The sequence below is a fragment of the Aeromonas sp. EU05-FHT14A05 genome, from assembly GCF_058791175.1.
Window position 1 is genome coordinate 273,674 of the sequence record NZ_JBYTDH010000003.1, and the last position, 54,549, is coordinate 328,222.

At 62.4% G+C, this 54,549-nt stretch carries 57 protein-coding genes, 1 tRNA gene and 2 pseudogenes (1 of these 60 running past the window's edge); 39 read left to right on the forward strand and 21 right to left on the reverse strand.

The features are described from left to right. Positions 1–775: 775 nt before the first annotated feature. Positions 776–1,294 (reverse strand): RDD family protein, encoded by a 519-nt coding sequence (locus tag AC3WR3_RS06530; RefSeq protein WP_005332441.1) that lies wholly within the window; start codon positions 1,292–1,294, stop codon positions 776–778. Between the two features lie 142 nt (positions 1,295–1,436). On the opposite strand from AC3WR3_RS06530, the gene AC3WR3_RS06535 reads away from it, so the two are divergent. After that, positions 1,437–1,521: transfer RNA gene (locus AC3WR3_RS06535), tRNA-Leu, on the forward strand. Between the two features lie 194 nt (positions 1,522–1,715). Here the strand turns inward: AC3WR3_RS06535 and AC3WR3_RS06540 are convergent. Further along, positions 1,716–2,084, reverse strand: a complete 369-nt coding sequence (locus tag AC3WR3_RS06540) for a VOC family protein (protein ID WP_492291480.1) — start codon at positions 2,082–2,084, stop codon at positions 1,716–1,718. Positions 2,085–2,633: 549 nt separating this feature from the next. Here AC3WR3_RS06540 and amt point away from each other — a divergent pair. The 4 genes from amt to AC3WR3_RS06560 all read left to right on the forward strand — a co-directional run bounded on the left by amt (position 2,634) and on the right by AC3WR3_RS06560 (position 6,627). Then, the gene (gene amt, locus AC3WR3_RS06545) at positions 2,634–4,061 is read left to right on the forward strand and encodes an ammonium transporter (RefSeq protein ID WP_139436913.1); all 1,428 of its coding nucleotides are present in this window, start codon (positions 2,634–2,636) and stop codon (positions 4,059–4,061) included. 233 nt (positions 4,062–4,294) lie between these two features. Further along, positions 4,295–5,647 (forward strand): 23S rRNA (uracil(1939)-C(5))-methyltransferase RlmD, encoded by a 1,353-nt coding sequence (gene rlmD, locus AC3WR3_RS06550; RefSeq protein ID WP_319912219.1) that lies wholly within the window; start codon positions 4,295–4,297, stop codon positions 5,645–5,647. Between the two features lie 214 nt (positions 5,648–5,861). After that, on the forward strand, positions 5,862–6,371 hold the full coding sequence (locus tag AC3WR3_RS06555; protein ID WP_492291528.1) for a GNAT family N-acetyltransferase: 510 nt from the start codon (positions 5,862–5,864) through the stop codon (positions 6,369–6,371). Positions 6,372–6,453: 82 nt separating this feature from the next. Continuing rightward, positions 6,454–6,627, forward strand: a complete 174-nt coding sequence (locus tag AC3WR3_RS06560; protein WP_265435346.1) for a DUF5363 family protein — start codon at positions 6,454–6,456, stop codon at positions 6,625–6,627. Here AC3WR3_RS06560 and tppF read toward each other — a convergent pair. Then, positions 6,596–7,210, reverse strand: coding sequence for a type IVa pilus pseudopilin TppF (tppF, locus tag AC3WR3_RS06565; RefSeq protein ID WP_429109936.1), 615 nt, complete (start codon positions 7,208–7,210; stop codon positions 6,596–6,598). The two genes, AC3WR3_RS06560 and tppF, sit on opposite strands and share 32 nt — an antisense overlap. A 40-nt stretch (positions 7,211–7,250) precedes the next feature. Between tppF and AC3WR3_RS06570 the strand changes: the two genes are divergently transcribed. The 7 genes from AC3WR3_RS06570 to deoD all read left to right on the forward strand — a co-directional run bounded on the left by AC3WR3_RS06570 (position 7,251) and on the right by deoD (position 14,470). Beyond that, positions 7,251–8,042 carry a TatD family hydrolase gene (locus AC3WR3_RS06570; RefSeq protein WP_202047449.1) on the forward strand — a complete coding sequence of 264 codons (792 nt, stop codon included), beginning with the start codon at positions 7,251–7,253 and terminating at the stop codon, positions 8,040–8,042. Between the two features lie 209 nt (positions 8,043–8,251). Beyond that, positions 8,252–9,526, forward strand: coding sequence for a NupC/NupG family nucleoside CNT transporter (locus AC3WR3_RS06575; RefSeq protein WP_139436905.1), 1,275 nt, complete (start codon positions 8,252–8,254; stop codon positions 9,524–9,526). A gap of 123 nt (positions 9,527–9,649) precedes the next feature. Next, positions 9,650–9,820 (forward strand): XapX domain-containing protein, encoded by a 171-nt coding sequence (locus AC3WR3_RS06580; RefSeq protein WP_005332215.1) that lies wholly within the window; start codon positions 9,650–9,652, stop codon positions 9,818–9,820. Positions 9,821–10,210: 390 nt separating this feature from the next. Continuing rightward, a complete protein-coding gene (gene deoC, locus AC3WR3_RS06585; RefSeq protein WP_043128921.1) occupies positions 10,211–10,984 on the forward strand; it encodes a deoxyribose-phosphate aldolase in 774 nt (257 codons plus the stop codon). Positions 10,985–11,057: 73 nt separating this feature from the next. Then, positions 11,058–12,389: a thymidine phosphorylase gene (gene deoA, locus AC3WR3_RS06590; RefSeq protein WP_492291481.1), complete on the forward strand. Its 1,332-nt coding sequence runs from the start codon at positions 11,058–11,060 to the stop codon at positions 12,387–12,389. A 14-nt stretch (positions 12,390–12,403) separates the two neighbouring features. Then, a complete protein-coding gene (locus tag AC3WR3_RS06595; RefSeq protein ID WP_025325642.1) occupies positions 12,404–13,612 on the forward strand; it encodes a phosphopentomutase in 1,209 nt (402 codons plus the stop codon). Between the two features lie 144 nt (positions 13,613–13,756). Further along, positions 13,757–14,470 (forward strand): purine-nucleoside phosphorylase, encoded by a 714-nt coding sequence (gene deoD, locus AC3WR3_RS06600; protein WP_025325643.1) that lies wholly within the window; start codon positions 13,757–13,759, stop codon positions 14,468–14,470. Positions 14,471–14,738: 268 nt separating this feature from the next. Here the strand turns inward: deoD and AC3WR3_RS06605 are convergent, their stop codons facing one another. The 3 genes from AC3WR3_RS06605 to AC3WR3_RS06615 form a co-directional block, all read right to left on the reverse strand. Next, positions 14,739–15,680, reverse strand: a complete 942-nt coding sequence (locus tag AC3WR3_RS06605; protein WP_492291482.1) for a DUF2950 domain-containing protein — start codon at positions 15,678–15,680, stop codon at positions 14,739–14,741. Further along, the gene (locus tag AC3WR3_RS06610) at positions 15,680–17,368 is read right to left on the reverse strand and encodes a DUF3300 domain-containing protein (RefSeq protein WP_492291483.1); all 1,689 of its coding nucleotides are present in this window, start codon (positions 17,366–17,368) and stop codon (positions 15,680–15,682) included. Before AC3WR3_RS06610 ends, AC3WR3_RS06605 begins: the two co-directional genes overlap by 1 nt. A gap of 489 nt (positions 17,369–17,857) precedes the next feature. Beyond that, on the reverse strand, positions 17,858–18,496 hold the full coding sequence (locus AC3WR3_RS06615) for an AhpA/YtjB family protein (protein ID WP_342059381.1): 639 nt from the start codon (positions 18,494–18,496) through the stop codon (positions 17,858–17,860). 127 nt (positions 18,497–18,623) lie between these two features. Here AC3WR3_RS06615 and serB point away from each other — a divergent pair, with 127 nt between their 5' ends. Then, entirely contained in the window at positions 18,624–19,667 is a 1,044-nt protein-coding gene (gene serB, locus AC3WR3_RS06620; protein ID WP_492291484.1) for a phosphoserine phosphatase SerB, read from the forward strand. 29 nt (positions 19,668–19,696) lie between these two features. Further along, complete coding sequence (locus AC3WR3_RS06625; protein ID WP_265435339.1) at positions 19,697–20,602, forward strand: alpha/beta hydrolase family protein; 906 nt, start codon at positions 19,697–19,699, stop codon at positions 20,600–20,602. Positions 20,603–20,694: 92 nt separating this feature from the next. Here AC3WR3_RS06625 and AC3WR3_RS06630 read toward each other — a convergent pair whose 3' ends face one another. Further along, positions 20,695–23,064, reverse strand: coding sequence for a PilZ domain-containing protein (locus AC3WR3_RS06630; RefSeq protein WP_492291485.1), 2,370 nt, complete (start codon positions 23,062–23,064; stop codon positions 20,695–20,697). A gap of 100 nt (positions 23,065–23,164) precedes the next feature. Between AC3WR3_RS06630 and radA the strand changes: the two genes are divergently transcribed. Continuing rightward, positions 23,165–24,529: a DNA repair protein RadA gene (gene radA, locus AC3WR3_RS06635; protein WP_139436893.1), complete on the forward strand. Its 1,365-nt coding sequence runs from the start codon at positions 23,165–23,167 to the stop codon at positions 24,527–24,529. A gap of 57 nt (positions 24,530–24,586) precedes the next feature. On the opposite strand, the gene AC3WR3_RS06640 is transcribed toward radA, so the two are convergent. Continuing rightward, positions 24,587–24,970, reverse strand: coding sequence for a PilZ domain-containing protein (locus tag AC3WR3_RS06640; RefSeq protein ID WP_025325652.1), 384 nt, complete (start codon positions 24,968–24,970; stop codon positions 24,587–24,589). A gap of 102 nt (positions 24,971–25,072) precedes the next feature. Continuing rightward, positions 25,073–25,555 (reverse strand): sigma D regulator, encoded by a 483-nt coding sequence (gene rsd / locus AC3WR3_RS06645; RefSeq protein WP_139436892.1) that lies wholly within the window; start codon positions 25,553–25,555, stop codon positions 25,073–25,075. A 338-nt stretch (positions 25,556–25,893) separates the two neighbouring features. On the opposite strand from rsd, the gene hupA reads away from it, so the two are divergent. Both hupA and AC3WR3_RS06655 read left to right on the forward strand, forming a co-directional pair. Then, positions 25,894–26,166 (forward strand): nucleoid-associated protein HU-alpha, encoded by a 273-nt coding sequence (hupA, locus tag AC3WR3_RS06650; protein ID WP_005305063.1) that lies wholly within the window; start codon positions 25,894–25,896, stop codon positions 26,164–26,166. Between the two features lie 113 nt (positions 26,167–26,279). Further along, positions 26,280–26,705 carry a hypothetical protein gene (locus AC3WR3_RS06655; RefSeq protein WP_265435336.1) on the forward strand — a complete coding sequence of 142 codons (426 nt, stop codon included), beginning with the start codon at positions 26,280–26,282 and terminating at the stop codon, positions 26,703–26,705. A 75-nt stretch (positions 26,706–26,780) separates the two neighbouring features. Here the strand turns inward: AC3WR3_RS06655 and AC3WR3_RS06660 are convergent, their stop codons facing one another. Beyond that, the gene (locus AC3WR3_RS06660) at positions 26,781–26,930 is read right to left on the reverse strand and encodes a hypothetical protein (RefSeq protein WP_492291486.1); all 150 of its coding nucleotides are present in this window, start codon (positions 26,928–26,930) and stop codon (positions 26,781–26,783) included. A 2-nt stretch (positions 26,931–26,932) separates the two neighbouring features. Beyond that, a complete protein-coding gene (gene dusA, locus AC3WR3_RS06665) occupies positions 26,933–27,919 on the reverse strand; it encodes a tRNA dihydrouridine(20/20a) synthase DusA (protein ID WP_492291487.1) in 987 nt (328 codons plus the stop codon). Between the two features lie 136 nt (positions 27,920–28,055). Here dusA and zur point away from each other — a divergent pair, with 136 nt between their 5' ends. From zur to AC3WR3_RS06680, 3 genes are read left to right on the forward strand one after another with little or no spacing between them, the layout of a single operon-like run. After that, positions 28,056–28,514, forward strand: a complete 459-nt coding sequence (zur, locus tag AC3WR3_RS06670) for a zinc uptake transcriptional repressor Zur (RefSeq protein WP_139436890.1) — start codon at positions 28,056–28,058, stop codon at positions 28,512–28,514. Further along, positions 28,504–28,965: a chemotaxis protein CheX gene (locus AC3WR3_RS06675; protein ID WP_025325657.1), complete on the forward strand. Its 462-nt coding sequence runs from the start codon at positions 28,504–28,506 to the stop codon at positions 28,963–28,965. The genes zur and AC3WR3_RS06675 overlap by 11 nt, the downstream gene beginning before the upstream one ends. Positions 28,966–28,970: 5 nt before the next feature. Then, entirely contained in the window at positions 28,971–29,198 is a 228-nt protein-coding gene (locus AC3WR3_RS06680; protein ID WP_454008942.1) for a hypothetical protein, read from the forward strand. Positions 29,199–29,285: 87 nt separating this feature from the next. Here the strand turns inward: AC3WR3_RS06680 and brnQ are convergent, their stop codons facing one another. Beyond that, positions 29,286–30,548 carry a branched-chain amino acid transport system II carrier protein gene (gene brnQ, locus AC3WR3_RS06685; protein WP_492291529.1) on the reverse strand — a complete coding sequence of 421 codons (1,263 nt, stop codon included), beginning with the start codon at positions 30,546–30,548 and terminating at the stop codon, positions 29,286–29,288. 236 nt (positions 30,549–30,784) lie between these two features. Then, the gene (locus tag AC3WR3_RS06690; RefSeq protein WP_492291488.1) at positions 30,785–31,495 is read right to left on the reverse strand and encodes a tRNA1(Val) (adenine(37)-N6)-methyltransferase; all 711 of its coding nucleotides are present in this window, start codon (positions 31,493–31,495) and stop codon (positions 30,785–30,787) included. Between the two features lie 128 nt (positions 31,496–31,623). On the opposite strand from AC3WR3_RS06690, the gene srmB reads away from it, so the two are divergent. Further along, positions 31,624–32,847: an ATP-dependent RNA helicase SrmB gene (gene srmB / locus AC3WR3_RS06695; RefSeq protein ID WP_342059355.1), complete on the forward strand. Its 1,224-nt coding sequence runs from the start codon at positions 31,624–31,626 to the stop codon at positions 32,845–32,847. A gap of 190 nt (positions 32,848–33,037) precedes the next feature. Here the strand turns inward: srmB and yaaA are convergent, their stop codons facing one another. From yaaA to tapT, 3 genes are read right to left on the reverse strand one after another with little or no spacing between them, the layout of a single operon-like run. Continuing rightward, positions 33,038–33,811 (reverse strand): peroxide stress protein YaaA, encoded by a 774-nt coding sequence (gene yaaA, locus AC3WR3_RS06700; RefSeq protein WP_492291489.1) that lies wholly within the window; start codon positions 33,809–33,811, stop codon positions 33,038–33,040. 32 nt (positions 33,812–33,843) lie between these two features. Further along, complete coding sequence (locus AC3WR3_RS06705) at positions 33,844–34,953, reverse strand: PilT/PilU family type 4a pilus ATPase (RefSeq protein ID WP_429109966.1); 1,110 nt, start codon at positions 34,951–34,953, stop codon at positions 33,844–33,846. 26 nt (positions 34,954–34,979) lie between these two features. Next, complete coding sequence (tapT, locus tag AC3WR3_RS06710; protein WP_202047432.1) at positions 34,980–36,014, reverse strand: type IVa pilus ATPase TapT; 1,035 nt, start codon at positions 36,012–36,014, stop codon at positions 34,980–34,982. 39 nt (positions 36,015–36,053) lie between these two features. Between tapT and AC3WR3_RS06715 the strand changes: the two genes are divergently transcribed. The 5 genes from AC3WR3_RS06715 (at position 36,054) to AC3WR3_RS06735 (ending at position 39,049) form a co-directional block, all read left to right on the forward strand. Beyond that, complete coding sequence (locus tag AC3WR3_RS06715) at positions 36,054–36,755, forward strand: YggS family pyridoxal phosphate-dependent enzyme (protein ID WP_342059352.1); 702 nt, start codon at positions 36,054–36,056, stop codon at positions 36,753–36,755. Positions 36,756–36,914: 159 nt separating this feature from the next. After that, complete coding sequence (gene proC / locus AC3WR3_RS06720; RefSeq protein WP_342059351.1) at positions 36,915–37,742, forward strand: pyrroline-5-carboxylate reductase; 828 nt, start codon at positions 36,915–36,917, stop codon at positions 37,740–37,742. Positions 37,743–37,765: 23 nt separating this feature from the next. After that, positions 37,766–38,317, forward strand: a complete 552-nt coding sequence (locus tag AC3WR3_RS06725) for a YggT family protein (RefSeq protein WP_202047429.1) — start codon at positions 37,766–37,768, stop codon at positions 38,315–38,317. Continuing rightward, complete coding sequence (gene yggU, locus AC3WR3_RS06730; protein ID WP_247627273.1) at positions 38,317–38,625, forward strand: DUF167 family protein YggU; 309 nt, start codon at positions 38,317–38,319, stop codon at positions 38,623–38,625. The genes AC3WR3_RS06725 and yggU overlap by 1 nt, the downstream gene beginning before the upstream one ends. Positions 38,626–38,629: 4 nt before the next feature. Then, positions 38,630–39,049, forward strand: a complete 420-nt coding sequence (locus AC3WR3_RS06735) for a DUF4426 domain-containing protein (RefSeq protein WP_202047427.1) — start codon at positions 38,630–38,632, stop codon at positions 39,047–39,049. A 78-nt stretch (positions 39,050–39,127) separates the two neighbouring features. Here the strand turns inward: AC3WR3_RS06735 and AC3WR3_RS06740 are convergent, their stop codons facing one another. The 3 genes from AC3WR3_RS06740 to AC3WR3_RS06750 all read right to left on the reverse strand — a co-directional run bounded on the left by AC3WR3_RS06740 (position 39,128) and on the right by AC3WR3_RS06750 (position 40,873). Beyond that, positions 39,128–39,958: a CPBP family intramembrane glutamic endopeptidase gene (locus AC3WR3_RS06740; protein WP_342059350.1), complete on the reverse strand. Its 831-nt coding sequence runs from the start codon at positions 39,956–39,958 to the stop codon at positions 39,128–39,130. Between the two features lie 193 nt (positions 39,959–40,151). After that, on the reverse strand, positions 40,152–40,448 hold the full coding sequence (locus AC3WR3_RS06745) for a hypothetical protein (protein WP_025325671.1): 297 nt from the start codon (positions 40,446–40,448) through the stop codon (positions 40,152–40,154). A gap of 50 nt (positions 40,449–40,498) precedes the next feature. Then, positions 40,499–40,873 (reverse strand): YacL family protein, encoded by a 375-nt coding sequence (locus AC3WR3_RS06750; protein WP_139436877.1) that lies wholly within the window; start codon positions 40,871–40,873, stop codon positions 40,499–40,501. 208 nt (positions 40,874–41,081) lie between these two features. Between AC3WR3_RS06750 and AC3WR3_RS06755 the strand changes: the two are divergent. The 9 genes and pseudogenes from AC3WR3_RS06755 to AC3WR3_RS06795 form a co-directional block, all read left to right on the forward strand. Next, positions 41,082–41,199, forward strand: a pseudogene (locus AC3WR3_RS06755) (sugar diacid recognition domain-containing protein); the annotation flags it as partial. Between the two features lie 144 nt (positions 41,200–41,343). Then, entirely contained in the window at positions 41,344–42,459 is a 1,116-nt protein-coding gene (locus AC3WR3_RS06760; RefSeq protein WP_429109973.1) for a sugar diacid recognition domain-containing protein, read from the forward strand. 119 nt (positions 42,460–42,578) lie between these two features. Then, a complete protein-coding gene (locus tag AC3WR3_RS06765) occupies positions 42,579–43,841 on the forward strand; it encodes a GntP family permease (protein ID WP_025325674.1) in 1,263 nt (420 codons plus the stop codon). A 9-nt stretch (positions 43,842–43,850) separates the two neighbouring features. Further along, on the forward strand, positions 43,851–44,984 hold the full coding sequence (locus tag AC3WR3_RS06770) for a glycerate kinase (RefSeq protein WP_342059348.1): 1,134 nt from the start codon (positions 43,851–43,853) through the stop codon (positions 44,982–44,984). Positions 44,985–45,186: 202 nt separating this feature from the next. Next, complete coding sequence (locus tag AC3WR3_RS06775; protein ID WP_342059347.1) at positions 45,187–45,750, forward strand: NnrU family protein; 564 nt, start codon at positions 45,187–45,189, stop codon at positions 45,748–45,750. Between the two features lie 59 nt (positions 45,751–45,809). Beyond that, the gene (locus AC3WR3_RS06780; protein WP_492291490.1) at positions 45,810–46,346 is read left to right on the forward strand and encodes a glutathione peroxidase; all 537 of its coding nucleotides are present in this window, start codon (positions 45,810–45,812) and stop codon (positions 46,344–46,346) included. 82 nt (positions 46,347–46,428) lie between these two features. After that, the gene (locus AC3WR3_RS06785) at positions 46,429–47,364 is read left to right on the forward strand and encodes a LysR family transcriptional regulator (RefSeq protein ID WP_182789004.1); all 936 of its coding nucleotides are present in this window, start codon (positions 46,429–46,431) and stop codon (positions 47,362–47,364) included. A gap of 24 nt (positions 47,365–47,388) precedes the next feature. Beyond that, positions 47,389–47,460: pseudogene (locus AC3WR3_RS06790) on the forward strand (hypothetical protein); the annotation flags it as partial. Between the two features lie 86 nt (positions 47,461–47,546). Continuing rightward, on the forward strand, positions 47,547–48,743 hold the full coding sequence (locus AC3WR3_RS06795; protein WP_492291491.1) for a NupC/NupG family nucleoside CNT transporter: 1,197 nt from the start codon (positions 47,547–47,549) through the stop codon (positions 48,741–48,743). Between the two features lie 412 nt (positions 48,744–49,155). Here the strand turns inward: AC3WR3_RS06795 and AC3WR3_RS06800 are convergent, their stop codons facing one another. Beyond that, the gene (locus AC3WR3_RS06800) at positions 49,156–49,650 is read right to left on the reverse strand and encodes a methylated-DNA--[protein]-cysteine S-methyltransferase (protein WP_342059345.1); all 495 of its coding nucleotides are present in this window, start codon (positions 49,648–49,650) and stop codon (positions 49,156–49,158) included. 27 nt (positions 49,651–49,677) lie between these two features. Further along, the gene (arfB, locus tag AC3WR3_RS06805) at positions 49,678–50,094 is read right to left on the reverse strand and encodes an alternative ribosome rescue aminoacyl-tRNA hydrolase ArfB (RefSeq protein ID WP_005332323.1); all 417 of its coding nucleotides are present in this window, start codon (positions 50,092–50,094) and stop codon (positions 49,678–49,680) included. A 201-nt stretch (positions 50,095–50,295) separates the two neighbouring features. Between arfB and glnK the strand changes: the two genes are divergently transcribed. The 4 genes from glnK to AC3WR3_RS06825 all read left to right on the forward strand — a co-directional run. Continuing rightward, positions 50,296–50,634, forward strand: a complete 339-nt coding sequence (glnK, locus tag AC3WR3_RS06810; RefSeq protein ID WP_005332325.1) for a P-II family nitrogen regulator — start codon at positions 50,296–50,298, stop codon at positions 50,632–50,634. A gap of 242 nt (positions 50,635–50,876) precedes the next feature. Continuing rightward, entirely contained in the window at positions 50,877–51,884 is a 1,008-nt protein-coding gene (locus AC3WR3_RS06815) for a Fe(3+) ABC transporter substrate-binding protein (protein WP_492291492.1), read from the forward strand. A 39-nt stretch (positions 51,885–51,923) separates the two neighbouring features. Next, positions 51,924–53,549, forward strand: coding sequence for an ABC transporter permease (locus tag AC3WR3_RS06820; protein WP_492291493.1), 1,626 nt, complete (start codon positions 51,924–51,926; stop codon positions 53,547–53,549). Between the two features lie 82 nt (positions 53,550–53,631). Beyond that, positions 53,632–54,549, forward strand: partial view of an ABC transporter ATP-binding protein gene (locus AC3WR3_RS06825; protein ID WP_492291494.1) — the 5' portion only. Its footprint extends 117 nt past the window's final position; only the first 918 of its 1,035 coding nucleotides appear in the window; the start codon lies at positions 53,632–53,634; the stop codon falls past the right edge of the window.

Here is a 54,549-nt window from a genome sequence, read left to right on the forward strand (position 1 = left end):
GCAGCCGTTGCGCCCAGCCTGCTGTTCGGCGGCATCTCCTTCTATATCCTGAGCCGCAAGCAGTAGCGAGATAAGGAGATGTGCTGCGGTGCCAACCCCATGCTGGCGGCCATCGTCCCCAGCCTGCTGTTTGGCGGCATCTCCTTCTATATCCTGAGCCGCAAGCAGTAGCGAGATAAGGAGATGTGCTGCGGTGCCAACTCCATGCTGGCAGCCGTTGCGCCCAGCCTGCTGTTTGGCGGCATCTCCTTCTATATCCTGAGCCGCAAGCAGTAGCGGGATAAGGAGATGTGCTGCGGTGCCAACTCCATGCTGGCGGCCGTTGCGCCCAGCCTGCTGTTCGGCGGTATCTCCTTCTATATCCTGAGCCGCAAGCAGTAGCGAGATAAGGAGATGTGCTGCGGTGCCAACTCCATGCTGGCGGCCATAACCCCCAGCCAGCTGTTTGGCGGCATCTCCAGCTATATCCTGAGCCGCAAGCAGTAGCGAGATAAGGAGACGTGCTGCGGTGCCAACCCCATGCTGGCAGCCGTTGCGCCCAGCCTGCTGTTCGGCGGCATCTCCTTCTATATCCTGAGCCGCAAGCAGTAGCGAGATAAGGAGGCGTGCTGCGGTGCCAGCCCCATGCTGGCAGCCGTTGCCCCCAGCCTGCTGTTTGGCGGCATCTCCTTCTATATCCTGAGCCGCAAGCAGTGATGCTGTTATGTGAGACGACAAGAAACAAGAAGGGCACCCACTGGGTGCCCTTCTTGTTTCTCATCTCGTACTCACTGGGTCACTTGTTAAGCTGCTCCAGGTTCTCCTGCTTGCTCAGCACCACCACTTCACACTCGGCCCAGATGTCCTGGAAGGCGCGGGGCCGCGCGCGATTGAACACGCACATCAGGTTGCCGAGGCCGAAGGCCGAGGTCGCGAGCCGGATCAGGGCCTGGGTGATGCGAATGTTGCTGCCGTCCAGATTCTGGATGCGCAGACGCCAGGCGCGCATGCCTATGGTCTGGCCGGCACGGGTCCAGAACCAGGTGTAGAAGCCGCAGATCACCAGGGCGAGCCAGGCGCTGTAGAGGGGGCTGGTCAGCAGCCAGGCCGCATCCTTGCCCTCGGGGACTGTCGCCATCCCGGTGGCCAGCAGCAGTTGCGCCACTCCCATGCCGATGAAACCGGCGATGATCAGCAAGGCGATGACCACCAGGTAGTCATAGAGCAGGGCCCCCAGGCGCCGCAGCAGGCCGGCCGAAGGGTGCTGGTGCTGGGGGGGAGGCTGGAGAGAGGAGGGGGTCTTGCGCTTGGCCATGATGATTATTCCATTAATATGATGCGGGCATTCTATGTAACTGGCCGAACATCGGCAAGGCGTTGAATAATTGAGCAAACGACGGCCGCGCAAGAAAAACACCTTGCATGCCAAAACGCCATTCGTATAATCCCTCGCAGTTGCCCGGGTGGCGAAATCGGTAGACGCAGCGGATTCAAAATCCGCCGTTGCAAGACGTGTCGGTTCGAGTCCGACCCCGGGCACCATTCAGATTCCATGACAAAAGGCCATCCTCACGGATGGCCTTTTGTTTTTCCGGGTGGTCTGGATACTTGTCCCTTCAGACCTTCAGACCTTCAGACCTTCAGACCTTCAGACCTTCAGACCTTCAGACCTTCAGACCTTCAGACCTTCAGACCTTCAGACCCTCAGACCCTCAGACCCTCAGACCCTCAGACCCTCAGTCGATATTCTGCGCGATGCGCCACAGCACGCCGGAGGGGTCGTACAGGCAGAACTCCTTCATGCGCCAGGGCTGGGTGACGATCTCGGTCACCTTGACGCCGTAGCGGCTGGCGACCTGGCTCGCCTCCACCTGGGCCCGCCAGGCGCTTACGTCCTCCACCAGGAGGTGCATCATGAAGTGCTCGGCCAGCGCCTCGTGGTAATGATCCTGCAGCAGGAAGCTCGCCTCCCCGAAATGGAAGTAGGCCACCCCATCGCCGTCGGAGGCCAGGGTGAACCCGAGATCCTGATAGAACTGCCTGGAGAGGCTGAAGTCGCGGGCAGGCACGAATGCCTTGATTTCGGTCACGGTGAGATTGGGCATGGGTTCCTCGTTCGGGTGACAGGGCAAACCTGGTTGCGCCAGTATGGCCCGAAAGATCGGGGGCAGGCCAGATCCGGCGCTGCATCCCCCCTCTGTGATCCCCTCCCTCCCCTCGGATGGGGGTTCTCCCCCGCTGTCATCATTTGATTATTTAATGCAAACGCATCTTTCATTTGTTCAATAAATGATCTCGAGGGCAAAACGGGCCCCGTTGCCCCGGGATCCTCCCCTTTTGGGCGCCCAGTTGCCATCTTGGTGCAGTTGCCCGGCGCTGCACAGCCGAAGTGCGCCTCCCTTACTGATAGTGGGCAGGATGCGCCAATATGGTGCATCAAATGGCGCAACCAAAGTCAACCAATTGAAAGTAAAGGATTATATTTTTTGGCCTGCTTTATGCTTTAGATAAGCCAGGTCGCCATGAAGAGCCCGCCGCGTCATGCCCGAGGGGGTGGGCAAGCTGGATGTGACGATGCGTGCAAGTGGCCAAGTTTGACATTCATATCAGGAAATGGACCCGGCCGGGTGCCGGGACGACAAGGAGAGGGCTGTATGTTCAAGAGACTCGTAATGACTGGCCTGCTGGCGCTGAGCGCCACCATGGCCGCCCCTGGTTGGGCCGAAGAGGTGGCCGCGCAGGCCGAGGTGGTGCAGGCTGCCGCAACCGTGACCATCAACAAGGGGGACAACACCTGGCTGATGCTGGCGTCCGCCCTGGTGATCCTGATGTCCATCCCGGGGCTGGCCCTGTTCTACGGTGGCCTGGTGCGCGCCAAGAACATGCTGAGCGTGCTGATGCAGGTGTTCACCCTGTTCTGCCTGATCACCGTGCTCTGGGTCATCTACGGCTATTCGCTGACCTTCACCGAGGGCGGGGCCTTCTACGGTTCCTTCGACAAGCTCTTGCTGGTCGGGGTGACGCCTGAGTCGATCGCCGCCACCTTCAGCAAGGGGGTGGGGATCAGCGAGTTCATCTATGTGGTGTTCCAGGGGGCCTTTGCCGCCATCACCTGCGGGCTCATCGTCGGTGCCTTCGCCGAGCGGATGAAGTTCTCTGCCGTGCTGCTGTTCGCCGTGATCTGGTTCACCTTCGCCTACATTCCGATGGCGCACATGGTGTGGTACTGGGCCGGTCCGGATGCCTACACGGATGCCGCTGCCGCCGAGGCTGCCGGTGCCACCGCAGGCTATCTGTTCCAGCACGGCGCCCTCGATTTCGCCGGCGGCACTGTGGTGCACATCAACGCGGCGGTCGCCGGTCTGGTCGGTGCCTTCATGGTCGGCAAGCGGGTTGGCTACGGTCGTGATCCCATGGCTCCCCACAGCCTGACCATGACCATGATAGGGGCCGCCCTGCTCTGGTTCGGCTGGTTCGGCTTCAACGCCGGCTCCGCGCTGGAAGCCAACGGCACGGCCGCTCTGGCCTTCGTCAACACCTGGCTGGCGCCGGCGGGTGCCGCGCTCTCCTGGACCTTGGCCGAATGGGTGATGAAGGGTCGTCCCTCCCTGCTGGGTGCCGTGTCCGGTGCCGTGGCGGGCCTGGTGGCCATCACTCCCGCCGCCGGTTTCGTCGGTGTCGGTGGTGCCCTCATCATAGGTCTGCTGAGCGGTGTGGCCGGTCTGTGGGGGGTGCATGGTCTCAAGCGCCTGCTGGGGGCCGATGACAGCCTGGACGTGTTCGGCCTGCACGGGGTGTGCGGTATCCTGGGGGCCGTGCTGACCGGGGTGTTCGCCAGCCCGGATCTGGGTGGCACCGGGGTGTGGGACTATGTGACCAACCAGGTGGCCGAGGGCTACTCCATCCTGACCCAGGTGAAGATCCAGGTCATAGGTGTGCTGGTGACGGTGGCATGGACTGCCCTGGTCTCCGCCGTGGCCTACAAGCTGGTGGATCTGCTGATTGGCCTGCGGGTCAAGGAGGATGCCGAGCGGGAAGGGCTGGATGTCACCAGCCATGGGGAGAAAGCCTACAGCCTGTGATCCCCTCAGGCGCCCGTTGACCACCTGCCGCCGGCCTTGTCCGGCGGTTTTTTATGGCGCCCCATGAGGCGCCCCCCATCCAGCGTGCCCTGATCCTGCCTGCCGTTATTTCCTTCCAGGGATGTTTTATGCCTGCAATTTGGCCGGATCTCCGCTAAACTCTGCCACCCTTTATTTGGGGTAGCCGGGTCAGCCCTGCTTTCACCCTTTCTTCTATGCCTTCGGAGCCGCTCATGCCGTTAGTGGGACACCAACATCAGATCGATATTCTGGAACTGACCGACAAGGGGGATGGCAAGGGTCGCCTGTTCGATCGCCCCCTGTTTGTCGAGGGTCTGCTGCCCGGTGAGCAGGCGCTGGTCGAGTTGACCGAGGTCAAGCCGAACTACCTGCACGGCAAGCTGGTCGAGCTGACCCAGCCGTCCGCCGACAGGGTTGCCGATTTCTGCCCCAACACCGAGTGCGGCGGCTGCCAGGTGCGCCCGCTGGCCTATCCGGCCCAGCTCAAGCTGAAACAATCCCTGGTGCAGAGCGCTCTGGAGCAGGTCGGGCTGGGTGAGACCCAGGTCAACCCCATTCTCGGCATGGACAGCCCGTTCGCCTACCGCAACAAGGCGCAGTACGCCGTGCGTGGCAGCGAGGCGGGCGCCGAGATCGGCTTCTATCGCAAGCACTCCCACGATCTCATCACCGCCGACGACTGCGCGGTGCAGGACTCCCTGCACGTGGAGCTCAATGCCCGGGTGCGCGGCTGGATGCGCGAGCACGACATCGCCGCCTATGACGAGGTTGCTCACACCGGCTGCGTGCGCAACCTGATGACCCGCAAGGGTTTCAAGAGCGGTGAGCTGATGGTGGTGCTGGTGACCCTGGGTGAGGCGCTGCCCTTCGAGGCCGAACTGCTGGCGGCCCTGAGGGATCTGCCCATCACCACGCTAGTGCAGAACATCAATGACGAGCGCACCAACCGCATCCTGGGGACGAGCAACCGCGTGCTGCTGGGGGAAGGGGTGATCCGTGACAAGATCCACGAGCTCGCGTTCGAGATCTCGCCCCTCTCCTTCTTCCAGAACAACCCGAGCCAGACCGATGTGCTCTACTCCAAGGCGCTGGAATACAGCGAGCTGACCGGCAACGAGACGGTGTTCGACATCTATTGCGGCATCGGCACCATCTCCCTGTTCCTGGCTGGCAAGGCCGCCAAGGTGGTGGGCATAGAGTCGGTGGAGAGCGCCATCAGCGACGCCCGCCGCAACGCCGCCCTGAACGGCATAGAGCACACCGAATTCCACGTGGGCAAGGCCGAGCAACTGATGCCCGAGCTGCACGCCCAGGGCGTGACCGCCGATGTGGTGGTGATGGATCCGCCCCGCAAGGGCTGTGACAAGGCGGTGCTGCAGACCCTGGTCGCCATGGCGCCGCGCCGTCTGGTCTATGTCTCCTGCAACCCCCAGACCCTGGCCCGGGATCTCGCCTGGCTGGTCAAGCAGGGCTTCGTGCTGGACGAGGTGCAGCCGGTGGACATGTTCCCGCACTCCATGCACGTGGAAGCGGTCGCTCGCCTGAGCCTGCCGGCGCAAGCCTGATCGGGCATTGGTGTGGAGAGATTGACATCTTCCTCCTCCATCCCATGCACGTGGAAGCGGTCGCCCGTCTGAGCCTGCCGGCGCAAGGCTGAGTGGGCTGCCGCGCCACGAGGGCATGGCATTAGCCAGATGGCTCTGATAAAAACGACTCCAAATGGAGTCGTTTTTTTATGGCCGTGGGTCGGCATGACAACTAGGCAGGGAGAGCGGGGTGATGATTCGTTTGGCGGACGTGGAGGATGCAGCGGCGCTGGATCACTTCTTTGGGCAGTTGGATCGGGAGACCCGCTTCATGCTTTATGAGGCGGGGGAGCGCCCCTCAAATATCGAGGGGCAGCGCCAGCGGCTCGAGGCCATGGCAGCGGTCCCCAATCAGGCCATGTGGCTGCTGGTGCTGGCCGAAGAGGTGCAGGGGTTTGCCGTGCTCATCGGTGGCGGCCTGGCGCGCAACCGCCACTGCGCCCTGGTGGTGATGGGATTGCGGTCGAGTGCGCGCGGCCAGGGCTGGGGCGAGCGGCTGCTGCGTACCCTGATCGCGAGTGCACCGGAGTGCGGCATCAGCAGACTGGAGCTGGGGGTGATGGCCCATAACGAGGTGGCTCATTCACTTTATCGCAAGTGCGGTTTCCTGGATGAGGGGCTGCGACGGCAGGCGTATCGGCTGGACGAGGGCTATGTCGACGAGATCAGCATGGGGCTGCTGTTGCCGTTCACGGCCCCATGACGCCGCTGGGCCCGTGAGGCTGGTTCGGCGCGCACGATTGGGGCAGGCTGTATCGGGAGAATGACTGAGACGAGGAGGGTCCATGAAGGGGATATTGCTGCGTTGGCTGGCTCGCTACGATGCCTGGTGCCAGGAGTGGGGACTCACCCCGGAGAACCGGCGCTGTTGCGCGCCGGTGCGTCATGATGAGGACGAGAAAGCCTCAGACAGGGACGAGGACGGCCTCACTGAACATTGCGCGTCACGGCGCCGTTGACGCTGTTGTAGTCGAAAGAGAGCCCCTCAGGGTAGGCCGGGAAGCGGCCAACGGAGTCGCGCAGGGTATAGCGGCAGTTGTCGTGGCGCAGCTTGCCATCAGCCTGCCCGTCTGCCGGGATGAGCCGGGAGATGTAGTCACTCTTTGAATCTTTATCGAGTTCATCGGCCGCCGTCAGATCGGTATCGAGCAGGGCGCCGAACAGGCTCTCGCAATCGTCCCGGCTGCTGACGGAGATCTGATCGCTGTCGCCACCTGGGAAGACGGCATCGGGTCCCTGACCTCCCTGATCCTCCTTGGTGCCCACAGGCCAGCCGTGGCTGTTGATGTCGAGATCCTGCTTGCCCATGCCGCTAAAGTTATAGAGTGCCAGCGGCTCCCCCTTCACCTTGACCGCCCAGCCCGCATGGGCGAGCTGCACGGCGCTGGCAAAACCGCCCGCGGTCGCCGAGACGCTGCTCTTGAGGGCATCGTCCTGGATGTTGATGAAGCGGGGCAGGGCGGTAACAGCGAGTATGGCCAGCACGACGATGACCAGCACCAGTTCTAGCAGGGTAAAGCCGTGGGAAAGGTGTTTTGGCATGGAATCAACCCATTGAGTACGACAAACAGGTAAGCGCGACATGGAACTGATAGACACCCACTGCCACCTGGATTTTCCGGTGTTCGATGACGATCGGGAGGCATTGCTGGCCCAGTGGCGCCAGCTGGGGGTGGGGGAGTATATCATCCCCGCCGTGGGAGAGGAAAACTGGGGGCGGGTGATGGCGCTGGCCGAGCGCCATCACGGCATTCGCTATGGTCTGGGGGTGCATCCCTGGTATGTGGGGGCCCAGACGGAGGGGGCGCTGGCAAGGCTGGAGGCCCTGCTGGCGGGCAAGCCCAGGGGGCTGGTGGCCATCGGCGAATGCGGGCTGGATTTGCGCACCCAGGTGCCCCAGGAGGGGCAGCTCGAGCTGTTCGAGGCGCAAGTGAGGCTGGCCATGGCCCATGATCTGCCTCTCATCGTCCACTCGGTGCGGGCCAACGACACTGTTGCCAAGATCCTGCGGCGCTTCAAACCGGCGAGGGGGGGCGTCATCCACGCCTTCAGCGGCTCCCTGCATCAGGCCGAGGCGTTCTGGCAACTGGGTTTCAGGCTGGGGATCGGGGGAGTCATCAGCTATGAGCGGGCCAACAAGACCCGGGAGGCGATCCGCGCCATGCCGCTGGAGGCCTTGTTGCTGGAAACCGACGCCCCGGACATGCCGCTTCAGGGCCAGCAGGGGGAGGTGAACACCCCGGCCAGCCTGCCGACCATAGCCCGGTTGTTGGCGCAATTACGGCAGCAACCGCTGGGGGATGTTATTTCGGTGTTACATGAATCCACTCTGCGGCTTTTCCCGCGGGCGACCATGAATTTAACAGCCGATTAACGACCGATGCCGGTGTGATAAAAAACAGGACCCATAAAAATCGTTTGCGGTCTAATTAAACGACGTTCAGCCCATTTCAGGCTTATAAAATGTGACCAGTATTCTATTTTGTCGCACCGTAATTAGTATAATGCGCACCCTTGATTAGCGGCTTTCATACACAAAACGTTAACAAGCTGGCAGGTGCTACTAAAGAGGAAGTGTTAATAATGAATCTGATAATGGGTCTGGTGGGGATGGCGACGCTCATCCTTATCGCGGTGCTGTTCTCCAGCAATCGCAAGGCAATCAAAATTCGTACCGTGGGCGGTGCCTTTGCCATTCAGGCAGGCCTGGGTGCCTTCGTGCTGTATGTCCCGGTTGGTCGGGATATTCTGGTGAGCGTGTCCGACGCCGTCTCCAGCGTCATCGGTTATGGTCAGAACGGCATCGAATTCCTGTTCGGTGGTCTGGTCAGCAACAAGATGTTCGAAGTGTTCGGTGGCGGTGGTTTCATCTTCGCCTTCCGCGTCCTGCCCGTCATCATCTTCTTCTCTTCCCTGATCGCGGTTCTTTATTACCTCGGCATCATGCAGTGGGTGATCAAGCTGCTGGGTGGTGGTCTGCAGAAGGTGCTGGGTACCTCCCGTACCGAATCCCTGTCTGCCACTGCCAACATCTTCGTCGGCCAGACTGAAGCCCCGCTGGTGGTGCGTCCCTTCATCTCCAAGATGACCGACTCCGAGCTGTTCGCCGTCATGTGTGGTGGCCTGGCCTCTGTTGCCGGCTCCGTGCTGGCCGGTTACGCCTCCATGGGCGTCAAGATGGAATACCTGATCGCCGCCTCCTTCATGGCTGCCCCGGGTGGTCTGCTGTTCGCCAAACTGCTGGTTCCCGAGACCGAGACCCCGAGCTACGACGAGAACTCCGCCGATGGCGATCTGGACGACAAGCCTGCCAACGTGATCGACGCCGCCGCTGCCGGTGCCTCCGCCGGTCTGCAACTGGCCCTGAACGTGGGTGCCATGCTGCTGGCCTTCATCGGCCTCATCGCCATGATCAACGGCATCTTCTCCGGCGTGGGTGGCTGGTTCGGCATGCCTGAGCTCTCCCTGGAGCTGCTGCTGGGCTGGCTGTTCTCCCCGCTGGCCTTCCTGATCGGTGTGCCCTGGAGCGAAGCGGTCGTGGCCGGTTCCTTCATCGGTCAGAAGCTGGTGGTGAACGAGTTCGTGGCTTACCTGAACTTCGCCCCCTACCTGAAGGATGAAGTGCTGATCAACGGCGTGGCCATGTCCGACCACACCAAGGCCATCATCTCCTTCGCCCTGTGCGGCTTCGCCAACCTGTCCTCCGTTGCCATCCTGCTGGGTGGTCTGGGCTCCATGGCACCGAACCGTCGCGGCACCATCGCCAAGTTCGGCCTGAAGGCCGTGCTGGCCGGCTCTCTGTCCAACCTGATGTCTGCCACCATCGCAGGCTTCTTCCTGGCACTGACAGCCATGTAATGCTTGTCTGACAGACAAGTTGAAACGAGCGCCACAGCGAAAAGCTGTGGCGTTCTCGTTTGGGGCGGTGACAACCGTTTTCCTTTCTAGACTAATAATAAAATGAGTCAAATCGGAGGTTTTATGAATGAAGTGCTACTGGCGATTGCTGCCGGCTTTATCGTTGGCGTGTTGTTTTCTTTCCTCAAGTTGCCGATCCCGGCACCTCCCGTACTGTCCGGGGTAATGGGGATTGTGGGGGTCTATCTGGGGGGGATTGCCTACTCCTGGATCCTGACCCGCTTCTTCTCTTAAGCACCTTCCAGTGCTGGATTTGCCGGGTGTGAGGTACCTCTGAAATTGGCAAATCCGGCTTGCAAACACGGGGTATCTCGGCTGAAATAGGCGATGCCAGCAGGGTGCTGGCATTGACTAATGCCCACATGAGGTGGGTGTTGGCGGTCAAATGGAATTGATTGGGAAGTCGGGTCTGCGGTTGTCGGCCTTTCTCAAGTCTTCATGGAACCAAGTCCGCACTTTTGTAAGAAAGTGACAGGGCTCTTGCCTTATTTGCAGCCGTATTGCCTGTGCATTTGCGCTGTAATTCCATATCCCGTTCGTCCGGGATCTCTCCTTGCCGATCCTGCGTGTTCGGTGGTGGCGGATCGTGGGTGGAGGGACTTATCGAGACTTTGGAGACATAGCATGACTGATCTGAAACTGGCCGCCCAACGCGCCCTGAACCTGATGGACCTGACCACCCTGAACGATGACGACACCGATCAGAAGGTCATCGACCTGTGCCGCAAGGCCAAGTCCCCGGCCGGCCTCACCGCCGCCGTCTGCATCTATCCTCGTTTCATCCCCATCGCTCGCAAGACCCTGCGCGAGATCGGCGCCGCCGACGTGCGCATCGCCACCGTGACCAACTTCCCTCACGGCAACGACGACATCGAGATCGCCGTGGCCGAGACCCGCGCCGCTGTCGCCTACGGTGCCGATGAAGTGGACGTGGTGTTCCCGTACCGCGCCTTCATGGCCGGCAATGAACAGGTCGGCTTCGATCTGGTCAAAGCTTGTAAGGAAGCCTGTGGCGACAAGGCGCTGCTGAAAGTGATCATCGAGACCGGCGAGTTGAAGGAAGAGGCGCTGATCCGTCGCGCCTCCGAGATCTCCATCGATGCCGGTGCCGACTTCATCAAGACCTCCACCGGCAAGGTGCCGGTCAATGCGACCCCGGAAGCGGCCCGCATCATGATGGAAGTGATCAAGGCCAAGAACCCGAAGGTGGGCTTCAAGCCTGCTGGTGGCGTGAAAGACGCAGCCGTTGCTGGTCAGTACCTGGCTATGGCCGAAGAGATCCTGGGCAAGGAGTGGGTCTCCCCGCGCACCTTCCGCTTCGGCGCCTCCAGCCTGCTGGCCAGCCTGCTGGCGACCCTGGGCCACGGCGACAAGCCCGCCAATACCAGCGGTTACTAAGCGGTGGCAGGGGACGGCATGCCGTCCCCTATTTCGGTCTGTGTTCGTGCAAGGCGCACGGAGGGAATGAAAGATGTTTTTGCCTCAAGAAATTATTCGCAAGAAGCGCAACGGTGAAGCGCTCAGTACCCAAGAGATTCAATTCTTCGTCCAGGGCATTACCAACAACACCATAGGCGAAGGGCAGATAGCGGCGCTGGCCATGGCAGTCTACTTCAAGGACATGACCATGGATGAGCGGGTCGCCCTGACCTGCGCCATGCGAGACTCCGGCATGGTGCTGACCTGGGATCACCTCAATCTGGGTGGCCCCATCGTCGACAAGCACTCCACCGGTGGCGTGGGTGACGTGGTCTCCCTGATGCTGGGCCCCATGGTCGCCGCCTGCGGCGGCTTCGTGCCGATGATCTCCGGCCGCGGTCTGGGCCACACCGGCGGTACCCTGGACAAGCTGGATGCCATTCCCGGCTACCAGACCTCGGTCGACAACGATCGCTTCCTGAAGGTGGTGAAAGAAGCCGGCGTGGCCATCATAGGCCAGACCGGCGATCTCGCTCCGGCCGACAAGCGTATCTATGCGGTACGTGACATCACCGCCACCGTCGAATCCATCGCCATGATCACCGGCTCCATCCTCTCCAAGAAGCTCGCCTCCGGGCTCGAAGCCCTGGTGATGGATGTGAAGGTGGGTTCCGGCGCCTTCATGCCGACGTTTGAAGCCTCCGAAGAGCTGGCCAGGAGCATAGTGGCCGTGGCCAACGGTGCCGGCTGCCGCACCTCGGCGCTCTTGACCGACATGAACCAGGTGCTGGCCTCCAGTGCCGGCAACGGGGTGGAAGTGCGCGAGGCGGTACGCTACCTGACCGGCGAGTATCGCAATCCGCGCATCCACGAAGTGACCCTGGCCCTGTGTGCCGAGATGCTGATCTCCGCGGGCCTCGCCAGCAACGAGCAGGACGCCCGTGCCAAGCTGCAGGCGGTGCTGGACAACGGCAAGGCCGCCGAGATCTTCGGTCGCATGGTGACCGGCCTCGGTGGTCCGAGCGACTTCATGGAGCGTTACGACGCTTACCTGCCCAAGGCCGCCATAGTGCGCCCCGTGTATGCGGCGCAGAGCGGCTTTGTGACCGTCATGGATACCCGCGAACTGGGCCTGGCCGTGGTCGCCATGGGCGGTGGTCGCCGGGCCGCCGGGGACAAACTCGATTATGCGGTCGGTCTGACCGACTTTATCCGCCTGGGGCAGAGCGTCGAGGCTGACAAGCCGCTCGCGCTGATCCACGCTCAGACAGAAGCTCAATTTGCCGAGGCCGCCCGCATGGTGCAGGCAGCCGTCAAGATCGGTGACACCCGACCAGAGGCACTGCCCGAGGTTTACCGTCGCATCGGTCTGGCCGATTTGTAACAAGGGGAAGTCCCATGAAACGTACCTTTATTCTGATGATGGACTCCTTCGGTATTGGCGCTGCTGCCGATGCCGAGAAGTTCGGAGATGTGGGCGCCAACACCCTTGGCCATATCGCCAAGGCCTGCGCCGCCGGTGAGATTGAAGGCCGTGGCGCCCTCAACCTGCCCAACCTCAACAAGCTGGGCCTGGGCCACGCGGGGGAGCAGGCTTCCGGCTACTTCCCGGCTGGCTTGAAGAAAGATATCGAGGTAGTCGGTGCCTACGGCTTCGCCCAGGAGCTCTCCTCCGGCAAGGACACCCCGTCCGGCCACTGGGAGATCGCCGGTGTGCCCGTGCTGTTCGAGTGGGGTTACTTCCACGATCACCACAACAGCTTCCCGCAGGAGCTGCTGGACGCCATCGTCGAAAAGGCGGGCCTGCCGGGTTACCTCGGCAACTGCCACGCCTCCGGCACCCAGGTGCTGGATGACTTGGGCGAAGAGCACATGCGTACCGGCAAGCCCATTCTCTACACCTCTGCCGACTCCGTGTTCCAGATCGCCTGCCACGAAGAGACCTATGGCCTCGAGAAGCTCTATGAGCTGTGCCACATAGTGCGCGAGCTGCTGGAGCCCTACAACATAGGCCGCGTCATCGCGCGTCCGTTCGTGGGCAGCGGCAAGGGCAACTTCAAGCGCACCGGCAACCGTCACGACTACTCGGTGCTGCCGCCGGCGCCGACCGTGCTGGACTACATGAAGGATGCGGGGGGCCAGGTGGTCTCCATCGGCAAGATTGCCGACATCTATGCCCAGCAGGGCATCACCAAGCAGGTAAAGGGCACGGGCCTGACCGAGCTGTGGGACAGAACCCTGGAAGAGGTGAAAGCGGCCGGTGACAACACCATCGTCTTCACCAACTTCGTGGACTTCGACTCCTCCTACGGCCACCGCCGTGACGTCAAGGGCTACGCCGATGCGCTTGAGTATTTCGACTCCCGCCTGCCGGAGCTGTTCGAGATACTGCAAGATGGCGACGTGGTGGTGCTGACCGCAGACCACGGCTGCGATCCGACCTGGAGCGGCACCGACCACACCCGTGAATACATTCCGGTGCTGTTCTACGGCAAGCCGGTCAAGGCGGGCTCCGTCGGCCGCCGCGAGACCTTCGCCGACATCGGCCAGAGCATAGCGGCCTACCACGGTCTGCCCAAGCTGCAATACGGCACCAGCTTCCTCTGATGCCTTGGGCAGGGCGGCATCTCAGGTGCGCTCTGCCCGGTTGCAGCAGGGTCTCTGCTTTTTGTAACTGACCCGCCTGCCACTCAGGTGGCGGGCAATTTTATAAAACAATAAAACTCAACCTAGTGTGAAGGAATCAAGAGAATGGCAACTCCTCATATCAATGCAAAAGATGGCGCCTTTGCTGACACAGTGCTGATGCCGGGCGACCCCCTGCGTGCCAAGTACATCGCCGAGACCTTCCTGGAGAACGTCGAGCAGGTGTGCGACGTGCGCAGCATGCTCGGCTTCACCGGTACCTACAAGGGCCGTCGCATCTCCGTCATGGGCCACGGCATGGGCATCCCGTCCTGCTCCATCTATGCCAAGGAGCTGATCACCGACTACGGCGTGAAGACCCTGATCCGCGTGGGCTCCTGCGGTGCCGTGCGTGAAGACGTGAAACTGCGTGACGTGGTGATCGGCATGGGTGCCTGCACCGACTCCAAGGTCAACCGTCTGCGCTTCAAGGATCACGACTTCGCCGCCATCGCCGACTTCGACCTGGTTGCCAATGCCGTGCAGGCCGCCAAGAACAAGGGCACGCCGGTGCGTGTGGGCAACATCTTCTCCGCCGACCTGTTCTACACCCCGGACCCCTCCATGTTCGACGTCATGGAAAAATACGGCATCCTGGGTGTCGAGATGGAAGCCGCCGGCATCTACGGCGTGGCCGCAGAGTACGGTGCCCGTGCCCTGACCATCTGCACCGTTTCCGATCACATCCGTACCGGCGAGCAGACCACCTCCGAAGAGCGTCAGCTGACCTTCAACGACATGATCGAAATCGCACTGGACTCCGTGCTGCTGGGCGACTGATCCCGCAGCTTCGGCTCCATGCAAAACGGCGACCCTGGGTCGCCGTTTTTTTATGCCTCATTTGGGGAGTCAGCCCGGAGGGCCCGCTGTGCCGTCTATCCTTTCTGGCCGCCAACCACGAGTTCAACGCCATGAAACGAAAGCATATTCTGACTCAGCGGCGCTTCATTCTGATGCCGAACATCGCATGGGCCAGCTGGCCCGCATCACCTCCTGCGCTCTCAATCACGGCGCTCTCGGCTCAGGATCCCATGGTGGATAAAGGGCCCTACTCACCCTCTTCGCTCACCACCAGCGACCAGCTCTCATCGGGATCGAACAGCTGGATCGCCTCGACGGCCGTTGCGGTTTCGGCCCCTAGATCCTTTTGATAAACCCGCCCCTCGTGATTGACCATGAAGGTCATCACCCCGCTGTTGGCATAATCGGCTGGCCAGGCGATCAGGGCGACACCGTCTCTTAATTGTCCTTCGACAAAGTACTCTTTACTCCCTCCATTGGCCGCAGCCCCCTGGGCATACAGGATACGGTAGTAGTAGCCATGATAGGGGGTACGTTGACCGACCACGGCCTTGTAGCCCTCTGCGGCGGCACGGACGACCTCCTCGCCGGCCGGGCTGGCTGGTTCCCCCTCGCTTACGGGCCAATAGAGTCCATTTTGTTGGCCTGGATCACTGCGCAGTTTTGCCGCAAAGAGTCCCGCGGATTGGCCATCATGCCCCATGGCGGCGTACTCTATCTGTGCGTCGATAAAGCCACGGCACACCGCAATCGCCCCCAGCTCATTCCGGCCGATGCGGCGATAGACGATCTCTTTGGCCCCTGCGGCGCCATCGAGATACCACTTGCCATCTGTGGCCACGAGGGGGATGGGCAGTGGCCAATCCGACTCCCCCACGACCAGTATCATTTTATCCTTACCGTCGGCCACCAGTTGGTGCTTGCTCTTGAAGCTCGCGACGAAGGCGGTGCGATCATTGGCATCGGCCACCTCATCCCCCGAGCTGATGGCCTCCTCACTGTGTTCGCCGAGCAACAGCGTGAGTGCGGTGACATCATTCCGCTCCAGGGCCGTGATCAGGGCCTGCACCGCCTCATCCGGGGTGGCGAAGGTACGCTGTGCCATGGCGCTTGTGTCGCAGGCAACGGTCAGGGCCAGCATGGCCAACACCCATGAGGGAGCCCAGCTCCATTTCAACAAAGGCTTCATTATCGCGTACTCCGTCTGGGTTGAGTGGTGCGCCCGGCACGCGCGCTACTGGCCACACTTTCGCGGCCACGTTGGCTGGCGGCGCGCTCGGTTCTACCCGAATTATGTACCCCTTGGAAGGCACTCCTTGAGGTTGAGGCCGAGGCAACAGGTGCTCTGCGCGTCGCCGTCTGTGTTGCGCTCTTGCTGTGAGTGGCGCGTGGCTGGACATGGCCGCGATCGCGCGCTCCAGCGGTCTGTGGCGTGATTTGCTGCCGCTTGACCTTGTCTCCTGCGTAGTCGCCCTGGCGCGGCGTGCGTTGGGCCACATTCGCCTCCCTGTTCGCCTGTCTGGCGTCGCGCGTCACCTTGGCATTGTCGCTGTTGGGTTGGCGGTTGGCTCCCGCATAGCTCCCCTTCGGCGCGGTTGCGCGTGCCTCCCGATTCACCTCGTTGACCGCGCGCGGTGCGCCAGCGTATGCGCCTTCAGGCTGGCGATTGGCCCCCGCATAAGTCCCCTTGGGTGCGGCATCTCGTCGGGCCGTTCCTGCCGCATTATTCAGCGGGCGTTGTTCCAGGGTCGCCAGTTCGGCACGCTGGGGGCGCGCCGCCGTGATGGGGCTGTCGGCCTGGCGCAGGTAGTTGTTGGGGCCGCGCTCAAACTTCTTGAAGTAATCGTCCCCCTCGGCATTGATATAGATCTTGTTGTTAGAGCCCCGCTGATAGTTGACCGGACGGTTGTACCCATTGGCGGGACGGAAACCATTGCCATAGTTGGGGTTATAACGATAGGGAACATAACCGTCGGGATAACCCGATCCCCACCGCGGGTAATAGTAATCGCCTTCATCATCATCGTCGTTGAAGACCTCGTTGACCAACATGCCCGCACCAAAGGCGAGCAAGCCCGTCAAGACCATATCACCGCGGTCGTATTCATCCTCGTCGTCATCATCATGTTCTACCACTGTCGTGGTGGTTGTCGCAGGTGCGGTCGTTGTCGTGGTTTCTGTGGTCACCGGCGCGGGAGCCGGCCCGGCGGCGGGCGCACTATAGGCGGCGCTCGGGTCGTATTGCGGGACGTAGATGACGTCAGGGTTGGCAGGCGCAATGGTGACGATCTGCTGATTGTTCTGTTCATCCTTGGCCACTTTCATCTGTTCCGAGTCTTTCAGGTTGCCCACCTCCATCGCCTGTTGGCGCAGGCGCTGAACGGCTGCCAATACGCCCGGTTCATCGGCCAGGAAGGCACTGCCCAGCTCGGTCGTCCACTCCATCTTCAAGCACATCATGTCCATGACGGTCGGGAAGTGCATCAGCGACATGGTGGGCGGCGTAAAGCCCAGCGGCGCAATGGCGGCGGTCAGCTCTTTCCCTTTGAGATTCGGGTGGGCGACCAGCCAGTTGCCGGCATCGAGCACCTCTTGCGGATTGGTGGCGCTGGCCAGCACCTGGGCCAATACCGCATCGGGGTAAAGTGCTATGGGCGCAAGCAGGGTCTCGAGCGCCTCTGGGGTATATTGCGATGCTTGTGTGTTAATCGGCTGAGGCTGCGCTTGCGGTGCGACCGCAGCGCTGGTTGTGCTGGAGGCTGCGCTGGGCTGGACACTTTGCGTGACGGGGGGGGGCTCCTCCTTGCAGGCAGCCAATACCGTGCCGAGGGCGATCACTGCCGCCAACGCGCTACGGCGAAATAGGGGTTGTTTCATGACCTTGTTTCCTTCTGCTGGAGTGGCTGATGCGCCTCTTGCCTGAAGATGTCCACAAACGTTGTATCTCATTGCATTCAATGCGGGCGTCTCATACCGAAAACATAAACCACGAATCGAGATCACACCCCAAACCGGCTGGAAAGGGGTGAAAAATTCGTTTGTTTCTGTTTCAAGCTACGCCTGAAGCCCTGGATGTCACCAAAGTCAGGTGGGCAGATCTGAGAAGTTAAGGGCTATGGGATACCGCCTTGGGTGGTGCTCGAGATTCAATCAAGGCACTTGGGGATGGAGAAGCTCGAGAAGCTGGCTGTCGATGCAGCACAAATGGCTGGATAGGTAGGTTGAGGAACTACGGCATGAGGTGATCGTGGATCGTCACTTCGTTATCGAGCGCTTCAGCGGAGCCAAGCGTCGCGATGCTCTGTTCGATCAGAGACTCGAACGGCTGGGGCAATAACAGGACCAAGGGGTTTCGCGAGCGGCGCCTTATTCGATGCCGGGTGGCGGGGCGTTGTCGGCGGAGGACTGGCTCTGCACCGATCTCTTCTTGTGCTTGCGCACCCGCATGTAGTTACGGCGCACCCCGTAGGAGATGAGCAGGCCGGCCAGCAGCATCACCAGCAGCATCAGCCGCTGTTTCTCCTGATTCACCTTGAGGTGGGTGTCCTGCGCGGCGAGCAGCCGCTGCTCCTCCAGGGTGATCCTCAGGTAGCCCAGGGTCAGGTTCCCCTCCTGGATCTCCTGCACGAACTGGGTGCGCCCCTTGCCCTGCTCCGGCAGGGATTTGTTGTCGGTGCCGATGGGCAACAGGTTCTCGAGGGGAACGGCCTGATCCGACTGGGCGAGGGGGATGCCGCGGGCGTCGTAGAGGGTGACGTCGAGGATCTCGGGCTCGGCGGCCAGATCCTGGGCCAGGCGCTCCAGCTCGCTCTCCTTGTCCTCCTTGATCCAGCGTCGCATGTCCCGGGCGGCGTAGGCGACCAGCGCCTGGGCCCTGTCCCGCGCCGCGCTGTGCAATGCGGCCTGGCTTGCTCCCTGCATGTGGATCATCAGCACCAGCACCCAGAGACCGAGCAGGATCCCCGCTGCCAGGCTGATAACACGTTTGATGGGGAGATGACGCACAGCGCTGAGCCTCTTGGGGTGAATGGACAATGGTGGCGGGATCTTGGCGCTTGCCTGTACAAAAAGCAATACGCTACTCTGGGCCCGCATGATGAACCCCATGATCCCCAAGGAAGGCGTCTCTCTTATGTTGTTGTCCCAACTCCCCCGCTCCCCGCACGACTGGTCCCAGGCCCTGTGCGGTGCTCCCTGCTGGCAGCTTACCCCCGAGGCCCTGTGCGGTGCTCCCTGCTGGCAGCTTACCCCCGAGGCCCTGCTGCCCGCGGCCAGTGCCCATGACGGCGCCTGGCTGTTGCTGTTTGGCAAGGCGCTAGGTGCCCGCCACCTGACACAGGTGGCGACGCTGCTGGCAGACCATGGGGTCGAGGCCAGCCTCTATCCCGTGGGGGAGCAGGCCGGAGTGCCCCTGCTGCTGCTCGGCGCCAGCCGTTTCTCCCCCGAGCTGGTGCAGGCCCTCAAGGGGCAGGAGTGGGACATAGATGCCTGCCATCTCGCCACCTTGCCCACCCTGGCGCTCCCCGGGCTGCTGGTGATGGACATGGATTCCACCGCGATCCGGATCGAGTGCATCGACGAGATAGCCCGTCTGGCCGGGGTGGGTGAGCAGGTGGCGGCCGTGACGGCGGCGGCCATGCAGGGCAAGCTGGAGTTTGCCGACAGCCTGCGCAACCGGGTCGCCCTGCTGAAGGGGGCCCCTGTCGCCATCCTCGATGAGGTGGCGGCCGCCATGCCCTGGATGCCCGGCCTGCAGCTGATGGTCGACACCCTCAAGCAGGCGGGCTGGACAGTGGCGATCGCCTCCGGCGGCTTTACCCGTTTCGCCGGCGAACTGCAGCAGGCGCTGGGGCTGGACGCCATCTTCGCCAACGAGCTGGCGGTGGAGGGGGGCCTGCTGACCGGCCAGGTGAGCGGTCCCATAGTGGATGCCGCCGCCAAGGCCGAGGCGCTGCTGCAGCTGGCGCGGCAGCATGGGATCCCCGCCGCCCAGACGGTGGCGGTCGGCGATGGCGCCAACGATCTCAAGATGATGGGGGTGGCCGGGCTTGGCATCGCCATCCACGCCAAGCCCCTGGTGCGGGCCCAGGCGGCCGCCACCCTCAATCACCATGATCTGGAAGGGGTGCTCTGCCTGCTCGGCGCGCTCTCCTGCCGCGACAGGCGCTGGAGTTGAAACCCGCTCAAGGAGGAGCAGAGAACAAGATGGAACTGTTGCAACAATCCCTGTTTGTCCCCTGTGGCGAACATCGGCTCCATGTGCGCCATATCCAGCCCGGTGTCGCCATCCATGCCGACCCCATCCTGATGGTGCACGGCGCCATCGAGAACGGGCGCATCTTCTACACCGAATCCGGCAAGGGGCTGGCCTGTTTTCTGGCGCGGCATGGTTATCAGGTGTACGTGGCCGACCTGCGCGGCCGGGGTCAGAGCACGCCGGCCATCGCCGAGCGGGCCGGTCACGGCCAGCATGAGCTGATCACCGAGGATCTGCCCGCGCTGCAGCACTGGGTGGCGGCGCGCCATCCCGCGGCCAGGGTGCACTGGATGGCCCACTCCTGGGGCGGGGTCATCATGGCCTCGACCCTGGTGCGCTTCCCCGAGCTGGCGGATCAGATAGCGAGCCTGGTGTTCTTCGGCACCAAGCGGGGGGTCTCGGTGCAGAACCCCGAGCGCTGGCTGAAGGTGGACCTGATCTGGAACCGGCTGGCGCCCTGGCTGGCGCGCCGCCAGGGTTTTCTGGCTGCCCGCAAGTTGAAGATAGGGGCCGATGATGAGCCCTTGCGTTACCTGCAGGAGACCATTCCCTGGGTGAAATGCGGGCCCTGGCAGGATCCCCACGACGGCTTTGCCTATGACGAGGCCGCCGCCAGGGTGAGCTGGCCGCCGCTCTGGATGATCTCGGCCAAGGCGGACAAGGTGCTGGGTCACCCCACAGACGTGCGTCGCTTCAGCGCCGAGATGGGGTCGGCGACCCGCCATACCCGCCTCGGCCGGGATAACGGCAACCGGCTCGATTACGATCACATCAATATGCTGACGGCGCCCCAGGCCCAGGAGGATCACTTCCCCGAGATCCTCGCCTGGCTGCTCAACCCCCAGGCGGCCTGAGCGCCCGCTGAAACGGGCAGCCATCTGCCCGCCTCCCGCCCCTGATGCCGACACCTGACGGGTGAGGGCACCTGGGGTCGGCCTCTTCCGGGCTATTTCGCCGGGGGCTTGATGCCGAGCCGGAACAGGGTGGCCTCTGTGGTATCGGTCAGCTCACCGACTCCCACCACGCTCCACAGCTCCTCCTCCAGCTGCTTGGCCTTGTGAATGGCGAACTTGGCGATGTAGTCCAGCTCACCCGCGATGAAGCTGGTGTCGGGGCGACCGGTGCGGGAGATACCGACCAGCACCGAGTAGAACTCGCCCTGCTGCAGGGCCAGCTCGATGAAGCGGCGCTTCGCCTCCGGCGAGGAAAAGCTGCTGGCCAGGTGGCTGCGAAACAGGGGGGCGCCGCCCCGGGAGTGCAGGCTGGCGATGTAGACCTCCTCTTCCTCCGGCTTGTCTTCCCGCGCCAGGGTGCGCAATGGGTTGAGCAGCACTGTCTTGAGCAGGGCCCCCTGGAACAGAGGGTAGAGGTTCAGCTGCTTCTCCTGCCCGGCGCAGGCCTGCAGCAGGCCGGAGAGACTGCGCGGTCGGGGGGCCATGCCCACTGCGGCAGGCCTTGCGGCCGCCTTGAGCTTGTTGACATAGACCGGCGAGTTGAACAGGTGGTGGGTATAGAGGTTGCGCAGCGCCCGTGCCATGCCGCGGTAGCGCTTGTGCTCCCGGGTGGTCTTGAGCTTGTTCTGGTTGCTCTCTATCAGCAGGCTGAAGAACTGATGGCCGATGTGGCGCTGCGCCGTGCCTTCGATGCACAGATGCAGCACGGTACGGCTCAAATTGAGGCTGACCAGCCGATAGGGCAGGCGCTGCAAGTCCATGGTCTTGGCGAGCTCCTGCAACCTGGGCAGGGCGACGGTGACCGTCTCCCCCTTCTCCCCCTCGAATGCCTCCTCCAGCTCGATCTGCATGCCATGGGCCGAGATGTCTCGGGTCCAGCCGATCCAGGCGCGATCCTTGTGCCTGAGCACTATCGCCGTCTTGTGGACGTAGCGGGCCTCCTTGCGCAGTTGCACATAGTGCAGCGTCTCTATCTCGAAGGGGGCGGCCTGGGTGTCGTGGCCGAAGCGTTGCAAGGCGTTGGCGTTGGGCTGCTGGTTGTCGTAGTGGAATTCGCTGCGCTGGTGGTCCAGCCCTATCTCCTGCAGCAGGCCGACATAGCCTATCTGGGCGAGGCGTTCGCGCAGCAGCATGTCCTGCAGCTGATGCGACTCTCCCCGCTGGCTGTCGAGGTCGGCCTCATGCAGGGCGCAGGCCTCCAGGCTGAACTTGTAGACGCGCCAGCTGGGACGACGGGCACCGACCTGGAAGAAGAGGGCGGTCAGGCCGCTCTGCTGCAACTCTTCGCGGGTGGCGGAGAAGAAGTAGAGGTGACTGCGCACCGAGTGGGTGAAGCTGTAGATCAGGGTCTCGCGCAGCCCCCCTTTGGCGGGCAACAGGGAGGGCATGCGCGCCGCCGTGAAGAGGCTGGCGAGCATGTCGCGGTTCTTGGCGTCACGCCAGTACTCGAGGATGTGCTGGTTGTTCTCGGTGCGCAGGGCGATCTCGAGACCAGGGGCGTCGCCCTTGCCGAAGTAGAGCGGCATGCCGGTCATGCGCGGCAGGTAGAACTGTTCGTATCCCTTGATGATGGCGGCCGACAGCAGGTAGTCGACACTGACCCGATAGCGGCTGCGGTTGCGCTCGATGAAGTCACGCAGGAACTCGTCGAAGGCGGGGTGCTCGCCGCATCGAACCAGCCGCAGCCAGAATTTCCCCTCTTTCTGCTCCTCTCCCAGGAGCTGGTAGCTGATCGAGCCACGCAGCAGGGGGTGGGGGTGTTCGCGCTCCAGGCCGGTGAAGAAGACCTCGATGTGATCGCCGGTCTGGTAGTCGGGCAGATGGGGGACCGAGGCCCGGATCCCGCCCAGAGAGATGTCCGAACTCTTGGCCTGCAGCTTCTCCCCGCTCGCCAGCTTGAGCACCATGGGGGAGCTGAAGTGCATCCGCTCCTCCTGTCGGCCGTAGTGGCTGGCGAAGGGGATGGCGTTGACGTCGAAGGGGCTGAACGGGCTGGCGGGCAGGGAGAGGCTCTCGCTGCGCCCCTGATTGAGCCTGTACCAGGCTTGCAGCGCCTCGTAGACCCCGAGGGTGTAGCTGTCCCGGTAGAGGTAGCACTGGGACTGGAACTGCTCGACGGCCTCGGCGGGCATGAAGTGGGTCACCCCTTCGAACTCGTGCACCTGGCAGAGGGCCCCCAGCTCGTTGCGCATGTCGATCACCCGCCGACAGGGGGTGCACTTGCGTTTGAGTTCCATCTTCAGCAGGGAACGGCCGTTGGTATTCTCGTTCTGGGTCAGGCGGTTGAAGATCTCGTCGAAGTCCTTTTCCCGGAGCAGGGGGACAAGTTGTTCTATCAGGTGGAGTGGTTGTTCTGAATCCATGTATTCCTGCCGCGGAAAGTCACTTTTCCGATTCTGGGTTTGATCTGCCGGTCGCAAACCAGTATATCAAGCAGGAATTCATCCTGTCCCCGAGTTATCCATGGCCAAAAACAAAACCGCCTATGTTTGTTCCGAATGTGGCGCCGACTTCACCCGCTGGCAAGGTCAGTGCAGCGAGTGCAAGGAGTGGAACACCATCACCGAGGTCCGGCTGGGCGTCGCTACCCCCGGCAAGAGTGCCCGCTACACAGGTTATGCCGGCGCCGTCGGCAGCCAGGTGCAGACCCTGGCCGAAGTGGCGACCACCGAGATCCCCCGCTTCAGTTCGGGCTTCAAGGAGCTGGATCGGGTGCTCGGCGGCGGTGTGGTGCCGGGCTCGGCCATCCTCATCGGCGGCAACCCGGGGGCGGGCAAATCGACCCTGCTGCTGCAGACCATGTGCGGCCTGGCCCAGCGGATGAAGACCCTCTACGTGACCGGGGAGGAGTCCCTGCAACAGGTGGCGATGCGGGCCGGTCGGCTGGGCTTGCCCACCGACAAGCTGCGCATGCTGTCGGAGACCAGCGTGGAGCAGATCTGCATCATTGCCCAGCAGGAACAGCCGCAGATCATGGTCATCGACTCCATCCAGGTGATGCATGTGGCGGATGTGCAGTCATCCCCCGGCTCCGTCTCCCAAGTGCGCGAATCCGCGGCCCTGCTCACCCGCTACGCCAAGCAGAACCATGTCGCCATCTTCATGGTGGGCCATGTCACCAAGGACGGCACCCTGGCCGGCCCCAAGGTGCTGGAGCACTGCGTCGACTGCTCCGTGCTGCTGGACGGTGCCCACGACTCGCGTTTTCGGACCCTGCGCTCCCACAAGAACCGCTTCGGCGCGGTCAACGAGCTTGGCGTCTTCGCCATGACGGGGCAGGGGATGAAGGAGGTGAGCAACCCCTCCGCCATCTTCCTGAGTCGCGGCGAGGAGCAGGCCCCCGGCTCCATCGTCATGGTGATCTGGGAGGGGACGCGCCCCCTGCTGGTGGAGTTGCAGGCGCTGGTGGACTACTCCCAGGTCTCCAATCCGCGGCGGGTGGCGGTGGGCATGGATCACAACCGTCTCGCCATGCTGCTGGCGGTGCTGCACCGTCACGGCGGCTTGCAGATGGCGGATCAGGACGTCTTCATCAACGTGGTCGGCGGGGTCAAGGTCGAGGAGACCAGTGCGGATCTGGCGCTGCTGCTGGCCATGGTCTCCAGCTTCCGGGATCAGCCCCTGCCCAAGGATCTGGTGGTGTTCGGCGAGGTGGGGCTGTCTGGGGAGATCCGGCCCGTGCCCTCCGGCCAGGAGCGGTTGCAGGAGGCGGCCAAGCACGGTTTCCGCCGCGCCATAGTGCCTCATGCCAACGCCCCCAAGCACCCCATCGAGGGGATGGAAGTGGTGCCGGTGAAGAAGCTGTCCGATGCCCTCGAGGCGCTGTAACCACCGAAAAGAGAAACAAGAAGGAGCCAGTCAGGCTCCTTCTTCATTGCTGGCGGGTCAGGAGGGGGGGTTGTGCTCCCTGTGCTCTTGCAGCAACTGCTCCAGCTCGCGATACAGCAACTGCTCTTCACCTATGTTCAGCTCCATCATCCGCTTGAGGTGGGTGGCGCTGTCGATGTCGATGTGGTGGCAGTAGAACCCCAGCTTCTTGCTGGCCTCGTGGGTCAGTTCGACCTGCATCTTGATCTCGATGTCACTGCCGCCCAGCATGAAGCAGATCTCGTACTCCTTGTCGTCGCTGCCGACCCAATCCTCGGGCCTGAGCAGCAGGGCTCCCTGCAGGGAGACATCCACCAGCTGGGTACGCCACTGGCGCACCCCCTGGGTCAGCTTGGCGGCGGTCAAATAGAAGATTCGGGTAAAGTGGCGGCGCTCGGCCATGTTCATCTCCGGTCTGCGTGGGAGCACAGTGCTAACCATCCATGCCCCAGAGTGTAATGTAGCCGGCGCATCAGGATGTTGAACTGGCTCCAATATTGAACATCAGACCTGCTGGCGGCTGAGGGATTCGACCACCTGAAGCGCCTTGACCAGCCTGTCTTCCTGCTTGAACCTGTCCTCCAGCACGGGACCCAGCTGATTCAGATCCTCATCGAGCTGCAACAGCTGGGCCTCGTCGGCATTGCTGTATTTGTCGTTGAATTCCAGGGCAAACTCGGTGCAGGCACGGATATGGGGATAGATGCGTTTGGCCAGTTCCAGCTTGTCACCGCTGGCTTGCTCGAAGGCGGTGACCACGTGGTTGTAGATCTCGAAATGACCGGCGCTGACGTAGTCGACCAGTTGCTCGCAGAAGCGTTGCAGTTCGACATGACCGGGAAGGGAGCGTTGCTTGGACTTGGTGGGCATGAGCCCGGCCAGTCGCATGTACTCGACCAGCAATGCCTGCCTGGCATCCAGCCAGTCATCGATAGCCCTGTGCTTGCCTGCCAACGCGCGCTTGGTTTGTTCCAGTTCAGTTAACATAGTCCCTCCATGGGCATGGCATGAAGCGCGATGGCTGCAGGCCTTCGGTCATTCTCAGCGACTGACGACACTCCTATAACTAGGGAAAATCCTGTTGACCGTCAATAGGAGTGTGGGGATATTGTTACATCAGGCGGGGGTTTGCATACAAGTCTCCGTCGGTTTCTGGTCCCGCGTCGCTTGTCAGGAGGACGCAGGGGCGAGATATGTGACTATTTCCGCAGATCTTGATGAAAACCCCAGCATTCAAGCCAATCCGGCTGATAAAGCCTTTGCCTGAGTGTTTTTTTTTGAATAGAGTGGCCCGGTGCTAAATGCCCGATCATAAAGGAAATGTTATGAACAAAGCTCAACTTGTCGATGCAATTGCCGCCAAAGCAGACCTGAGCAAAGCTCAGGCCAAAGTTGCTCTGGAAGAGATCATCAATGGTATTACCCAGAGCCTGAAAGAGGGCGATGCCGTTCAGTTGGTGGGTTTTGGTACCTTCAAGGTCAACCATCGCGCGGGCCGCACCGGTCGTAACCCGCAAACTGGTAAAGAGATCCAGATTGCAGCCGCCAATGTGCCGTCCTTTGTGGCAGGCAAGGCGCTGAAAGACGCCGTCAAGTAATCGCGTAAAGTAATCAAATGAAACCCGGCTATTGCCGGGTTTTTTCTTGCCATCTTCGTTAAAATTTGTTTCAGATACACTCAGGATATGGCATGCGCTGTAGTGAGGTGGATATGGAACAGAAGAATGCCATCCGGCAGGTGGCCGTGCCCTGGGCACCCTCCCGCCAACTTCCCCCCGGCCTGGTTGTGGCCGAACTGCATCAGGATATCTGGAGTGACAATCTGACGGTCGTGTTGGGGCGCGCCCGCAGCATAGACCTGCCGCCGCAGCCGCTGTGCCGGGTCAGTTTCCGCCATATCTTCGCCGTGAGGGTGATGGAGGATTGCGATCTGGCGGAAGGGCGGGACAGCCACGTCATCGAGGAGCAGATCCAGCTGATCACGCCGTCCCGTTTCGCCAGCTGGTTCCATCAGGAGTCCGATGGCCTGCACCTAGACGAGGACTTGCAGCACTATCGCATCTCGACCTGGGATTACTGCGCCGACGTGCTGACCTCCTCCCCTCCGGAATTGCAGTTTGTGGCACCGGAGGAGTGAACGGGCGCCATCATCCAGATAAAAAAGCCGGAACATCGCTGTTCCGGCTTTTTCTTGCCTGAGTGGCTGGCGGGCTCAGCCGAGCAACTGCTCCCTGTGCAGACCGAGCACTATCAGTAGCCCGAGCAGATAGAAGGCGCTGAGCTTGAGGCCGAGGATGGCCAGCATGCCGGCACAGAGGCGAACCAGCGCCTTGTGCAGCCAGGAACCGGTGAAGCGATACATGCTTACTCCACCGACTCGGCGCTGGCGAATTCCGGCACCTTGGCCATGGCGTCCAGCACCACCTGGATGCCGGCCCCGAGTTTGCAGGCATTTTCGCTCAGGTGACGGCGCCAGGCTCGGGCCCCCTGCATGTTCTGGAACAGGCCCAGCATGTGGCGGGTCATGTGGGAGAGGTAGTTGCCCTTGGCCAGCTCCTGCTCCATGTAGGGCAGCATCATGCGCACCACCTCGTGGCGGCTCGGCACCTCGCCCCCCAGACCGAATACCCGGTTGTCGACCTCGGCCAGGATGTAGGGGTTCTGGTACGCCTCGCGCCCCATCATGACTCCGTCCACCTGCTGCAGGTGCTCCAGGGTCTGCTCGAGGGAGTTGACCCCGCCGTTGATGGCGATGGTCAGCTCGGGATAGTCCTGCTTGACCCGGTAGACGCGCGGGTAGTCGAGCGGCGGGATCTCGCGGTTCTCCCGGGGGCTCAGGCCGCTCAGCCAGGCCTTGCGGGCGTGGACGATGAAGGTCTCGCAACCGGCATCGCGCACCTGCTCGATGAAGGCCTGCAAGAATTCGTAGGAGTCCTGTTCATCGATGCCGATGCGGGTCTTCACCGTCACCGGAATGCCCACCACATCGCGCATCGCCTTGATGCAGTCGGCCACCAGGGCGGGCTCTCCCATCAGGCAGGCGCCGAAACGGCCGTTCTGGACGCGATCCGACGGGCAACCCACGTTGAGGTTGATCTCGTCATAGCCGCGCTCCTCGGCCAGCCTGGCACAACGGGCCAGGTCCGCCGGGTTGCTGCCACCCAGCTGCAGGGCGAGGGGATGTTCCTGCTCGCTGTAACCCAGATAATCCCCTTTGCCGTGGATGATGGCGCCCGTGGTCACCATCTCGGTATAGAGCAGGGTCTGGCGGGTCATCAGACGGTGGAAATAACGGCAATGCCGATCGGTCCAGTCCAGCATGGGGGCGATGGAGAAGCGCTGCGCCTGCATAAAAATCATCCGGGTTGGCAAAATAAGGGGCCGGATTCTACCACAAGGTGAGACAGCCTCAGAAAATGAATTTTGTCGCCGCGCACAGGGGGCCCTGTGATAGTATCCGGCTAATTGACAGGGTATCTGCGTGAACATGAATCAAGACCTACTTCTACAACGAGCGGAACGTCTCTGCGACCAGCGGGGGATCCGTTTCACCCCGACCCGGCGCCAGGTGTTCCGGCTGCTTGCCGCCCATGGCAATGCCATCAGCGCCTACGATCTGCTGGCCCAGTTGCAGCAGACCGAGGCACATGCCAAACCCCCCACCGTCTACCGGGCACTCGATTTTCTGCTCGAGCAGGGGTTCGCCCACAAGGTGGAGTCGCTCAACGCCTTCATCTTCTGCTGCCACTTCGACCATGCCCATCCCATGCAGCTGCTGATCTGCGATCGCTGCAAGGAGGTGGTGGAGCTGCACGATCCCGCCATCGACAGCGCCTTTTCCGAGCAGGCTCGCCAGCATGGTTTTACTATTACCAACAAGACCATAGAGGCCCATGGTCAATGTGCTCGTTGCTCTGACACAGTAGGAAGTGAAGATGAAGGCTGATTTTGTAAACCCGTTCCTGCTCTCCCTGCTCAATGTGCTCTCCACCATGGCACAGCTGGAGCTCAAACCCGGCGCACCCAAGCGCAAGACGGACGAGCTGGCGCGGGGGGATGTCTCCGGCCTCATCGGCATGGTGGGTCCGCAGACCCGAGGGTCGCTCTCCATCAGCTTCGAGAAGGGGCTGGCGCTGGAGATCATGCGCCGCATGCTGGGGGAGGCACCGGCCACCATCAACGAAGAGGTGACCGACATGGTGGGCGAGATCACCAACATGGTGACCGGCGGCGCCAAGCGCATGCTGGGGGAGAAGGGCTATGAGTTCGACATGGCGACCCCCATCATAGTCTCCGGTCCCAACCACACCATCACCCACAGGGCTGACGGTGCCAAGATCATGATGCCGTTCGATTCCGAGTACGGCCGTGCCACCATAGAGATCTGCTTCGAGTAACCGCCATGTGGACGATGCTGAAATGGACTGTCATCGGGGGAGTCGTGCTGCTTATCCTGTCGGATATCCAGATCAGCACCTCCCTCTACAAGTACGAAGACAACAGCGTGCAGATCAACTTCCCGCGCTGGCAGAGTGAGCAGCCCTGGGGCACCCTGCGCTGGCATGCCGGCCAGGTCGAGAGCCACTGGTACGGGCTGGCCGGCAAACCCAGGCCGGCATCCGTGCTCTGAGCACTAACCCGATTTGCCATGCACCCGTTGCACAAATGAAAGAGGCCAGCGAAAGCTGGCCTCTTTTTCATGTCGTCGGGATGAGGATCAGGCGGCTTCGGCGGCCAGCTTGTCACCACCGCGCACCAGGGTGCCCAGGCCGCAGGCCAGCAGGGTGGGCAGCAACCAGGCCAGGCCCTTGTCAAACAGCGGCAGGAAGGCGAATGCATCCATCTTCATGCCGGCAGCACCCAGACCGTCCAGGCAGCCGAACAGGAAGGCAACCAGCAGCACGGAGCGGAACACCAGGCGGGGACGCCCGAAGTAACCCTTCAGGAAGGTGACCAGCACCAGGGCCACGGCCACCGGATAGATGGCGACCAGCACCGGGATGGAGAGGCTGATGAGCTGGCTCAGACCGACGTTGGCCACCACGGCGCAGACGACCCCCAGCAGCAGAACCAGCTTCTGGTAGCTCACGCCGGTGAGGTTGTGGAAGAAGTCGGAGCAGGCGGAGATCAGGCCCACGGCTGTGGTGAAGCAGGCCAGGGTGATGATGGCTGCCAGGATAAACTGACCCGGCTGGCCGAACAGGCTCAGCACATAGGCGTTGACGATGGCGCCGCCATTGCTGACGTCGGTGGCGACACCGGCTGCGGTGTTGCCCAGCTGGAACAGGGAGACATAGACCACGGACAGGCCGATGGCGGAGATGATGCCGGCGATGGCCAGGTACTTGAACTGGCTCTGGTAATCGTGGATGCCTTTCTTGCGCAGCAGATCGACGATCAGGGCGCCAAACATCAGGGACGCCAGGGTATCCATGGTGTTGTAGCCTTCCAGGATCCCTTTCACCAGGGGGCTGTTCTGATAGTCGCCGGACGCGGCGGGCATGGTGCCCTGCGGTGCGACGAAGACGCCGACGGCCAGGGTCAGCAGCAGCAGCATCAGCACCGGGGTCAGGAATTTGCCGATGGCATCCATCAGCTTGCCCTGATTGAGGGAGACCAGAATGGCCACGCCAAAGAAGACCACTGTGTAGGCGGCCAGGCCGGATTGACCCATGTCACCGAGGAAGGGCTTGAGGCCCATCTCGTAGGCCACCAGGCCGGTACGGGGGGCGGCGAAGGCCGGGCCTATGATGATGTAGATGGCGACGGCCAGCGCGGTGGCGACGCCTGTGGGCAGCAACTTGGTCATGCCGGCCCAGCCGTTGCCAGCCTTGGCGACGGCGAGAATGGTGATGAGGGGCAGACCCACAGCGGTCACCAGGAAGCCCAGCATGGCCAGGGAGAGGTGCTCACCCGCCATGTAACCGGCCAGGGGCGGGAAGATGATGTTGCCTGCGCCCAGATAGAAGGCGAAGGTCATGAAGCCCAATCCGAGTACATCGGACAATGTGAGTGATTTCGTCAAGTTCAACCTCGTCTGTCTTGTAAACTATTGCTTGTTATAGTTTTTTATTGGTCAGTGACCGGCGTTGTTCAGGGGTAAAAAAAAGGAGCCCCGCTGCTTTTTTCATCGCCACCAGTGGTTTGAGCTGGTCTTGAGCGGGCGCTCGTTTGCTAGTCAGCATAATGATGTGAAAAAATAGTTCAAGGCGAAATTTACATCTTCAAATAGAAGGGGTGGGTTAGTTGGATGTATCTGTCGGAATAGCCTCCGGCAGTAGAATGGATCACAATTTCACCCTGCTCGCACCTGCTTAATCCTCTGCCAAGTAGCAATAAAACGCGATTTGCCTCTTTCCCCTCCCTGGTGATAACAGCTGTATAACAAAGGCTGTACAGATCATAATCTGCCGAGATGCATAAAATTTCATCTGCCATGGCGGTGGGCAGCACCAGCGCCAGCCGCCCATCCTGACTCAGCAGACGACGGCTTGCCGCCAGCAGCGAATGGGGATCGAGCGCGCCAGTGTGCCGGGCGAGCGCCCTGGCCGGATCGCTAAATACCTGACCTGCAACGAAATAGGGCGGGTTGGAGACGATGAGATCGTAAGGCGCCGCCCGATAATCCTGAATGGCGCTCTCTATGATGCTGACCCGGGCGGCCCAGGGGGAGGCCGCCACGTTGTCCCTGGCCTGCTCGGCTGCATCCTTATCCAGTTCCACCCCGTCGATCCGGCAGTCGTTCGTGCTGCGCTGGGCCAGCATCAGGGCGATGAGGCCGGTGCCGGTGCCGATGTCGAGGATCCGGCGGGCGTTGTCGACCGGCGTCCAGGCTCCCAGCAGTATGCCGTCTGTGCCCACCTTCATGGCACAGCGGTCATGGTCGATGTGAAATTGTTTGAAGGTAAAACCGCTGCTACGCCCCATCTGACCCTCGTTGCTCGTCTGCCATGGCGAAAATGGTCGGCGATTATAGCGGCTAAGCCACAGTCGCCATAGGAGCCGGCGGCATAATCGCCTATAATCTGCCGTTTCCTTAATGACCGAGTATTGCCATGAGCCAGTCCTTTGATGATTTCGACCTGAATCCAGCCCTCAACCGGGCCTTGGCCGAGATGGGTTTCACCCGCCCCACCACCATTCAGCAGATGGTGCTGGAGCCAGCCCTGGACGGCCGCGATATTCTGGCATCCGCTCCGACCGGTACCGGCAAGACAGCCGCCTTCCTGCTGCCCGCCATGCAGCACCTGCTGGACTTCCCGCGTCGCAAGCCGGGCCCGTGCCGCATGCTGATCCTGACCCCGACCCGCGAGCTGGCGCTGCAGGTCAGTGCCCATGCCAGGGCGCTGGCGGTGCATACCCATCTCAGCATCGAGACCATCATCGGCGGCGTCAGCCATGAAGAGCAGTTGCCGGCCCTGACCAAGACCACCGACATAGTCGTGGCCACCCCGGGTCGCCTGCTGGAGTACATAGAGAAGGAAGAGTTCGAGAGCCACGACATCGAGGTGCTGGTGCTGGATGAAGCGGACCGCATGCTGGACATGGGCTTCATCAAGGATGTGAACCGCATCGTGGCAGAGGCCCGCTACCGCAAGCACACCATGCTCTTCTCCGCCACCCTGGAAGGGGCCGGTCTCGAGAAGTTCGCGAGCGAAATCCTCAACGATCCGGTGGAGCTGCATGCCGAGCCGCCCCGCAGCGAGCGCCGCCCCATCACCCAGTGGGTGCACCTGGCCGATGATGCCGCCCACAAGCTGGCGCTGCTGATCCACATTCTGAAGGATCCCCAGACCCAGAAGGCCATCGTCTTCGTCAAGACCCGCGAGCGGCTGGCGGAGCTCTCCGGTCAGTTGCAGGCCGCCGGCGTCCCCTGTGCTTGGATCCGTGGCGAGATGGAGCAGAGCAAGCGTATTGAATCGATCCGCAAGTTCCATGAAGGGGAGGTGCCCTTCCTCATCGCCACCGACGTGGCCGCCCGTGGCATCGACCTGCCCAACGTCAGCCACGTCATCAACTACGACATGCCCTACGGCACCGACGTCTACGTGCACCGTATCGGCCGGACCGGCCGTGCCGGTAACCGTGGCTGCGCCATCAGCCTGGTGGAAGCCCACGACATGGCCATGGTGGCCAAGATAGAGCGCTACACCGAGGAGCGTCTCAAGCGCCGGGTGATCGAGGAGCTGCGTCCGAGACACAAGGAGGCGCGGGTGCCGGTGAAGAAGAAAAAGCCGAAGGATGGCAAGAAGAAGAGCGCCAAGAAGAAAAAGAAGTAATGCCCATCGACGCTGCAACGGCCATCCTCGGATGGCCGTTTTGCTGCCTGTCACCCGGGCCTGTGCCGATGTGGTGAGAAGCGCGCAGAAAAAAGCCGACGCATGAACGTCGGCCAACAAAAAGTGCTTACAACAGAGGATTCATAGGTTCAGACCCGGGGATCCCGAACTTGGTTCCCTCCATTTGTAATTAATTTTCAGCGCGCTTGAACATCAGGGTGCGATGGTCGGACTCTTGTGGCACGAAATAGTAGCCAGCCTCATTGAACCCGGTCAGCTGGGTCACCTCGGTCAGCCTGTGCTTGATGATGTGGCGAGCCATCATGCCGCGGGCCTTCTTGGCGTAGAAGCTGATGATCTTGAACTGGCCGTTCTTCTCGTCCTTGAACACCGGCGTCACTATGCGGCCCTTCAGGGCCTTTGGGCGAACCGACTTGAAGTATTCGTCGGAGGCCAGATTGATCAGCACCTCGCTGCCCTGCACGGCCAGCGCCTTGTTCAGGTGCTCGGTGATGATGTCACCCCAGAACTGGTAGAGATCCTTGCCGCGCTCGTTGTCGAGGCGGATCCCCATCTCCAGCCGATAGGGCATCATCAGATCCAGCGGTCGCAACACCCCGTAGAGGCCGGAGAGCATGCGCAGGTGCGCCTGGGCAAAATCGAGGTCGGCCTCGCTGAAATCCTCCACGGCCAGGCCGGTGTAGACGTCCCCCTTGAAGGCCAGCAGCGCCTGGCGGGCATTGCTCGGGGTGAAGTCCGGCTGCCACTGGGCAAAGCGGGCGGCGTTGAGTCCCGCCAGCTTGTCGCTGATCTTCATCAGGCTGGCGATCTGATCCGGGGTCAGCTGCCTCGCCCTGTGGATCAGCTGGGCGGAGTGATCCAGCAGCTCGGGCAGGGTGAAACGGGAGGTCACCAGCGGCGACTCGTAATCCAGCGTCTTGGCCGGGGAAACCACAATCAGCATAACTGTCCTTTACTAGCGGTGACGCACGCCCCTCATTCATCCAGGGTCACGTTGTCGAGTGTGCCTGCACCCAGCTGCTCGCGACCCGACAGCTTGATCAGCAGTCGCAGGTCGTTGGCGGAGTCGGCATGGGCAAGGGCCTCACTGTAGCCAATTTGGCCGGCGCAGAACAGGGTGAACAGCGCCTGATCGAAGGTCTGCATGCCGAGCTCGCCCGATTTGGTCATCACCTCCTTGAGCCTGTGCATCTCGCCCTTGCGGACTATGTCGGTGATGAGCGGGGTGTTGAGCAGTATCTCGAAGGCGGCGACCCGGTGGCTGCCATCGGTGCAAGGCATTAGCTGCTGCGCCACTATGGCGCGCAGGTTGAAGGAGAGATCGAACAGGAACTGGCGGTGTTTCGCCTCTGGCACCAAGTGGAGGATGCGATCCAGCGCCTGGTTGGCATTGTTGGCGTGCAGGGTGGCGAGGCAGAGGTGGCCCGTCTCGGCAAACTGGATGGCCAGCTCCATGGTCTCCTGGTTGCGGATCTCGCCGATGAGGATGACGTCCGGCGCCTGGCGCATGGAGTTCTTGAGGGCCACGTCGAAGGATTCGGTATCGATGCCGACCTCCCGCTGGGTCACCAGGCAGCGACCATGCTGGTGGACGAACTCCACCGGATCCTCCACCGTCAGTATGTGGCCATCGCCGTGCTGGTTGCGGTAGCCGATCATGGCCGCCTGGGTGGTGGACTTGCCGGCGCCCGTGGCGCCGACGAACAGCACCAGGCCGCGCTTGGCCATGGCGACCTCCTGCAGTATGGGGGGCAACACCAGCTCCTCGAAGGTGGGAATGCGGGTCTCGATACGGCGCAGCACCATGCCCGGCATATCCTGCTGCCAGAAGGCGCTGACCCGAAATCGCCCCAACCCCTCGCGGTGGATGGCATAGTTTGCCTCCCGGCTATGCAGGTAGCGCTCGAAGTGCGCCTCGTCCAGGCTCTCCCTGACCAGGGCCAGCGCCGCCTGCTTGTCCAGCGGCCCCCCCTCGAGTGGCACCAGGCGCCCGTTGACCTTGAGGGTGGGAGGGGCATCGACCGTGATGAAGAGATCCGAGCCCTTTTGTTCAACCAGTGCAGCGAGCAGAACATCCATGTGCATAGTGTCTCCTTGGGTGTGAAAGCATCTTAAATGCTGTTGGGATCGGCCGCCTTGGCCCTGGCGTCCAGGGCGGCAACCACGCCCCGGTTGACGAGCTGCTTGAGGCTCTGATCCATGGTCTGCATGCCGTGGGTCATCCCGGTCTGGATGACGGAGTAGAGCTGGGCGACCTTGTCTTCCCGGATCAGGTTTCGCACCGCCGGGATCCCCAGCATGATCTCGTGGGCCGCCACCCGGCCGCCGCCGATCCGCTTGAGCAGGGTCTGGGAGATGACGGCCCGCAGGGACTCGGAGAGCATGGAGCGCACCATGTCCTTCTCCGAGCCGGGGAAGACGTCGATGATACGGTCTATGGTCTTGGCCGCCGACGAGGTGTGCAGGGTGCCGAACACCAGATGGCCCGTCTCCGCCGCCGTCATGGCCAGGCGTATGGTCTCCAGATCGCGCATTTCCCCCACCAGTATGATGTCCGGGTCTTCACGCAGAGCCGAGCGCAGGGCGTTGGCGAAACTCTTGGTATCGCGATGCACCTCGCGCTGGTTCACCAGGCAGCGCTTGTTCTCGTGCACGAACTCGATGGGATCCTCGATGGTGAGGATGTGGTGGTGGAAGTTGTCATTGATGTAATCGACCATGGCCGCCAGGGTGGTGGACTTGCCCGAACCGGTCGGGCCCGTGACCAGCACCAGGCCGCGGGGAAATTCCGCTATCTTGCGAAACATCTCCGGCGCCTCCAGATCTTCCAGAGTCAGGACTGTGCTCGGTATGGTACGGAACACGGCGCCAGAGCCCCGTGCCTGCTGGAAGGCGTTGACCCGGAAGCGCGCCATGCCGGGCACCTCGAAGGAGAAGTCCACCTCGAAATTCTCCTCCAGCTCCTTGCGCTGGTGGTCGTTCATGATGTCGTAGATGAGGGCGTGTACTTCACGGTGATCCAGGGCGGGCAAATTGATCTTGCGAACCTCCCCATCAACCCTGATCATCGGGGGAACCCCGGCCGAGAGGTGTAGATCCGAGGCCTTATGCTTTACACTGAAAGCCAATAACTCTGTGATATCCATAGATTTGTTATTCTCCCATCACAAGATCACGAACGAAATATGAGCCAGATTGCCCAGCACCTGCTTCAGGTAAAGGAACGTATTGTAGAGGCTGCACGGCGAGTTGGCCGTGGCGCCGATCATATCCAGTTGCTTGCGGTCAGCAAGACCAAGCCGCTTGAAGACATCCAGGCCGCCTATGCCGCCGGTCAGCGCCGCTTTGGCGAATCCTATGCCCAGGAGGCCGCGCTCAAGATTGATGCCCTGCGTGAGCAGGCCGCCTGCCAAGACATAGAGTGGCACTTTATCGGCCCGCTGCAATCGAACAAATCCAGGCTGGTGGCGGAGCGATTCGATTGGGTGCAAAGCGTCGATCGTGACAAACTCATCGAGCGCCTCAACAACCAGCGTCCAGCCGGGTTGGCACCGCTAAATGTCTGTCTGCAAATCAATATTAGCGGAGAGAGCAGCAAATCCGGTACGTCGGAGCAAGAGATTTTCCGGCTGGCCGCCCTGGTTGCCCAGAGCGAGCGACTGGTGCTGCGTGGCCTGATGGCCATCCCGGAGCACACCAGCGACGAGGCGGTGCTGGCCGCGCAGATGCTACGCATGCAGGCTCTGTTCACCGAGCTTGCGCAACAATACCCGAGCGTCGACACCCTTTCGATGGGCATGACCGAGGATCTCGAGGCCGCCGTCGCCCATGGCAGCACCATGGTCCGGGTCGGCACTGCCATCTTCGGTGCCCGTGATTATTCATGAACAGAAGCACGCGGTGCCGCCTCTCCTCGCCTTCGCCGGCGCGGGCACACCGCCGTATTGGAAGCCAATAACAGGAGTGTGTGATGCAACATAGAACCCTCGCCTTAATCGGGGCGAGCACGCAGGGCTCCGCAGTCATTTCATCAGCAGGAGTGCAAGATGCAGCATAAGAGAACCATCGCCTTCATCGGGGCGGGCAACATGAGCCGCAGCATCATTGCCGGTCTGATCCAGGCCGGTTATCCGGCCGGGCGGATCACTGCCGCCAACCCCAGCCGCCCAAAGCTGGACGCGCTGGCTGACCAGTTCGGCATTCGCATCACCCAGAGCAACGCCGAGGCGGCCCGTGAGGCCGAGGTCATAGTGCTGGCGGTCAAGCCCCAGCTGATGGCGGCCATGCTGGAGGCGCTGGTGGCCGAGCTGGGCTCCCTTGAGGGCAAGCTGCTCGTCTCCATCGCCGCCGGCATCAAGGTCGAGCGGTTGCAGGAGATGGCGGGGGGCCACGACCGCATCATCCGCACCATGCCCAATACCCCCTCCCTGCTGGGATTGGGGATGACGGGCCTCTATGCCCCGAGCGGCATAGAACAGGCGGATCGCGACTTTGCCGAACAGATGATGCAGGCCGTCGGCAAGACCCTCTGGGTCGCGCAGGAGAGCGGCATCAACGGCGTCATCGCCGCGGCGGGCAGCGCCCCGGCCTACTTCTTCCTGTTCATGCAGGGGATTGCCGAGGAGGCGGAGGCCATGGGCTTCACTCCCGAGCAGGCCCGTCTGCTGGTGCAGCAGACCGCCCTTGGCGCCGCCGCCATGGTGGAGCAGAACCCCGAGCTCACCCTGCAGACCCTGCGCGAGCAGGTCACCAGCAAGGGCGGCACCACGGCCGAGGCCGTCAGGACATTCCAGGAGCAGGGGCTGAAGCCACTGACCGCTCGTGCCATGCAGGCGGCCGTCACCCGGGCCGCCGAGATGGAAACCCTTTTCTGAACCTTTTGTAGCAAGGAGCCCGGATGAACACGGCTTACTTTTTGATTAACACGATTTTTGATCTCTACCTCATGGTGGTGCTGCTGCGCGTCTGGTTGCAGTGGGCCCGCGCCGATTTCTACAACCCCATGAGCCAGATGGTGGTCAAGGTGACCAACCCCCTGGTGATCCCGCTGCGCCGCATCATCCCCGGCTTCGGCGGGCTGGACATGGCCTCGGTGCTGCTGGCGCTCATCATCGCCTTCGCCAAGCTGGCGCTGCTCAAGAGCATGAACGTGCTGCTGACCGACTGGCTGACCCTCAGCCTGTTTGCCCTGCTCACTGTGCTGAAGAAGACGGGCTCCATGATCTTCTGGGTGCTGCTGATCCGCGCCATCCTGAGTTGGGTCAGCCAGGGCCGCAATCCCATCGAGTACGTGATGCATCAGCTGACCGAACCCTTCCTGGCCCCTATCCGCCGCATACTGCCGGCGCTGGGTGGCCTGGATCTCTCCGTACTGGTCGCCTTCATCGCGCTGCAGGCCATAAACTATCTGTTGGGGGATCTGTTCGGTCAGCTGTGGTGGATGATCTGATGCCAGCCGTCCTGCTGGAAGGGGACGCGCTGATACTGCACCTGATGATCCAGCCCAAGGCGAGCCGGGATCAGATCGTCGGCTTGCACGGGGACGAACTGAAAGTGGCCATCACGGCGCCGCCGGTGGATGGCCAGGCGAACAGCCATCTGATCAAGTATCTGGCCAAGCAGTGCAAGGTGGCCAAGGGGCAGGTCAGGATAGTGCGGGGGGAGCTCGGTCGGCACAAGACGGTCGCCATAGAGGCACCAAGACAGATCCCCGCCGAGATCGCCGCCCTGCTGGAGAGTGGAACAGGAAAAGGATGACATCATGAAAACAGTCTGGATGAGCTGCCTGCTGGCGCTCTTGATGACGCTGCCGGTGCGGGCCGAGCAGATGAAGGAGCTGGGCCCCTGGCAGGTTCACTACAGCGCCTTCAACTCCAGCTTCCTCACCCCTGAGGTGGCCAAGGCCTATGGCCTGGAGCGCAGCCGCTACAACGGCGTCGTCAACATTGCGGTGCAGAACAAGCAAGGGGTGGCTCAGGCGGTGGGCATCAGCGGCGAGGCCAAGAACCTTACCGGCACCATACGTACCCTGAGCTTCCAGGAGGTGAAGGAGGGGGACTCCATTTACTACCTGGCGGTGCTGCCCTACCGGAACGAGGACACCTACCAGTTCACCCTGAAGATCATGGGGGAGGGGCAGCAGCAGACGCTGACCTTCCAGCAGACCTTCTACGTCGACTAGCTGTCCGGATGCGATGAAAATGCCCCGAACCCACAGGTTCGGGGCATTTTTTTATCCGGCGAGAGCCTGCCTCCGCAGTTAGCGGCTGGCCAGCGGGTAGGTGAACAGGGCCAGGTGGGCGAAGTTGAACAGAAAGTGCAGCAGTATGGCGACGCTCAGGCGCCCGCTCAGCAGGAAGGCCAGGCCGTAACAGGCCCCCGCCAGGGCGGCAAACAGCACCAGCAGAGGACCACCGGCCAGGTGGGCGGCCCCGAACAGCAGGCTGGCGACCAGGAGGCCGAGCCAGGGCTTGCTTCGGCTCGCCACCCCTTGCTGGATGAGGCCGCGAAACAGCGCCTCTTCCGCCACGCAGGTGAACAGCAGGTTGTTGAGAGCGAACAGCCACCACCAGTGGGGCAGCCCCACTTCGGGCTTGAGGGCCCCCAGTTGCCAGGCGGCGATCAGCAGGGCCGCCAGCGGCAGCATGAGCAGGGCCAGCGGTCGCCAGCGTATCGCGCCGCCCGGGCCGAGCAGGGCGGGCCAGGCCAGCAGCAGGCCGAAGAAGATGAGCGGCTTGTCCAGATTGAGGTAGAGGGTGAAGGGGACGCTGGCGGGACCGGCCTGCACCCGATCCAGCACCTTGAGGTTGTCAAAGCCCGGCACCAGGTGCAGCGTCAGGGCCAGGGCCCACAGCAGCACCAGCGTCAGTGCGACGCCACGCCAGGGCTGAGGCAGGGTGGGTGTGCGCCAGGCCAGCAAGAGACCGGCGAGGCTGGCCAGCGCGGCGACGGGGCCGAGTCTCTCCAGCCAGATCGCGGTCAGCAGGGCGACCCCCAGCAGGATCAGGCCGCTCCGCTGCTGGCGGGCCAGGCAGAGCAGCACGGCCAGTCCCAGGGCGAGCCAGATGAGGGTGTCAGGGAGTGGTAACATTGAGTCTCCTTGTGGGTTGCAAGGGGCGCACCTTAACGAGCCTTCGCCTCTGGCACAAGGCGCAATGGACTGGTCGGAGCCCAGGCGGGCACCTTCTTGCCGACAGCGCTGACCGGCCTGGGCAATAAAAAGCCGGAGCTAGGCTCCGGCTTTGGGGACAGGTGGTGGCCCGAGTGAAGGGGCCCAGACCAGATTAACGGCCGGATTCGGCGATGACGCGGGCTATGATGTCGGCGCGCTTGCTCGCTTCCAGTTCGCCCAGGGCGATGAGGCCGGCCTTGAAGATGACGTTCTTCGGCAGGCTGACGTCGTCCAGGGTGGTGATGGCTTCGACGTGCAGGCCGTTCAGGCGGCTGGCATCGCGCGGGCTCAGGTTGACCTGGGTATTCATCACCTGCTTGCCTTTCTTCTTGGCAGGCACGGCGGCTTTCTGGCTGGATTCCTGTTCTTCGTCTTCCGGCAGTTCGTCATCAAAATCGTAAATGGACATAGTCAATCCTGTTGGGTTGCAAGGGGCATGCTCGCCCGAAATGTGGGTATTCAGCCCATATCCTCGTTGCGGATAAAGGCGCGCCAGGAGCCGAGTACCTGGGCAAAGTCTTCCAGTCCGCACATGGCCAGCTGCTCATCATCGTAGTAGGCGAGATCGTCGAGATCCTCATCCAGCTCGATATTGAGGACGTTGGCTTTCACCTCGGCCTCCTCAGGGGTGAGCAGCAGCGAATAGTCACCGCCGTGACGCCTGTACTCCGTGCGGGTTCGATTGGAGAGCTGGTCGATGATGGAGAAGAGCTCGTCGAGCGTATCCTCATCCTTGCCAACTTCATCGATCAGCCACTGGCCTATGGCCTCATGGCCCATGGAGAACCGGGCGCGATAGCCACCGAACGGGTCGCGGCGAAATTCATAGTCCATAGCGGAGTCCCTATCGGAAGGGTGGAGCCACCACAACACGGAACGGCGTGACGCCGATTCCATGATCCCGGGTGGGGCACAGATAGCGTAAAGTGGCCTATTCTAGCGATCCCCCCCGCGCTTGTCTTGATGATGTGGGATCTTTAACGGGTCTGTCCCCCGGATCCAGGCCACCCGGGGGCCTGTCAACGAATGGTATGGAGAGGCAATGCAGCTCAATGACACCCTTGCCCGTCAGATTGTGAGCCGGGCGATGAAGATACTGTCGTTCCCGGTCAAGGTAATAAACGAAAACAGCCTTATCATCGCCTCCGGCAACCCTCTGCTATCTATCCGGAGATTCAATGACACCCTTGCTCGTCAGATAGCGAGCCGGGCGATGAAGATACTGTCGTTCCCGGTCAAGGTAATAAACGAAAGCAGCCTTATCATCGCCTCCGGCAATCCTCTGCTATCTATCCGGAGATGTTATGCAGCTCAATGACACCCTTGCCCGTCAGATTGTGAGCCGGGCGATGAAGATCCTCTCTTTTTCGGTCAACGTGATGGACGAGCGGGGCCTCATCATCGCCTCCGGCAACCCGGAGCGGCTCCATCAGCGTCACGAGGGGGCCGTGCTGGCGCTGACCGAGAACCGGGTGGTGGAGATAAGCGAAGCAACCGCCCAGCAGCTCAAGGGGGTGAGGCCCGGCATCAACCTGCCCATCGCCTATCAGGGGGAGTTGCTCGGCGTCATCGGCATCTCGGGGGATCCGGAAGAAGTGCGTGCTTACGCCGAGCTGGTGCGGATGACCGCCGAGCTGATCCTGGAGCAGGCGGCGCTCACCGAGCAGTTGCAGTGGGACAAGCGCCACAAGGAGGAGCTGGTGCTGCAGCTCATTCGCGGCGAGGGGAGGGCCGATCAGCTGCAGCAGGCGGCCCGCTTCCTCGATCTCGATCTGGCCCAGCCTCGCGTCGTCGCCGTGCTGGCGCTGGAGGAGGCGGATCCGGCCCGCCTGCGGGAGCTGGTGCACCTCCTGGAAAATCCGGAGCGGGACAACCTGGTGGCCATCAACGGCCTGGACGAGATAGTGGTGCTCAAGCCGGCCCAGCTCAGTGACGGCGTCTGGCAATCGGCGCAGGAGCGCAGCCGCATCAAGCAGTTGCTGGCCCGCATTCCCCATTTCAAGGTGCGCATAGGGGTGGGTGATTACTTCGCCGGGACGGGCGGATTGGCACGTTCCTACCAGACCGCCCGCGACACCCTGCGCCGAGGCATGAGCCAGGCGCCGCGCAAGCAGGTCTACTTCTTCGAGGATTACCGCCTGCCTGTGCTGCTCGGGAGCCTGGCGGACTCCTGGCAGGCGGATCAGCTGCGGGCCCCCCTGCTCAAGCTGGCAAAGGAGGATGCAAAGGGAACGCTGCAAAAGACACTGCGCCAATATTTCTTGCAGGATTGTGATCTGCATCCCTGTGCCGAAACGCTCTTCATCCACCCCAATACCCTGCGTTATCGGCTGACCCGGATAGAACAGATAACAGGCTTGAATTTCAACAAGTTAGATGACAAGTTCCTGCTCTATCTCGGGCTCAATCTCGACGGCTGACTTGTTCATATGAACAAAAATAAAGGCTGATGAAGTGCAAGTTTTGGCTTTTCAGCCAAAGCATTCCGGGTCGGGATCACCATAATGGCCACCACTCACTCATTTGAAAGGTGCCCGTCATGATCCCTGTATCCGCGCTCGGCGCTCTCGCCGCGCTCTCCATCGCCATCTTCCTGATTCTGAAGAAGGTGCCGCCCGCCTACGGCATGATAGTCGGTGCCCTGGCCGGTGGCCTGATCGGCGGCGCCGACCTGACCCAGACCGTCGCCCTGATGATCGGCGGCGCCCAGGGGATCACCACGGCCGTGATGCGGATCCTGGCGGCCGGTGTGCTGGCGGGTGTCTTGATCGAATCGGGTGCCGCTACCACCATAGCCGAGACCATAGTCCGCAAGCTCGGCGAGACCCGTGCCCTGCTGGCCCTGGCCCTGGCGACCCTGATCCTGACCGCGGTCGGCGTCTTCGTGGACGTGGCCGTCATCACGGTTGCCCCCATAGCGCTCGCCATCGCCCGTCGCGCCGATCTCTCCAAGGCCGCCATCCTGCTGGCCATGATAGGGGGCGGCAAGGCGGGCAACGTCATGTCCCCCAACCCGAACGCCATCGCCGCGTCCGACGCCTTCCACCTGCCCCTCACCTCTGTGATGGCGGCCGGCATCATCCCGGGTCTGTTCGGTCTGGTGATGGCCTACTGGCTGGCCAAGCGCCTCAACAAGCGGGGCAGCAAGGTCGCGGCCGACGAAGTGGTGAACTTTGACGGTGGCAAGCTGCCCGGCTTCTTCGCCGCCATCAGCGCCCCTCTGGTCGCCATACTGCTGCTGGCCCTGCGCCCGGTGGCCGGCATAGTCGTGGATCCGCTCATCGCCCTGCCCCTCGGCGGCCTGGTCGGCGCCCTGATGATGGGCAAGTTCAGCAAGGTGAACCAGTTTGCGGTCTCCGGTCTCGCCCGCATGGCGCCGGTGGCCATCATGCTGCTGGGGACGGGTACCCTGGCGGGCATCATCGCGAACTCCGGCCTGAAGGACGTGCTGATCAGCGGCCTGACCGCCTCCGGCCTGCCCTCCTACCTGCTGGCCCCCATCTCCGGCGCCCTGATGTCGCTGGCGACCGCCTCGACCACGGCCGGGACAGTGGTGGCCTCCAACGTGTTCAGCTCCACCCTGATCGAGCTGGGGATCAGCAGTCTGGCGGGGGCCGCCATGATCCACGCCGGTGCCACCGTGTTTGACCACATGCCCCACGGCTCCTTCTTCCACGCCACCGGTGGCAGCGTCCACATGGGGGTGGGTGAGCGCCTCAAGCTCATCCCGTACGAAACCGCGGTGGGTCTGACCATTGCAACTGTCTCCACCCTGATGTTTGGCGTGTTTGGCCTCGCCTAAGGAATTGATATGAAGATTGTTATTGCCCCCGATTCATTCAAGGAGAGCCTGAGCGCCATGGCGGTGGCCGATGCCATCGAGGCCGGTTTCAAGCAGGTGCTGCCGGATGCCACCTACGTCAAGTTGCCCATGGCCGATGGCGGCGAGGGCACGGTGCAGTCCCTGGTGGATGCCACCGGTGGCCGCATCCTGCCGGTCGAGGTGACGGCACCGCTCGGCAACAAGGTGCAGGGCTTCGTCGGCCTGCTGGGGGATGGCCAGCGTGCCGTCATCGAGATGGCGGCGGCCTCAGGTATCCATCTGGTGGCACCGGAGCAGCGCAATCCGCTGCTCACCTCCAGCTTCGGCACCGGCGAGCTGATCCTGGCGGCGCTGGAGATGGGGGTCACTCACCTCATCCTCGGCATCGGCGGCAGTGCCACCAACGACGGCGGTGCCGGCATGATCCAGGCGCTCGGCGGCAAGCTCTTGAAAGCAGATGGCACCCCTATAGCCCTGGGGGGCGCGGGTCTCGGTGAGCTCACCACCATAGACCTGAGCGGGCTGGATCCGCGCCTGAGCGAGCTGGTCATCGAGGTGGCCTGCGATGTGAACAACCCGCTCTGCGGCCCGAAAGGCGCCTCCGCCGTGTTCGGCCCGCAGAAGGGGGCGACCCCCGAGATGGTGGCGCAGCTCGATGCCAATCTGGCCCGCTACGCCGACTGCATCGAGCAGGCCCTTGGCAGGCAGGTGAAGGATATTCCGGGGGCGGGCGCCGCCGGTGGCATGGGCGCCGCCCTGGTCGGCCTGCTCGGCGCCGAGCTCAAGCCCGGTATCCAGATCGTCATCGAAGCCTTGAAGCTGGCCGATGAAGTGGCCGATGCGGATCTGGTCATCACCGGGGAAGGGCGCATCGACAGCCAGACCATCCACGGCAAGACGCCAATCGGTGTCGCACGCTGCGCCAAGCAGTTCGGCAAGCCGGTGATCGGCATCGCCGGCTGCCTCACCGATGATTGCGGCGTGGTCCATGACCATGGCATCGACGCCGTGTTTGCCGTGGTCAACCGGGCCATGTCCCTGCCGGAGGCGATCGCAACCGCCACCACCAACCTGCAGCTCACGGCCCGCAACGTCGCCGCCCTCTATCTGCTGCGTCGTTAATCCTCTTCTGGCCGGTGCCCGTCACCGGCCGCACCCCGCCCCGTGTAGCGGATGTGGTTGCTCCCCTGAGGGCGGACCCTCTGACGCACCTTGCCGATCCCAGGATCGGCTTTTTTATTATCCTGCTGTCTTGTATATGGTTTTTGTATTCTGCCAGGGGCCTTTGCGGCATAGTGATCCCCCATAGTACAAGGAGCAACCCATGATCTTGCTGACCCTGGGGGTACTGCTGTTTACCCTGATCCATCTCTACCCCTGCTACGCCGCAGCGCACCGTGCCCGTCTGCGGGATCGGCTGGGGGAGAACCGTTACAAGGGACTCTTCTCGCTGCTGGTGTTCGTCGCCATCGGCTGCATCCTCGCCGGCTGGCGCAGCGCCAGCCCCATGCCGCTCTACTTCCTGCCCGCCTGGGGGCCCATGCTGGTGATGGCGGCCATGCCGGTCGCGCTGATCCTGCTGTGCGCAGGGCAGGGGCCCAACCACCTGAGGCGTTGGCTGGTACACCCCCAGCTGCTCGGTACCCTGCTCTGGGCCTGCGCCCATCTGGCGGTCAACAGCGAGGCGCGCTCCCTGGTGCTGTTCGGGGGGTTGGGCGCCTGGGCTCTGGTCAGCATCGTCTGGATATCGGTGCGGGACTGGCGCACCAAGCCGAGGCCGGCGGCCAACTGGCAGGGGACGGGGATCAGCGTGGGCGCCGGTCTGGTACTCACGGCCCTGCTCATCTTCTGGGGCCACGGCTGGTTGACCGGGATCCCGCTGCACTGATCCCTGAACCTTGTGCGGGGATCTCGCGTATGATGGAGAAAACCCGAGGAGTCACGTCGATGAAATGGTTCACCCTGCTGCTGTTGCTTGGATCTGGCGCGGCATCTGCCGCCTGTCCCGACTACTTCAATGTGGAGATGCGGGAGCTCAACAACACCCAGCGCCACAACCTCTGCCAGCTGACTGAGGGCAAGGTGGTGCTGGTGGTCAACACCGCCTCTTATTGTGGTTACAGCGGCCAGTTCCGGGATCTGGAGGCGCTCTACCAGAGCTACAAGGAGAAGGGGCTGATGGTGCTGGGGTTCCCCTCCAACGACTTCTGGCAGGAGGCGGGCAACGAGAACAAGACTGCCGAGGTGTGCCGTCGGGATTACGGGGTCACCTTCCCCATGTTCAACCGGGTCTCGGTGCGTGGCGCCGATGCGGTGCCATTGTTCAAGGGGCTGGCGTCCGCCGCCGACGGGGATGCACCGAACTGGAACTTCCACAAATACCTGGTGGGCCGCGATGGCAAGCTGATTGCGAGCTATGGCGCCAATCAGAATCCGGCCGATGATCCCCTCAAGGCGCAGCTGATCCAGGCGCTGGGACGCTGACCCTACCCCCTGGCGGGCGGCTCTGGAATAATGGGGGCCCGCCACTCACTCTGGTTATCCCGTGCTGCAACGTCTTCCCCAAATGGTGATCTTCGATGCCCTGGTCCGCGAGCAGGGCATCTCGGCGGCCGCGCGGCGGCTCGGGGTCTCCAAGTCCCACATCAGCAAGCAGCTGGCCCAGCTTGAGACCGAGCTCGGCGCCCAGCTGGTGCAGCGTACCACCCGCCGTTTCTCCCTGACCGAACTCGGCCAGGAGTATGCCCGCCACTGCCGAACCCTGGTGGCGGTGGCCCTGGAGGCGGACTCCATGGTGGCGGAGCGGCGCGGCAAGGTGAGCGGCGTGCTGCACCTGGGGGTGGGCCAGTCCTTCGGCCGCTTGCACGTGATCCCGCGGCTCAAGGCATTCCAGGCGCGTTACCCCGACCTGGAGCTGGAAGTCTCCCTGTTCGATCACCGCACCAACCTGGTGGATGAGGGGCTGGATCTCTGGATCACCACCTACGAGGACAAGCCCGAGGCCCTGGTGGGGCAGCGGCTGGCGGACATCGGCTTCGTGCTGGTGGCCTCGCCGGACTATCTGCTGAGCCATGGCACCCCGCTGCACCCCAGGGATCTGGCCAGGCACAACTGCATCACCTACCAGAGCCGGGAACGGCGCTACCACGAATGGTCGTTTCGCCAGGGCAAGGAGCGCCAGACGGTGCAGGTGGCAGGCAACTACCGGGTGGATCTGGCTGAGGCGGTGCGGGATGCCGCCCTGGCCGGGCTCGGCATCGCCTATGTTGCCAACTATCTGCTGGACAAGGAGCTGCAATCCGGCCAGCTCATCCCCCTGCTGCCCCAGTGGCGCCCGAACCAGAAGATGGCGGTGCACGCCGTCTACGCCAGGCGGGAGCACCTGGATCCCAAGATCCGCCTCTTCATCGACTTCCTCAAGGAGAGCTTCGGCCCCGAACCCTACTGGGCGCAGCGGCTGGCTCCCTGGCTGGGGGGCAGATTGTCCGGTGTGGAGGAATAATCGTTTCCATACAGGAACACTGACTTTCGCCTGATACCAAACACGAGCCAAATCAGCCAGTTGGCGCAACCGATGTCGTGCAAACGTTTTTGCTAACAGGGTTGTAACCAGGTGGACTTGCAGTGATGGGGGCAGGGGAGCAGAATCCGCGCCCATCTTCAGTCCCACTAGATGGAATCCCTATGATCGCCCTTCTCGGCATCTTGAGTATCCTGGCGCTAGCCGCACTCTGCTCTGATAATCGTCGTCGTATCCCGTTGAGAACAGTGGGCTTCGCCCTCTGTTTGCAAGTCCTCTTCGCCGCCCTGGTGCTCTGGCTGCCTGCGGGTCAGCAGGTGCTCAACGGCGTCAGCGAGAGCGTCAGCAGCGTGATCGGCTACGGCCAGGAGGGGATCGCCTTCCTGTTCGGGGATCTGGCCAAGTTCAAGCTGGGCTTCATCTTCGCCTTCAACGTGCTGCCGGTCATCATCTTCTTCTCCGCGGTGATCGCCATCCTCTACCACATCGGCCTGATGCCGCGGGTCATCGCCCTGCTGGGCGGCGGCCTGCAGAAACTGCTGGGCACCGGCCGCGCCGAGAGCCTCTCCGCCACCGCCAACATCTTCGTCGGCATGGTGGAGGCCCCCCTGGTGGTCAAGCCCTATCTCTCCAGGATGTCTGACTCCCAGTTCTTCGCGGTGATGAGCTGCGGTCTTGCCTCGGTGGCCGGTGGCACCCTGGTGGGCTATGCCAGCATCGGGGTCGAGCTGAAATACCTGATCGCCGCCGCCTTCATGTCGGCGCCTGCCGGTCTGGCCATGGCCAAGATCCTGGTGCCGCCCGGTGCCGATGAGGAAGATCATCATGAAGATGTGGAGATCCCTCGCGCCACCAACGTGATCGAAGCGGCGGCCGATGGCGCCATGTCCGGTCTCAATATCGCTGTGGCGGTGGGTGCGACCCTGCTGGCCTTCGTCGGGGTGATTGCCATGCTCAACGGCCTGCTGGGCTGGGCCGGCGACCTGGTGGGTCTGGATCTGAGCTTCCAGATCATCCTGGGCTGGCTGTTCGCCCCCGTCTCCTGGCTCATCGGCGTGCCCTGGGATCAGGCCCAGGCGGCTGGCGCCCTGATCGGCACCAAGATCGTCATCAACGAGTTCGTCGCCTTCATCGCCCTGGTGCAGGATCAGACCCTGAACGAGTCGAGCAAGGCCATAGTCACCTTCGCCCTGTGCGGTTTTGCCAACATCTCCTCCATGGCGATCCTGATCGGCGGCCTGGGGGCCATGGTGCCGGAGCGCAAGTCCTTCATCGCCCGCTACGGCATGCGGGCCATCCTGGCGGGGGTGCTGGCAAACCTGATGAGCGCCTCGCTCGCTGGCCTGTTCCTCGCCCTCTGAGTGGCCTCGGCGCTAGCGCCTTCAGATTCAAGCCCGCTTCGGCGGGCTTTGTTGTGGCTACTCGGGCAAAAAAAAAAAAGCGCCTCAGAGGAGGCGCGGGGAAAAAGACAGATTGGAAGCGTCACATGGGTGCCACTTGAATGAGGGATGAGCCGTGCCATCCAAGTGTGAGTGCATCATGCCTTTCCCAGTCTGAAGCCCTTCTGAGGCGATTCTTCATGCTGTGTTCATTTTGCTAAACGCCCGGTGGCGTCGGTTCGAAGCCTCTTTTCCCCAGCGCCAATGCCAGCAACCAGCGTATGAAGGGGATGCCGCTGGCTAATCAGGGGCTCAGGGAGTCAGCGTGAAGGTGTCGACAGTCTGTTGCTCCAGTGCCGGCAACCAGCGTTGTGAACGGGATACCGCCGGCTAATCAGGGAGTCAGCGTGAAGTTGTCGGCAGTCTGTTGTTCCAGTGCCAGCAACCAGCGTTTGATGGGAATGCCGCCGGCGTACCCCGTCAGCGCGCCGCTGCTGCCTATCACTCTGTGGCAGGGCACTATGATGCTCAGGGGGTTGCGGCCGTTGGCCGCCCCGACGGCCCGCACCGCCTTGGGGTTGCCGATGGCCTGGGCTATCTCGAGGTAGCTGACGGTCTCGCCGTAGGGGATGTCGCACAGGGCGCGCCACACCGACTGCTGAAAAGGGGTTCCCCGGGCGGCGAGCGGCAGCGTGAAGTGCCGCAGCCGGCCGGCAAAATAGGCTTCGAACTGCTCGAGGTAGGGGGCCAGGGCCACATCGTCCCGCTGCCATTCCGCTGTCGGGGTGACCGGCTGCTCCCCCCGCAGGAACTCCACGAAGCGCAGGCCATCCTGATCGATGGCGACCAGCAGGGGGCCCTGGGCGCTGTCACAAAAACTGTATCTCATGGATCTCTCCTCCTCGGCCTGAACGGCTCACTCCATCCCGGGCTTGCCACGGGCCGACTTGATCTCGCCCTTGCGCTTCTTGGCGTCAACCCGCTTGCGCTGGGAGCTGCGGGTCGGCTTGGTGGCGTGGCGGGCCTTGGGGCGCCAGGCGGCCTTTTTCAGCAACTCGGTCAGGCGGCTCATGGCCTCCTTGCGGTTCATGTCCTGGCTGCGGTGGGTCTCGACCCTGATCTGGATGAAGCCATCGTGAACCCGGCTGTCGCTGAGCTTCTCCAGCCCCTCCTTGTAGAGATCCGGCAGGCTGGGGGAGTCGCGGTAATCGAAGCGCAGCCAGACGGCGGAGTCCGTCTTGTTGACGTGCTGACCCCCGGCCCCCTGGGCGCGCATGGTCTGAAACTGCAGCTCATGCCAGGGAATGATCACGCTGTTGGAGATGACTAACATGGGGTGATGCTCTCATTTGGTGCATCAAGGGAGTCTGGTGCAGCTTGGTGCCTCATTATGGGGCGAGATGCGCTTCCTTGGTGATCCTGAGCCGAAACGGCTCAAGGGTTAATGGCTATCTTTATGAAAATAAACAATAAAAATACTTGGCACAAGAATTGATGACCTCTTCATGACATACCATGGATTGGGAGCAACCAGATGAAGCTGATTACTGCGATTATCAAACCTTTCAAGTTGGACGACGTGCGCGAGGCCATCGCCAACCTGGGGGTTGAGGGTCTGACCGTGTCCGAGGTCAAGGGCTTCGGTCGCCAGAAGGGGCACACCGAATTATACCGGGGGGCAGAGTACCAGGTCGACTTCCTGCCGAAGGTAAAGCTGGAGATCGCCACCGCCGACGAGAACGTGGAAGGGGTGATCGAGGCCATCTGCAAGGCGGCTTATACCGGCAAGATAGGGGACGGCAAGATCTTCGTCTATGACCTGCTGCAGGCAGTGCGCATCCGTACCGGCGAGAGCGACGACGAGGCGCTGTGATGCCGCGCCAGGGCCCCGGCTACTGAGCCGGCCGGGTTGAGCGCTCAGGCCCTGCCGGGTCGATAGAAAAAGAGAATGCATGGTCATGAAGAGACTGGGTGGGATTCCATCCGGTCTTTTTGTTTTAGCGACGATTAAATATCTGGCCTTACCTCTGCAAACCGCCTTGATCCTCTCATCCTGATTCATGCAGAATGCAAACGAAAATAGTTATCACTTTATGCACAGACAAGGAATGGATGATGAAAATGAAGATGCTGGCGCTGGTGTTCTCCTCGCTGATCGCCCAGTCGGCCTTTGCCGCCGCTGAAGTGAATGTCTACTCCAATCGGCAGGATGAGCTGATCAAGCCCATCATCCAGCAGTTCGAGAAAGAGACCGGGATCAAGGTCAACGTGGTGTTTGCCAAAGAGGGGCTGAACGAGCGCCTGGAGCGCGAAGGCAAGCTCTCCCCCGCGGATCTGATGCTGACCGTCGACATCAGCCGTCTGACCGACCTGGTGGACAAGGACCTGGTGCAGCCGGTGGACAGCAAGACATTGCAGGAGAACATCCCCTCCATCTATCGTGATCCGGACAACCGCTGGTTCGCCCTGACTACCCGGGTGCGCGCCATCTACTCCAGCAAGGATCGTCTCGGCAAGCTCGACACCATCCGCTACGAAGATCTGGTCAAGCCTGAATTCAAAGGAAAAATTTGTACCCGCAGCGGCAAGCACGAGTACAATGTGGCGCTGGTTTCGTCCATGATTGCCCATCACGGCATGGCGGACACCAAGACCTGGCTGGAAGGGGTCAAGGCCAACCTGGCGCGAAAGCCGCAAGGCAACGACCGGGATCAGGTCAAGGCGATCAAGGACGGTATCTGTGACGTCTCCCTCGGCAACAGCTACTACCTGGGCGCCATGTTGAAAGACCCGGCGCAGAAGTCCTGGGCCGAAGCGGTCGAGATCAACTTCCCGAACCAGGCTGATCGCGGTGCCCACGTCAACGTGAGCGGCGTGGCCATGACCAAGTATGCCAAGAACAAGGAAGCCGCCCAGAAGCTGATGGAGTTCCTCTCTGGCGACACCGCCCAGCACATGTACGCGGACGTGAATGCCGAGTATCCGGTCAAGGCCGGGGTCGAGCCTTCCGACATGGTCAAGTCCTGGGGCAGTTTCAAGTCTGACCCCATGCCGGTCAGCGACTATGCCAAGCACCGCAAGGACGCCTTGCAGTTGCTGGATGAAGTGAAATTCGACTTGTAATCAGATGGGGCCTAAGGCCCCATCAATCGCTGTGGACTCATGAAAAATTTTGGATGGATTGCCGGCAGCTGGGCCACCGCCCTGCTGCTGGGTTTGCCGGTGCTTGCCCTCATCTTCTCTGCCTTCTCGGCAGACGGAGAGCTGTTTCGCCACCTCGCCGATACGGTGCTGCTCGACTACCTTGGCAACACCTCAGGGCTGGTGCTGGGGGTAGTGCTGCTCAGCCTGCTGTTCGGGGTGCCCACCGCCTGGCTGGTCGCCATGTGCCAGGTGCCGGGGCGCCGCGCCCTGCAGTGGGCGCTGATGCTGCCCATGGCCATGCCCTCCTACATAGTGGCTTACGTCTATACCGACCTGCTCGACTACTCGGGCCCGCTGCAGGCGGGGCTGAGATCCCTGTTTGACTGGCAAGGCCCGGCCGATTACTGGTTCCCGGCCATCCGCTCCCTCGGCGGTGCCGCCTGGGTGCTGGCGCTGGTGCTCTTCCCCTATGTCTATCTGCTGGCGCGCGCCTCCTTCCTGGAGCAGTCGGTCAGCCTCATTCACTCCAGCCGGTTGCTCGGCTGCACCCCCTGGCAGAGCTTTCGTCGCCTCAGCCTGCCCCTGGCCCGCCCCGCCATCATGGTGGGGGCGTCGCTGGTGGCGATGGAGACACTGGCGGACTTCGCCACCGTCCATTTCTTTGCCATCAACACCCTGACGACGGCCATTTACGACACCTGGCTCGGTTACGGCAGCCTGGCCACCGCCGCCCGGCTCTCCTGCCTGATGCTGCTGGCTGTAGTGCTGCTCATCGCCCTGGAGCGCCGCTCCCGCCAGCGCCAGCAGGTGTTCCAGAAATCCATGGGCCATGAGCAGCCCCTACGCTACCCCCTCAAGGGGGCGAGCCGTCTGCTGGCCGGGCTCTGGTGCTGGGGACTGGTGCTGGCCGGTTTCGGCCTGCCGTTCGTGATCCTGCTGGACTACGGGGTGCGCTATTTCGCACTGTCATGGACGCCGGAATTCGTGCGCTTCGCCGGCAACAGTCTGCTCATCTCGGCCCTGACCGCCCTGCTCGCCATGGCGATCGCCCTGCTGCTTGGCTTCTTCCGCCGCCTCGATGGCGGCACCCGCAGCCTGCTGCCCCTGCGCATCGCCGCCACCGGCTATGCCATGCCGGGCACTGTGCTCGCCATCGGGGTGCTGGTGCCGCTGACGGCGCTGGATTTTGGTCTCAACGATCTGGCCGAGTGGCTCGGGATGCAGGGGCCAGGTCTGCTGCTGACCGGCACCCTCACCGCCATCGTATTCGGCTACCTGGTGCGCTTCGTGGCCATCGCCATTGGCTCGGTGGAGAGCAGCATGGGCAAGATCTCCCCCAGCCTCGACATGGCGGCCCGCTCCCTTGGGCAGGGGACGGGGGGCATGCTGCGCCGGGTGCATCTGCCTCTGGTGCGACGGGGCCTCTTTGCCGGCGCCATGCTGGTGTTCATCGAATCCATGAAGGAGCTGCCCGCGGCCCTGCTGCTGCGGCCGTTCAACTTCGAGACCCTGGCGACCCATGTCTACCAGTTCGTCTCGGACGAGATGCTGGAGCGGGGGGCGCTCGGCGCCATCGTCATCGTGCTGGTGGGGCTGGTGCCGCTTATCTGGGTCAACCGCAGCCTGGACAGTCCGGGGCACTGAGTCGCCACGTCGGCCAATGAAATTGCATACGGTGTGCTTGACCGAAAGGCAGCGCACCGCCAGAAACGAGAGGAAGTCAGTCGTGTCTTGCTTGCAAGTAGAGAAGGTTAGCTGCCGTTACAACGGCCAGAACGTGCTGGAGCAGCTCTCCCTGACGGTGGCCGACAACGAGATCGTCTGCCTGCTGGGGGCGAGTGGCTGTGGCAAGACCACGCTGCTCAAGGCGGTCGCCGGCCTGCTGCCGCTGGCGGAAGGCCGTATTCATCTTGGTGAGACCCTGCTGGACGGGCCCGGCGTGACGGTGTCGCCTGAGCGTCGCCACATCGGCATGATCTTTCAGGATTACGCCCTCTTCCCCCACCTGACGGTGGCCGAGAACATCGGCTTCGGGCTGACCCGGGCGCCTCGCGACAGCCGCCAGCAGCAGATCGACGAGGCGCTGACCCTGGTCAACCTGCAGGGGCTGGGGGATCGCTATCCCCATCAGCTCTCCGGTGGTCAGCAGCAACGGGTCGCCATCGCCCGCGCCCTGGTCTGCAAGCCCAGATTGATGCTGCTGGACGAGCCCTTCTCCAACATCGACACCCAGGTGAGGATGAAGCTGATCCTGGAGATCCGCACCCTGCTCAAGCGTCAGGGGATAGGCGCCATCTTCGTCAGTCACAGCAAGGAGGAGGCGTTCGCCTTCGCCGATCGGCTGGCGTTGTTCCGGGCCGGTCGCATCGAGCAGGTGGGCCAGCCGGAGCAACTCTATCGCCGCCCCGAGAACCGCTTCGTGGCGGAGTTTCTCGGCGGGGTCAACTATCTGGCGGCCGAGGTGGTGGACAGCCACTGCGTGCAGACAGCGCTCGGGGTCATCTGTGGCCATGAGCCGCACGGTCGCGCCCCGGGAGAGCGGCTGCAACTGATGCTCAGGCCCCAGCAGCTGGCATTGGCTACCGCCGCCGACGGCGACTTGCTGGTGCGGGAGCAGCAGTTCCTCGGCCATCACTGCCGGGTG

Coding starts and splice junctions, on each gene's coding strand:
- AC3WR3_RS06575 (WP_139436905.1), top strand. CDS start 8,252: ATGAATCTGATAATGGGTCTGGTGGGGATGGCGACGCTCATCCTTATC.
- arfB (WP_005332323.1), bottom strand. CDS start 50,094: ATGTTAGTCATCTCCAACAGCGTGATCATTCCCTGGCATGAGCTGCAG.
- amt (WP_139436913.1), top strand. CDS start 2,634: ATGTTCAAGAGACTCGTAATGACTGGCCTGCTGGCGCTGAGCGCCACC.
- AC3WR3_RS06765 (WP_025325674.1), top strand. CDS start 42,579: ATGATCCCTGTATCCGCGCTCGGCGCTCTCGCCGCGCTCTCCATCGCC.
- yggU (WP_247627273.1), top strand. CDS start 38,317: ATGCCAGCCGTCCTGCTGGAAGGGGACGCGCTGATACTGCACCTGATG.
- AC3WR3_RS06815 (WP_492291492.1), top strand. CDS start 50,877: ATGAAAATGAAGATGCTGGCGCTGGTGTTCTCCTCGCTGATCGCCCAG.
- AC3WR3_RS06625 (WP_265435339.1), top strand. CDS start 19,697: ATGGAACTGTTGCAACAATCCCTGTTTGTCCCCTGTGGCGAACATCGG.
- AC3WR3_RS06705 (WP_429109966.1), bottom strand. CDS start 34,953: ATGCACATGGATGTTCTGCTCGCTGCACTGGTTGAACAAAAGGGCTCG.
- AC3WR3_RS06530 (WP_005332441.1), bottom strand. CDS start 1,294: ATGGCCAAGCGCAAGACCCCCTCCTCTCTCCAGCCTCCCCCCCAGCAC.
- AC3WR3_RS06640 (WP_025325652.1), bottom strand. CDS start 24,970: ATGGCCGAGCGCCGCCACTTTACCCGAATCTTCTATTTGACCGCCGCC.
- hupA (WP_005305063.1), top strand. CDS start 25,894: ATGAACAAAGCTCAACTTGTCGATGCAATTGCCGCCAAAGCAGACCTG.
- radA (WP_139436893.1), top strand. CDS start 23,165: ATGGCCAAAAACAAAACCGCCTATGTTTGTTCCGAATGTGGCGCCGAC.
- AC3WR3_RS06800 (WP_342059345.1), bottom strand. CDS start 49,650: ATGAGATACAGTTTTTGTGACAGCGCCCAGGGCCCCCTGCTGGTCGCC.
- AC3WR3_RS06780 (WP_492291490.1), top strand. CDS start 45,810: ATGAAATGGTTCACCCTGCTGCTGTTGCTTGGATCTGGCGCGGCATCT.
- deoA (WP_492291481.1), top strand. CDS start 11,058: ATGTTTTTGCCTCAAGAAATTATTCGCAAGAAGCGCAACGGTGAAGCG.
- AC3WR3_RS06555 (WP_492291528.1), top strand. CDS start 5,862: ATGATTCGTTTGGCGGACGTGGAGGATGCAGCGGCGCTGGATCACTTC.
- rlmD (WP_319912219.1), top strand. CDS start 4,295: ATGCCGTTAGTGGGACACCAACATCAGATCGATATTCTGGAACTGACC.
- AC3WR3_RS06820 (WP_492291493.1), top strand. CDS start 51,924: ATGAAAAATTTTGGATGGATTGCCGGCAGCTGGGCCACCGCCCTGCTG.
- proC (WP_342059351.1), top strand. CDS start 36,915: ATGCAGCATAAGAGAACCATCGCCTTCATCGGGGCGGGCAACATGAGC.
- brnQ (WP_492291529.1), bottom strand. CDS start 30,548: ATGACCTTCGCCTTCTATCTGGGCGCAGGCAACATCATCTTCCCGCCC.
- AC3WR3_RS06675 (WP_025325657.1), top strand. CDS start 28,504: ATGAAGGCTGATTTTGTAAACCCGTTCCTGCTCTCCCTGCTCAATGTG.
- AC3WR3_RS06570 (WP_202047449.1), top strand. CDS start 7,251: ATGGAACTGATAGACACCCACTGCCACCTGGATTTTCCGGTGTTCGAT.
- zur (WP_139436890.1), top strand. CDS start 28,056: ATGAATCAAGACCTACTTCTACAACGAGCGGAACGTCTCTGCGACCAG.
- AC3WR3_RS06610 (WP_492291483.1), bottom strand. CDS start 17,368: ATGAAACAACCCCTATTTCGCCGTAGCGCGTTGGCGGCAGTGATCGCC.
- tppF (WP_429109936.1), bottom strand. CDS start 7,210: ATGCCAAAACACCTTTCCCACGGCTTTACCCTGCTAGAACTGGTGCTG.
- AC3WR3_RS06630 (WP_492291485.1), bottom strand. CDS start 23,064: ATGGATTCAGAACAACCACTCCACCTGATAGAACAACTTGTCCCCCTG.
- AC3WR3_RS06660 (WP_492291486.1), bottom strand. CDS start 26,930: ATGTATCGCTTCACCGGTTCCTGGCTGCACAAGGCGCTGGTTCGCCTC.
- dusA (WP_492291487.1), bottom strand. CDS start 27,919: ATGCAGGCGCAGCGCTTCTCCATCGCCCCCATGCTGGACTGGACCGAT.
- glnK (WP_005332325.1), top strand. CDS start 50,296: ATGAAGCTGATTACTGCGATTATCAAACCTTTCAAGTTGGACGACGTG.
- AC3WR3_RS06540 (WP_492291480.1), bottom strand. CDS start 2,084: ATGCCCAATCTCACCGTGACCGAAATCAAGGCATTCGTGCCTGCCCGC.
- AC3WR3_RS06740 (WP_342059350.1), bottom strand. CDS start 39,958: ATGTTACCACTCCCTGACACCCTCATCTGGCTCGCCCTGGGACTGGCC.
- AC3WR3_RS06595 (WP_025325642.1), top strand. CDS start 12,404: ATGAAACGTACCTTTATTCTGATGATGGACTCCTTCGGTATTGGCGCT.
- AC3WR3_RS06605 (WP_492291482.1), bottom strand. CDS start 15,680: ATGAAGCCTTTGTTGAAATGGAGCTGGGCTCCCTCATGGGTGTTGGCC.
- AC3WR3_RS06560 (WP_265435346.1), top strand. CDS start 6,454: ATGAAGGGGATATTGCTGCGTTGGCTGGCTCGCTACGATGCCTGGTGC.
- AC3WR3_RS06690 (WP_492291488.1), bottom strand. CDS start 31,495: ATGGGGCGTAGCAGCGGTTTTACCTTCAAACAATTTCACATCGACCAT.
- AC3WR3_RS06750 (WP_139436877.1), bottom strand. CDS start 40,873: ATGGACTATGAATTTCGCCGCGACCCGTTCGGTGGCTATCGCGCCCGG.
- AC3WR3_RS06735 (WP_202047427.1), top strand. CDS start 38,630: ATGAAAACAGTCTGGATGAGCTGCCTGCTGGCGCTCTTGATGACGCTG.
- AC3WR3_RS06580 (WP_005332215.1), top strand. CDS start 9,650: ATGAATGAAGTGCTACTGGCGATTGCTGCCGGCTTTATCGTTGGCGTG.
- deoC (WP_043128921.1), top strand. CDS start 10,211: ATGACTGATCTGAAACTGGCCGCCCAACGCGCCCTGAACCTGATGGAC.
- srmB (WP_342059355.1), top strand. CDS start 31,624: ATGAGCCAGTCCTTTGATGATTTCGACCTGAATCCAGCCCTCAACCGG.
- rsd (WP_139436892.1), bottom strand. CDS start 25,555: ATGTTAACTGAACTGGAACAAACCAAGCGCGCGTTGGCAGGCAAGCAC.
- AC3WR3_RS06655 (WP_265435336.1), top strand. CDS start 26,280: ATGGAACAGAAGAATGCCATCCGGCAGGTGGCCGTGCCCTGGGCACCC.
- tapT (WP_202047432.1), bottom strand. CDS start 36,014: ATGGATATCACAGAGTTATTGGCTTTCAGTGTAAAGCATAAGGCCTCG.
- yaaA (WP_492291489.1), bottom strand. CDS start 33,811: ATGCTGATTGTGGTTTCCCCGGCCAAGACGCTGGATTACGAGTCGCCG.
- AC3WR3_RS06725 (WP_202047429.1), top strand. CDS start 37,766: ATGAACACGGCTTACTTTTTGATTAACACGATTTTTGATCTCTACCTC.
- AC3WR3_RS06715 (WP_342059352.1), top strand. CDS start 36,054: ATGAGCCAGATTGCCCAGCACCTGCTTCAGGTAAAGGAACGTATTGTA.
- AC3WR3_RS06745 (WP_025325671.1), bottom strand. CDS start 40,448: ATGTCCATTTACGATTTTGATGACGAACTGCCGGAAGACGAAGAACAG.
- AC3WR3_RS06775 (WP_342059347.1), top strand. CDS start 45,187: ATGATCTTGCTGACCCTGGGGGTACTGCTGTTTACCCTGATCCATCTC.
- serB (WP_492291484.1), top strand. CDS start 18,624: ATGTTGTTGTCCCAACTCCCCCGCTCCCCGCACGACTGGTCCCAGGCC.
- AC3WR3_RS06795 (WP_492291491.1), top strand. CDS start 47,547: ATGATCGCCCTTCTCGGCATCTTGAGTATCCTGGCGCTAGCCGCACTC.
- AC3WR3_RS06760 (WP_429109973.1), top strand. CDS start 41,344: ATGCAGCTCAATGACACCCTTGCCCGTCAGATTGTGAGCCGGGCGATG.
- AC3WR3_RS06680 (WP_454008942.1), top strand. CDS start 28,971: ATGTGGACGATGCTGAAATGGACTGTCATCGGGGGAGTCGTGCTGCTT.
- deoD (WP_025325643.1), top strand. CDS start 13,757: ATGGCAACTCCTCATATCAATGCAAAAGATGGCGCCTTTGCTGACACA.
- AC3WR3_RS06785 (WP_182789004.1), top strand. CDS start 46,429: ATGGTGATCTTCGATGCCCTGGTCCGCGAGCAGGGCATCTCGGCGGCC.
- AC3WR3_RS06770 (WP_342059348.1), top strand. CDS start 43,851: ATGAAGATTGTTATTGCCCCCGATTCATTCAAGGAGAGCCTGAGCGCC.